The organism is Streptomyces pallidus (ex Mingjun et al. 2026), assembly GCF_051550185.1.
In the GTDB taxonomy this organism is placed as follows: domain Bacteria; phylum Actinomycetota; class Actinomycetes; order Streptomycetales; family Streptomycetaceae; genus Streptomyces.
This window is the reverse complement of sequence record NZ_CP196181.1, coordinates 3793124-3848600: the sequence shown is the minus strand read 5'-3', so window position 1 is coordinate 3848600 and position 55477 is coordinate 3793124. Positions and strand designations below refer to the sequence as shown.

Genomic DNA, 55477 nt, shown 5'->3' with positions numbered 1-55477 from the left:
TCCTCATCGGCGCCGTGGGGCTGCGCACCGGCTCGGTGGCTGCGGTGCTGGCGGGCCTGGTCGTCCTGTCGGGCGGGAACGGAACGCTGATGTCCGCGGCCGTCGTCGGCGCCGTCTCCGGCGTGCCCGAGGGGCGGTCCGCCCTCGCCGGGGCGGTGGTCAACACGGCGATCCTCGCCGGCCCGACCATCAGCCTCGCCCTGATCAGCTCCGCCGCCGACGCCCGTACGGCCACGCTGCTCGCCGCCGACGCCCCGCACGCGGCCACGGGCGGGTACGCCTTCGCCTTCGAGGCGGCCTGCGCGGTGTTCGTGCTGGCCACCGGCCTGGCCTGGTACGGGCTCGCCCCGCACCGCCGCTCCCGCACCGCCGGGCCGACCGCCGCCGGGGCCGCCGGGCCGAACGCCGCCGACCAGGCCGCCGGACGGCGGCCCCAGCGCTCCTCCACCCCGGCCTGACCAAGGGGGGCAGGCCGGGGCGGGGGTCTCACGACCCGGCCCGGGGCACGGGGTCCGGGGCACGAGCCCGCCACCCCGTACGCCGTTACGACCCCCGTGCGACCGCGCGACCGTCCGGACCCCCTTGACGCCCCGCCGTGCCAGGTGGACGCTCCCGCGGTCGCGAACACACGGTTGCAGCTGGGGGGCCGCCATGCCGGAGCAGTCAGTCGATTCCGTACAGACGGCGGGAGAGCTGCGCGCGCAGCTGGCGGAGCAGGGCGCGCGCTGGTCGGTCTCGGAGCACCTCGCCGACGACGAGGCCGTACCGCGCCCCGCGCTCGGCCTGGAGCAGGGGGCCGACCTGACGACCGCCGCGCAGGCCGGGACCGTCGACCTGCACGCCCTCCTCGGCCGGCCCAGTGCCAACCCGCACCTGACCCGCCGCCGCGCCGCGCACGGCCTGCTGCCCGGCACGCCCGCCGGCGTGGCCGGCCCGGCCGGGGCACGGCCCGCCGCCGTCGACTGGCGCAGCCGCTGGGGCTGGCCCTGGATCACCAAGGTCAAGGACCAGAACCCGTGCGGCTCCTGTTGGGCGTTCGGCGCGACCGGCCTGGTGGAGTCCATGGCCCGGATCGAGCACGGCGTCTGGGCCGAGCGTTCCGAGGGGGACGTGCACGACGGGCTGCGCTTCTCCTGCGGCCAGGGCTCCAACCCGGAGGCCGCCCTCGACTGGATCCGGGCCAACGGCGGGCTCGCCGACCCGGACTGCTGGCCGTACTCACCGCCCCCGCCGTCCGTGCCCGCCGACCGGCGCGACGCCTGGCGCGCCGAGTACACGCCCAGTTGGGACCGGTCCGGCCGCACCGTCCGGATCGGTGACCACGTCCGCCTCGGCGACGTGGAGCAGCAGAAGGTCTGGCTCGACACCGTCGGCCCGCTCACCGCCTGCTTCGACGTGTACGACGACTTCTTCGGCCTCGGCTCCGGCGTCTACCACCGCACCAGCGACCGCTTCGCGGGCGGCCACTGCGTACTGATCACCGGCTACGACGACGCCGCCGGCTGCTGGCTGTTCAAGAACTCCTGGGGCACCGGCTACCACGTCGGCGGCCACGGCCGGATCGCCTACGGCGAGGTCAACATCGACCACTGGGCCAAGTGCGGACTGCGCGGCACCAACGTCGACCCGTGGACCAGGCGCCGCCTGCACTCCGGGAACGTCTACGAGAGCGGCAACGGCCGCGCCCACCGCAACTTCGAGCTGCTCGCCACGACCGCCGGCAACCGCCTCCAGCACTGGTGGCGCGAGGGCGACGACCCCTACCCGTGGGCCCGCGCCGCCGTCTTCGCCGCCGACGCCTCCGGCCAGCCAGCCTTCACCGGCACCACCTACAACCGCAACATGGAGTCGGTGCACGTGACGACCGGCGGCCGGCTGCGCCACTCGTACTACGAGCAGTCCGCCGGCACCTGGCGCGACGGCGGAGCCTTCGGCCCGGGCGACGCGGCCGTCGGCTCCACGCCCGCGTTCATCCAGAGCGACTACGGCAAGCCGGGCAACTTCGAGGTGGTCGTGCGCACCGCCGACGGCCGCCTGAACCACTGGTGGCGGATCAACGGCGCCCCCTGGACCTGGAACGACGGCGGCCGCTTCGCCTCCGGCATCGCCCACTTCGGGCCCGCCCTGGTGCAGACCCGCAGCCGCCACCTCGACCTCGTCGCCACCCGTACGGACGGCCGCATGCAGCTGTGGTGGCGCGACGACCCGAGCGGTTTCGCCTGGCGCCCCGGGGAGGTCTTCGGCAGCGCGGTCACCTCCGCGCCCTGCCTGATCGAGGGGCAGTACGGGGCCACCGACGAGGACGCCGCCGGGAACTACGAGCTGTGCGTGGCCGTGTCCGGCGGCCGGGTGGAGCACTGGTGGCGGGGCAACGGGGCCGGCGCGGACTGGCGGCGCAGCGCCGTGTTCGGGCACGACGTCCTCGCCGTCACCGGGATGCTGCAGGGCAGCTTCGGGTTCAACCTGGAGGTCGTCGTGCTGCGCACCGACCGGCGGCTCCAGCACTACTGGCGCGACGGCGCGGGCTGGCACGAGGGGCCGGTGATCGGCCCCGCCTGACCCGGGAGGGAGGCGGTCGCGGGTGGAGGTGCGCAGGCTGGTCCTGGGCGCGGGCGAGGCGTACGAGGTGCGGCTCGCCGGGCGTGGCGCCCGCGGCTACGTGTGGACCTGGCAGGTCACGGGTGATGCGGACGCGGTCGCGGTGGACGCGGCCCCGAGCCCGCCCGTGGCGCTGCCGCAGGGCGCCGCGGTCGAGCTGGTGTACACGGTGCGGGGGACCCGCGCGGGCGGGCGGGCCCGGATCCGCTTCGCGCAGGTCCGCCCGCCCTACCCGCAGGAGGCCCCGTACGACGAGCTCGTGCTGGAGGTGGCGGTCACCTCCGGGCGGCCCCGCGGGGCTTGAGCGCCCAGTGCTGTACGGACTCCAGCGGGCCGCGCGGGAAACGGCGCAGCCACAGCCGGGACCCGGCGGCCAGGACCAGTGACACGGCCGCCCACAGGCCCATCACCCACCAGGGGCCGGTTCCGGCGAAGCGGGCGGTGAAGCCGAGGCCGATCCCGTAGCAGAGCAGCATGCACAGCAGGTTCTGGCCGACGTAGGCGGACAGGGCGGTGCGGCCGATGTTCCCGAGGGCGCCGGCCCCGGGGAGGACGCGGCGGTCCAGGGCCCAGCCGATGAGGCCGATGTAGCCGACGGCGACCAGCGGGGCGATCGCGTAGCGGCCGAGCACGAAGAAGTCGGGCCCGCCGAGCGCGGCCGCGGTGCCGAGCGGCATGCCGAGGCCCAGGCCCCAGCCGGCCATGCGGGCCCGGATCCGGCGCCCGGCGGCGGTCGCGGTGAAGGCTCCGGCCCGGTGGAGGCGTACGCCGAGCAGGAAGAGGAAGACCAGCAGGCCGAAGGAGAAGACGGGCTCGACGCGCAGGGCGAGGGCGTTGTCGAGGCGGAAGCCGATCTGGTCGGCCCAGCCGCCGTCGGCGTAGAGGCGGACGGCGGCCGGGTCCGGGGCCTCGGGCCCGGTGTCGTGCCGGGCCAGGTCGCCGAGGGTCACCAGGCCGACGAGGGCCAGGTGCACGGCGGCGGCCGTCCACAGGGCGGCGCGCCGCACCCGCTCGGAGCGGGCCAGCAGCCAGGCCACCAGCAGGGCGGTGACCGCGTACCCCATGAGCACGTCCCAGGCGAAGACCAGCAGGAAGTGGACGGTCCCCTCCAGGAAGAGGAAGGCCGCCCGGCGGGGGTAGCGGCCGGGCCAGGGCTGTCCGCGGCGGGCGGCGGAGTCGTACTGGATGGCCAACCCCACCCCGAACAGGATGGTCAGCAGGGACAGGAACTTGCCGTCGGCGAGGAAGCGGAAGACGAACTCGGCGACGGACGCCGGGCCGGGGTCGGCGATCGGGTCCGGCAGGTGCAGGCTCCCCTGGAGCACGCTCCACTCGGAGCCGGGGGAGGTGAAGATCCAGACGTTGGTCATGAGCGTGCCGAGGATGGCGGCGCCGCGCAGGACGTCGAGGAGCGGGAGCCGGGCCCCGTCGGCGGCCGTGGCGGTCGCGGTCGCGGTCGCGGTGGCGGTCGCCGGCGCGGTCTGCCGGGGTCCGGGAGCGTCGGGGCGGGTGCTGTGAGCCATGTCCTCAGCGTCCCGGCGGGCGGGGCCCGTCTCGTCCTGCGGGCGGACGAAGCCGGTGTACATCCTTCGATGCAGCGGCCGGGGGCGGCGGTCCGCATCCTGGACGGCCCGAGCCGGTGCACCCTTCATGTATCTAACCTGTGCCCATGGCCGCTCCCGCATCCGCCCCCGCGTCCGCATCCGCCCCCGCGTCCGCATCCGCCCCCGCGTCCGCATCCGCCCGCGCGTCCGGCCCCGTCGCTGCCGCCCCGGCCCCCGTCACCGCCGCCGAACGTGTCTACCGGCACGTCAAGGACGGCGTACTGGACCGCCGCTACGAGGGCGGCACCCTGCTCACCGAGGGCGAACTCGCCGACGCCGTCGGGGTGTCGCGCACCCCGGTCCGCGAGGCCCTGCTCCGGCTGGAGACCGAGGGGCTGCTGAAGCTGTACCCGAAGAAGGGCGCCCTGGTGCTGCCGGTCTCCGCCCAGGAGATCGCCGACGTCATCGAAACCCGGCTGCTGGTCGAGGAGTTCACGGTGCGCCGGGCGGTGCCCGCGCCGCCCGCACTGCTGGACCGGCTCGACGTCCTGCTCGACGAGCAGCGCCGGCACGCCGCCGCCGGCGACCTCGCCGCGGTGACCGCCGCCGACCGGTGCTTCCACGCCGAGATCGTCCGCCACGCCGGGAACCGGATCCTCGGCCGCCTGTACGACCAGCTCCGCGACCGGCAGCTGCGCATGGGTGCGGCCCTGCTGCACGCCCACCCCGAGAGGGTGCAGAAGACCCTGGCCGAGCACGCCGCGATCCTGGCCGCCCTGCGCGCCGGCGACGCGGACGCGGCGGCCGCCGCCGTACGGGGCCACGTGGGCCGCGTCGAGGCCCTGGTCCGGGGAACGGGCACGGGCATGCAGCCGGAAACGGCGGCGGGCACGGCGACGGGCACGGGCCGGTGACCGGGGCCGTACCGCAGGATCCGCCGGGCGGGCGGCGGGCCGCGGCCGTCTGGTCCATCGGCGTCGCCGTCTACTTCGTCGCGGTGGTCTTCCGTACCAGCCTGGGAGTGGCCGGCCTGGAGGCCGCTGACCGCTTCCACGTCAACGCCTCCGCCCTCTCGACGTTCTCGCTGCTCCAGCTGCTCGTGTACGCGGGCATGCAGATACCCGTCGGCCTCATGGTGGACCGGCTCGGCACCAAGCGGGTGCTGACCCTCGGCGCCGTCCTGTTCACCGCCGGCCAGCTCGGCTTCGCGCTGGCCCCCTCGTACGGCACGGCGCTCGCCGCCCGCGCCCTGCTGGGCTGCGGGGACGCCATGACCTTCATCTCCGTCCTGCGGCTGGGCACCCGCTGGTTCCCGGCCCGCCGCGGACCGCTGATGGCGCAGCTGGCCGGCCTGGTCGGCATGGCCGGCAACCTGGTCTCCACCCTGGTCCTCGCCCCCCTCCTGCACGGCCTGGGCTGGGTCCCGGCCTTCGCGGGCAGTGCGGCCGCCGGCCTGCTGGTGCTCGTCCCGCTGGTGCTGTTCCTGCGGGACCACCCCGGGGGCGTCGAACCGCCGCCCCCGGTCCGGCCCGCCGCGGGCGGCGGGGGCTTCGTCCGCCGGCAGATCCGGGACTCCTGGCGGGAGCCCGGAACCCGCCTCGGCCTGTGGGTGCACTTCACCACCCAGTTCCCGGCGATGGTGTTCCTGCTGCTGTGGGGCATGCCCTTCCTGGTCGAGGCGCAGGGCCTGGAGCGGACCACCGCGGCCGGGCTGCTGACCCTCGTGGTCGCCTCGCACATGTGCTTCGGCCTGGTCTACGGCCAGGCCATCGGCCGCCGGCAGGGTGCCCGGCTCCCGCTGGCGCTGGGCACCGTCGGGCTGACGGCCGCGCTGTGGGCCGCGGTCCTGGTCTTCCCCGGCGAGCGGGCGCCGATGTGGCTGCTCGTCACGTTGTGCGTGGTGCTGGGCGGCTGCGGGCCCGCCTCGATGATCGGGTTCGACTTCGCCCGGCCCGCCAACCCGCCCGAACGGCAGGGCACCGCCTCCGGCATCACCAACATGGGCGGCTTCCTCGCCTCCATGACCACCCTGCTGGCGATCGGCGTGCTGCTGGACGCCACCGGCGGCGACTACCGGATCGCGTTCTCCTCGGTCTTCGTCGTGCAGTTCCTCGGGCTCGCCCGGATCCTGCGGCTGCGCGGGCGCGCCCTCGCCCGCGAGCGGGAACGCGAAACCGCCCGCCCGGCCGGGCTCCCACCGCAACGACCGGCGCCCGCGCCCGCGCCCGCGGCGGCTCCGGCTCCCGCTCCCGCTCAGGCCCCGGCGTCCGCTCCCGTCCGTACGACCCCGGGCGGCAGCGCCGAGTGACGGGCGTTCACGTGGGCGGCCCGGTGCGGAGGCGTGCCGGTCCACCGGCGGCCGGGCGGGGCAGACCCCCGTCCTTCCCCGCCCGGCCGCCGGTGGGCCGCACGCATCCGGCCGGCCGTGCCGAGCCTAGGGCCGTCCGGAGCCGGCGGCTGTGCGCCCCGCGCAGACATCGTTGACCTGCTGCGCAACCGCCTCCCGAACCGCCCGGTGCCGGTACTCGGTCGGACTCGTCCCGTACGCGTCGCGGAACGAACGGCTGAAGACCGAGGGGTCGGCGAAACCCCACCGCGCGGCCACCGCGTGCACCGGCAGGCCCGCCCGCGCCGGGTCCTCCAGCTCGGCCCGGCACCGCTCCAGCCGGCGTCGCCGGATCCCGGCCGCGGGCGTCTCGCCGCGCTCCCGGAAGACCTGCTGGAGGCGGCGCAGCGAGATGCCGTGCCGGGCGGCGACGGCGGCCGGGGTCAGCTGCGGGTCGCCGAGGTTGTGCTCCACGAAGGCGTCGATCCGCTCCCACAGGGCCCGGGTGCGGGCCTCCGGCGTCAGCGCCTCCTCGGCGCCCAGCATCCCGGCCAGGCAGGCCCCCACCAGGTCGAGGGCCATCGTCCCGAGCCGGTTCAGCTCCGCCGGACCGCAGTCCGCGCCGTGAGCCGCCAGCGAGCGCACGTACTGGGCGAGGATCGCCCCCATCCCGTGGCGGCCTGGGATGCGCTGCGCGAGCAGCCGTTCCACCCGGGCGCCGCGCACCGGCAGTGCGTGGCGCGGGAACGACAGGGTGACCGCCCGGACGAGGCCCCCGCCCGGGGGCACGGCGTCCGAGGTCATGGGCAGCGACGTGTCCCACAGCACCATGTCCCCGTTGAACATGCCCGAACGGTTGCGGTTCTGGTCGAGCGACATCACGCCGTCGGTCACCAGGCCCAGCTGGTACTGCTCGGGGTCGCTGCGCCGTACGTGGGCGGCCGTGCGCAGGGAGGTGAGGGCCGTGAACCCGAACGTCGACACCTGGACGGGGCCGAGGTCGAGGACGGAGGCCTCGGCCCAGAAGTGCTCGGCCCGCTCGCTCCTGATCGACGTCGGCACCAGTTCCTGCGCGATCACGTCCGTGAACCAGTCGAGCCGCTCCCCCTCCGGAACGGCCCCGGCCGACAGCCTGGACCACATGTCCGCGCCCCCTCTTCCCTTGATCGGTCTTCACCCCGGTGACGGGGACGACCAACCGCCGGCTGCGGTTCTCGCCCGCGCCGCCGGCGCGCCCGGGGGACCGCGGGGACCGCTCACGCACGTACTGCGGCGGCCGGAGGGGACGGGGGCGACGGGACCTTCCTCCGCGGCCCGGGCCGGGCTCCCCGCGCCGGGATCCCCGCCCGCGTGCGGGGAGCGCCCCCGGCCCGCCCGCCCTACGGCGTGACGGCGAAGTTCGCCAGGATCGCGGCCGCGAGCTCCGCGTCGCCGTCGACCTTCACCCGGTCGGCCACCGCGTGCGGCCGGACCCGGCCCGCCGCGAGCCGTACGTACGTCTCCCAGTCCGCCGCCAGCGTCACCGCGGGCCCGAGCGAGGGCGTCGAGTCGACCGTCCCGCGCCCCGCACCGTCCACGCGCACCGTCCGCAGGAACTCCACCGGCCCGTGCACGTCGATGACGACCGCCGAGTTCGCGGGCGCCCCCGCCAGCCTGGCGACCACCTTCGGCAGCCCGGCGAGGAACATGTCCCGTGCCACGAACGCGCCGGGGGAGTCCCAGTTCCCCGGCACGCCGAGCGCCGCCCGCAGGTCCTGCTCGTGGATCCACACGTCGAACGCGCGCAGCTGGAGCGCGAACTCCAGGGTCACCTGGTTGCCGAGCGGGCCGCGCACCATCGTCGACGGGTCCCGCTTCTCGTTGCGCAGCTGCCGCGCGCGCCGGATGACCGTGTACTCCAGCTCGGAGGTCATCTCCGGCGCTGTGTGGTGCCGGCGGACGTCAACCTGGACCTCCATGTACCGGGTGAACTCGTCCACCACGTGCCGCAGGTCCCTGGGCAGGGTGTGGATCGGCCGCGGGTCCCCGAGCATCTCGGTCTCGACGCCGATGACGTGCGACACCACATCGCGGACCGACCAGCCGGGGCACGGCGTCGCCCGGTTCCACTCGCCCTCCGTCAGGGGGAGGACCAGCTCGGTGATCGCCTCGATGGAGTGCGTCCACGCGTCGGCATAGGGCTGGAGACTGGGATGCGGATGGACGGTCAACGGGACCCCTCGCGTGCTGTTCGGCGTGCCATGTCTGGAAGCGTGTGGACGGTCGTGGGCGGTTTCCAAAACTACGCTGCCGGTGGGTACCCCGGCAGTGCTTTCGTGTGACGATCGTAGGCCGAGTTGACGGCTTGAACACCAGGATGGTGGTAGTGTGCGCGCCTCGCTGATCCAGATCGCGGTGACCGACGGGGAGTCGGTGGCCCACCGCCGGGCCCGGGCAGCCGATCTCGTACGGGAACAGGCCGGTTCGGACCTGGTGGTCCTGCCCGAGCTGTGGACCGTGGGCGCCTTCGCCTACGAGCTGTTCGAGACCGAGGCCGAGCCCCTCGACGGTCCCACCTTCGAGGCGATGTCGAAGGCGGCGAGCGACGTCGGCGTCTGGCTGCACGCCGGGTCCGTCGTCGAGCGGGCCGGCGACGGCTCCCTCTACAACACCGCGCTCGTCATCTCCCCGGCGGGCGAGCTCGCCGCCAGCTACCGCAAGATCCACCGCTTCGGCTTCGACCAGGGCGAGGCCGTGATGATGTCCGCCGGCGACTCCCTGACCACCGTGACCCTGCCGGAGCAGACCCTCGGCATCGCCACCTGCTACGACCTGCGCTTCCCCGAACTGTTCCGCGGGCTGGTCGACGCCGGAGCCACCACGATGGTCGTGGCCGCGGGCTGGCCCGCCCGACGCCGCGCACACTGGACCCTGCTGAACCGGGCGCGCGCCGTCGAGGACCAGGCGTACGTCCTCGCCTGCAGCCTCTCCGGCACCCACGCCGGGGTCGAGCAGGCCGGGCACAGCCTGGTCGTGGACCCGTGGGGCGAGGTCCTCGCCGAGGCGGGCCCCGGCGAGGAGGTCCTCACCGTCGAGCTGGAGGCCGGGAAGGTCGCCGAGACCCGCGAGCAGTTCCCGGCCCTGAAGGACCGCGTACTCGGCCTGCACGCCCCCACCCGCTGACCCCACCGCCCGCCCGCCCCGCCCGTGCACTGCCGGGCCGGGGCGGGCAGAGGCACGCGGCGTGGGGCGCGGGGCGTGGAGATAGGTTTCCCCCCATGCCCCAGCTGCTCTACGTGACGGACCTGTCCTACCCGGCCCGCGGCCGCCGCTACGGCGACGAGGACGTCTTCCTCACCTCGCGCCTGCGCACCCGCTTCGAGCTGGCCCTGTGCCATCCCGAGGACGCGCAGGCCCTGATACCGCGGGGCTTCGACGCGGTCGTCGTCCGCAACAGCGGCCCCGTCCTGAACTACCAGGAGGCGTACGACTCCTTCCGCGCGTCCGCCCTCGCCGCCGGCACCCGCGTCTACAACCCGCTCACCGGCCGCGGCGACATGGCGGGCAAGCAGTACCTCCTCGACCTGACCGCCGCCGGCTACCCGGTCATCCCGACCGTCGACGACCCCGCGCACCTCGACCGGCTGCCGCAGGTCCCGGAGTACGTGGTGAAGCCCAAGCAGGGCGCCGACTCCATCGGCCTCACCTTCACCCCGGAGCCGGCCGGCCCGGCCGGCGAGGTCCTCGTCCAGCCGCGCATCGACTTCGCGTACGAGGTGTCCTTCACGTACGTCGACGACACCTTCCAGTACGCCCTGTACGCCCCCGATCCGGCCCGCCGCTGGGAGCTGGTGCGGTACGAGCCGACGGCCGCCGACCTGGACTTCGCGGCCTCCTTCATCCGGTGGAACACCCTGTCCCACGGCATCCAGCGGGTGGACGCCTGCCGCGCCCCCTCCGGCGAACTCCTCCTGGTCGAACTGGAGGACCTGAACCCCTACCGCTCCCTCGACCTGCTGCCGCCCGAGGTCCGGGACCGCTTCGTGGACGCCCTGACCGCCTCCCTCGACTCGTTCCTGGGCAGCTGATCCCCCCGCCCGATGTCACAGGGGGATGCGAGGCTCGCCCCATGGACACGCAGACCTTCTGGAAGCTGATCGAGACGGCCCGCGCCGAAGCCGCCCCGGACCGTGTGGCCGCGCACGCCGCCCAGTTGCTGGCCCTGCACCCACCGGCCGAGATAGCGACGGCCCAGCAGGTGCTGTGGGACCTCCTCGCCGAGTCCTACCGCAGCCCCCTGTGGGCGGCCGCGTACGTGATCAACGGCGGCTGCTCGGACGACGGCTTCGACTACTTCCGGGGCTGGCTGCTCACCCAGGGCGAGGCCGTCTTCGCCGCCGCCCTCGCCGACCCGGACTCCCTCGCCGGGCACCCGGCGGTCCGCGAGGCGGCCGCGGAGGGCCTGGAACTGTGGGACGAGGAGGCCCTCTCCATCGCCTGGACCGCCTACGAGCAGGCCACGGGCCGGGAGCTGCCCGCGGACTCCTTCACGATCGGCTACCCGCCCCTGGACCCGGCCTGGGGCTTCGACTTCGACGACCGGGCCGAGACCGCCGCCCGCCTGCCCCGCCTGACCGCCCTGTTCGACTAGAGCCCGCTGGTGTCGAGCTCGATGCCGAACGGCTCGGGCAGCCGCACCGGCGTACCGAACGAGTGCGGCCCGTCGACCCCGGTGTACCCGAGCCGCCCGGGCCCGGAGTACACCGTGACGGTCTTCTCCACCCGGTCGACCAGCAGGTACAGCGGCGCCCCGTACTCGGCGTACCGCTTCCGCTTGAGCACGCGGTCGGTCTCGGCGTTCGAGTCCGAGGTCACCTCGACGACCAGCAGGGTCTGGTCGGGGAGCAGGGCCTGAGCGCCCCTCACCAGGTCCTTCGGGACGACGGCGAGATCGGGCACGTACCAGTTGCTGGACCCCGGAAGATCCAGGTTGCCCGAGCCGGTGACGCAGCCCAGTTCCCTGACCCGCGGCTTGATCTGGTCGCGGATCTCCTCAGCTGCGTTCTCGTGGTCCCAGCTCGGCGTCACGTTCGCGACGACCCCCTCGATCAGCTCGGCGCGGTCTCCGCACAGGCGCTGCAGGGCGTACTTCAGGGCCCGCTCGGGATCGATGCCCTCGCTGTAGTCGATGGGCCCGTGTGCGGTGGTCATACCGGACGCCTCCTTCGCTCCCCGCCGCCAGACTCGCACGTGGGCGCCGGGCGCGTCGTCACCCCTGCGAGTGGATATGCCCGGGGCAGGTGTGCCGGTCTGCCGGGTACACGCGGATGGCAAGCTTGAAGGATGAACGATGCCGCCCCGGCGCCCACCCCCGCGCCTGCGCCCCGCCGCCGTGCCCGTGTCCGTGCCCCTGAGCTGATCGGCAAGGGCGGCTGGCTCAATACCGGAGGCAAAGAGCTCACCCTCGCCGACCTGCGAGGTAAGTGCGTTGTTGTTGATTTTTGGACGTTCTGCTGCATCAACTGCCTCCACGTCCTCGACGAGCTGCGCGAGCTGGAGGAGAAGCACCACGACACCGTCGTGATCATCGGGGTGCACTCGCCGAAGTTCGTCCACGAGGCCGAGCACGCGGCCGTCGTCGACGCCGTCGAGCGCTACGAGGTGCACCACCCGGTGCTGGACGACCCCGAGCTCGCCACCTGGAAGCAGTACGCCGTACGGGCCTGGCCCACCCTCGTCGTGATCGACCCCGAGGGGTACATCGTCGCCCAGCACGCCGGCGAGGGGCACGCGCACGCCATCGAGCGCCTGGTCGAGGAGCTGGAGGCCGAGCACGGGGCCAAAGGCACCCTGCGCCGCGGCGACGGGCCGTACGTGGCGCCCGAGCCGGTGGCGGGCGAGCTGCGGTTCCCCGGGAAGGCCCTGGTCCTGCCGTCGGGGAACCTGCTCGTGTCGGACTCGACCCGGCACCGGCTCGTCGAGCTGGCTCCGGACGGGGAGACCGTCGTGCGCCGCATCGGCAGCGGGGAGCGCGGCTTCGGGCCGGACGCGTTCAGCGAGCCGCAGGGCCTGGCGCTGCTGCCCGACGGGCGGGTCGTGGTCGCCGACACCGTCAACCACGCGCTGCGCACCTTCGACCCGGCCACCGGGGCCGTCGAGACGGTCGCCGGCACCGGCCGCCAGTGGTGGCAGGGCTCGCCTACCTCGGGCCCGGCCCTGGAGGTGGACCTGTCCTCCCCGTGGGACGTGGCCTGGTGGCAGGACCGGGTGTGGATCGCCATGGCGGGCGTCCACCAGCTGTGGACGTGGGACCCGGCGACCGGGACCGTGGAGGTCGCCGCCGGCACCACCAACGAGGGCCTGCACGACGGGCCCGCCCCGGAGGCGTGGCTCGCGCAGCCCTCCGGGCTCGCGGCCGCCGGGGACCGGCTGTGGATCGCCGACTCGGAGAACAGCGCCCTGCGCTACGTCCAGGCCGCCACCGAGGGCGACGGCGACGGCGAGGGGGACGGCTACGTGCTGCGCACCGCCGTCGGCACCGGGCTGTTCGACTTCGGGCACCGGGACGGCGACGCGGACCAGGCGCTGCTCCAGCACCCGCTCGGGGTGACGGCCCTGCCCGACGGCTCGGTAGCGGTGTGCGACACGTACAACCACGCCCTGCGCCGCTTCGACCCGGCGACCGGCCAGGTCACCACGCTCGCCACCGACCTGCGCGAGCCGAGCGGCGCGGTGCTCGTCGGCGAGGACATCGTGGTCGTGGAGTCCGCCCGGCACCGGCTGACCCGGCTGCGGCTGCCGGAGGAGGCGGTACGGGTCGACGCCGTCGCCCACCGCACCCAGCGGGCCGCCACCGAGGTGGCCCCGGGCACGCTCCGGCTCGACGTGGTCTTCCAGGCGCCGACCGGCCAGAAGCTCGACACCCGCTACGGGCCGTCGACGCGGCTGCTGGTGTCCTCGACCCCGTCGGAGCTGCTGCTGTCCGGTGAGGGCACGGGCACGGACCTGTCCCGGGAGCTGGAGCTCAACCCGGAGGTCGCCGAGGGCGTGCTGCACGTCTCCGCGATGGCGGCGTCCTGCGACGACGACCCGGCCAACGAGTACCCGGCGTGCCACGTCCACCAGCAGGACTGGGGCGTCCCGCTGGCCCTCACCCCGACGGGCGCGACCCGCCTCCCCCTGGTCCTCGCCGGCCTCGACGCCTGACGGGTCCACCGGGAACGCAGAAGCCCCCCGCGCGCTGCGCGGGGGGCTGGGCGTCGTCGTCTGCGCGGCGTTTCCCGCGCGGACAGGGGGTGGGTCGGGCGCCGGACCGGGGCGCCGCACGGGCGCGCCGGGGCCGGTCGGTCGGTCGTCGGTCGATCGGGGTGGGGGTCAGGACTCCAGGAAGGCGACGAGGGCGTTGGCCAGGAGGTACGGGTCCTCCGCGCCGCACAGTTCGCGCGCGCTGTGCATCGACAGGATCGCGATGCCGATGTCCACCGTCTGGATGCCGTGCCGGGCGGCGGTGATCGGGCCGATCGTCGTGCCGCAGGGCATCGAGTTGTTCGACACGAACGTCTGCCACGGCACGCCGGCCCGCTCGCAGGCCGCGGCGAAGACGGCCCGTCCGCTGCCGTCCGTCGCGTACCGCTGGTTGACGTTGACCTTGAGGATGGGGCCGCCGTTGGCGCGCGGGTGGTGCGTCGGGTCGTGCCGCTCCGCGTAGTTGGGGTGCACGGCGTGGCCGGTGTCGGAGGAGATGCAGATGCTGCCCGCGAGGGCGCGCGCCCGGTCCTCGAACGAGCCGCCGCGCGCGAAGACGGAACGTTCCAGCACGTTCCCGAGCAGCGGCCCGTCGGCGCCGGTGTCCGACTGCGAGCCGTTCTCCTCGTGGTCGAACGCGGCCAGCACCGGGATGTGGTCCAGCGAACCGCCGGCGGCCGAGACCGCGGCCAGGGCGGCCACGCCCGCGTGCACCGAGATGAGGTTGTCCATGCGCGGCCCGGCCACCAACTCCCGGTCGCGCCCCAGGTAGGAGGCCGGCTCGATCGAGTGGACCATCAGGTCCCAGCCCGCCACCGAGCCCTGCGGGAGGCCCTCTTCCTCCTCCAGGAAGGCGATGAGGTCACCCTCCCGGACGTCGCCGAGGCCCCAGACCGGCTGCATGTGCCGCTGCTTGTCGAGCTTGAGGCCGTCGCTGTTGACGGCCCGGTCCAGGTGGATGGCCAGCTGCGGCACGCGCAGCAGCGCCCGGTCCACGTTGACCAGCCGCTCGCTGCCGTCGCGCAGCGTCAGCCGTCCGGCCAGGCCCAGGTCGCGGTCGAGCCAGGTGTTGAGCAGGGGCCCGCCGTAGATCTCGACGGCGATCTGCCGCCAGCCGGCCGACCCGCTGTCAGGAAGCGGTTTGACGCGGAGGTTGGGCGAGTCGGTGTGCGCGCCGATGATCCGGAACGGGGTGTGCGCGGCCGCGCCCTCCGGGACGTACCACGCGATGAGTGCGCCGCCGCGGAGCACGAACCGGCCCCCGCTGCCCGCGTCCCAGGCGTCCGTTTCCGACACCTGCCTGAAGCCCGCCTTCTCCAGCCGCTTCGCCGCGTTGGCCACGGCGTGGTACGGCGACGGACTGGCCGTCAGGAAGGTCATCAGATCGTCGGTGTGGCCGCGGTCGAAGCGGGCGGGAGAGCTCATGGGGTTCACCTTAACGACGGTCGTGTTCGCCTTGGCCGGACTGCGGCGGATAGCCGTCGGACGTCGGGCCGCGGGCCGTGTCGTCCGCGGTTCCGGCGGCTTCTCAGCCCGGCGGCCGCTCGAATCGGCGCTGCAGCTGCCTGCGTTCGCCCCGGCGGATGCGCGGGAGCATCTCCGGGGTCGTCGCGGAGCGCTGCGCGCGTCTCTTGCGTCCGGCGCAGAAGATACAGGCCTCTCCTGGGGGCGCGTCCGGGTCGACGGGCGCGCCGGGGTGCTCGGAGCAGCCGGAGGCGCCGCGCGGCCGGGACAGCTCGCGGGCCACGATGAACGCGCGGTGGAGGTCGTCCGCTATCCGTACGAAGTCGTCGGTGGACGAGGAGAGGCTCAGGTGGAAGCGGCGGTCCTCGACCGTGCGGACGTGGTCGCGCAGCGCGTCGAGGGTGTACGGCGGGTCGGGCACCGGGTAGCCGAGCCGGCGCTGCTCCCCGGCCGGCGGGGCGGCGGGCCGGGCCGCGGGGGCGGGCCGGCCGGCGCGGCCCCCGCGGTCGCGCAGCCCGAGGCGGCGCCGGTCGTTGCAGATCAGGCAGCGGCCCCAGCCGTCGGGCGCCTCGGGGTCGAGGGCGCCGTTGGGGTGCTCGGGGCAGCCGGTGTAGCTCTTGGCGGGGGCGAGTCCGGCGGCGGTCTGGAAGGCGGTGTAGAGGGCGTCGGCGACGGCCTCGTACTCGGCGGGGTGGGCGCCGTCGTACAGCTCCTTCAGGTGGTCGCCGAGGCTGCCGATGGCGGCCTGCAGCTCCCTGAGGGCGTAGGGCCGCCCTGCCGGGACCGCGTACCCCCGGCCGGTGCCGTGCTGCTCCTGTGGACTCATGTCTACGAGCGTCCCACGAACGACCGACAACGCGGGAATCGGCGGGTGAGCGGGAGCGCGGGTGCGCGGGAGCGCAGGAGCGCGAGGACGCGAGAACGCGGGAGCGGCCGGACCCCCCGCACGAGGGTCCGGCCGCTCCGGGTGCGCCGACGGGGACTAGAAGACGGCCTCGTCGAGGTCCATCAGCGAGTTGTCGACGGCCTCGGCCAGCGCGCGCTGCACCGAGACGCCCGGCAGCATCTGCGAGGCGAAGAACTTCGCGGCCGCGATCTTGCCCTGGTAGAAGGCGACGTCCTTGCCGGTGGCGCCCGCCGCCAGCTTCTCGGCGGCCACGGCCGCGCCCTTGAGCAGCAGGTATCCGACGACCACGTCACCGGAGGCCATCAGCAGGCGGGTGGTGTTCTGGCCGACCTTGTAGATGTTCCGGACGTCCTCGCCGGTGGCGGTGAGGTCGGTGATCATCTGGCCGACGATGCCCTCCAGGTCGACGGCGGCCTTGGCGAGCGCGTCGCGGGCGCCGGCCAGGTCCTCGCCGCCCTCGCCCTGGGCGAGGAACTTCTTGATCTCCTCGGAGAGGAGGTTCAGGGAGGCGCCCTGGTCGCGGACGATCTTCCGGAAGAAGAAGTCCTGGCCCTGGATCGCGGTGGTGCCCTCGTACAGGGTGTCGATCTTGGCGTCGCGGATGTACTGCTCGATCGGGTACTCCTGCAGGAAGCCGGAGCCGCCGAAGGTCTGGAGCGACTGGGCGAGCTGCTCGTAGCCCTTCTCGGAGCCGTAGCCCTTGACGATCGGGAGCAGCAGGTCGTTCAGGCCGTGCAGGGCCTTGGCGTCCTCGCCGGCCGCCTCCTTGACCGCGATCTCGTCCTGCACGGAGGCCGTGTAGAGGACGAGGGAGCGCATGCCCTCGGCGTACGCCTTCTGCGTCATCAGCGAGCGGCGGACGTCCGGGTGGTGCGTGATGGTGACCTTGGGCGCGGTCTTGTCCATGAAGTTCGCCAGGTCCGGGCCCTGCACGCGCTCCTTGGCGTACTCCAGGGCGTTCAGGTAGCCCGTGGAGAGGGTGGAGATCGCCTTCGTGCCGACCATCATGCGGGCGAACTCGATGATCATGAACATCTGGCGGATGCCGTCGTGCTTGTCGCCGATCAGCCAGCCCTTGGCGGGGTGCTTGTCGCCGAAGGTCATCTCGCACGTGTTGGAGGCCTTCAGGCCCATCTTGTGCTCGACGTTGGTGGCGTAGACGCCGTTGCGCTCGCCCAGCTCACCGGTCTCCCAGTCGAAGTGGAACTTCGGGACGAGGAAGAGCGACAGGCCCTTGGTGCCCGGGCCGTGGCCCTCGGGGCGGGCGAGGACGTAGTGGAGGATGTTCTCCTCCATGTCGTGCTCGCCGGACGTGATGAAGCGCTTGACGCCCTCGATGTGCCAGGAGCCGTCCTCCTGCTGGATGGCCTTGGTGCGGCCGGCGCCCACGTCCGAGCCCGCGTCGGGCTCGGTGAGGACCATGGTGGAGCCCCAGCGCTTCTCGACGGCGATCTGGGCGATGCGCTTCTGCGCCTCGTTGCCCTCCTCGTACAGGACGCCGGCGAAGGCCGGGCCGGAGGAGTACATCCAGACGGCCGGGTTCGAGCCGAGCAGCAGCTCCGCGTAGGCCCAGATCAGGGAGCGGGGCGAGGTGGTGCCGCCGATCTCCTCGGGCAGGCCCAGGCGCCAGTACTCCGACTCCATGAAGGCGTCGTAGCTCTTCTTGAAGGAGGCCGGGACCGGGGCCGTGTTGGTGGCCGGGTCGAAGACCGGCGGGTTGCGGTCGGCGTCCGCGAAGGACTCGGCCAGCTCGTTCTCGGCGAGGCGGGCGATCTCGGACAGGATGCTCTTGGCGGTCTCGGTGTCCATCTCGCCGAACGGGCCGGTGCCGTACAGCTTGTCGCGGCCGAGCACCTCGAAGAGGTTGAACTCGATGTCGCGGAGATTCGACTTGTAGTGCCCCATGGCGACGGCTCCGTTAAGGCTCGGGAAGACGGGTTCCTCGTACATACCAATCGGTAACGTCATGATGCTACCCGCCGGTAATAAGAAGCAACCCCTTGTCCGGGCACTGTGACCAGGGTCAAAGCTCGCACCAGACGGTCTTGGTGCCGTCCCCCTGGATGACGCCCCACCGCAACGCCACGGCGTCCAGCAGGGCGAGGCCCCGCCCGCACTCGTCGGCGCCGGCGGCATGCCGGAGCACGGGCCACGCCCGCGGGTCGGGATCGGTGAGCTCGACCCGCGGGCGGGTTGCCCTTCCGGTGATGCGCAGGGTGACGGGGGTGCCCTCGCCGAGGTGGGTGATGACGTTGGTCAGCAGCTCGGTCACGCAGAGCTGGAGCTCCGGACACGGCCTGCCGAGGTGCTCGCGCACGGCGATGCGGAGCTCCGGGACCGCCTTCGGCACGGCGAGCAGCCCGACGGCGAACGGCCTCACGGGCGGCCCGCCCGGAGCGCGGCGGCGAGGCGGTCGGCGGTGCCGGCGTTGCAGTTGCCGAGCGCGATGAGCGGCGGGGTGTCGTACGTGCCCGCGTGGGAGGGGAGGTGGAGGTCGAGGGAGGGCAGCGTGATCCCGTGCGCGGCGAGGGCGGCGCGCAACTCGATCAGCGCGTCGATCGCCTGGCGGTCGGCGGCGGGGTCGCTCATGGGGGGGGGCTTCCTGTGCGGACTGTGACGAACCGCTCACAGGCTGGCGCGGACCGGCGTAGCGTGGGAAGGGCTTCTGGTTGCGCTGTGCAAGTGGCAAGTGGCAAGTGGCAAATGGCGGTGGTGTCGTGCCTCCTCGTAAGAACCCCGACGCGTCGGCGAACGTGCCGTCCTTCTACGGCGCCGAGCTGCGCTACAAGCGAGAGGTTGCCGGACTCACGCTTGAGCAGCTGGCGGCAGGCAGCTTCCGGGGTGTCCCGTTCCTGAGCCAGATCGAGCGCGGCGAGCGTCGGATGCCGTCGGATCTGGCCCGGCACGTCGATGCGAAGCTCGGCACGGACGGGTTTTTCGAGCGCCGCTGTGAAGATGCGCGCAGGGCGAAGCAGTCCGGGCACGCGGAGTACTTCGCGGACGTCGCGGAGATGGAGCCGTACGCCGAGACGATCGAGGAATGGGCGCCGATGCTCGTCCCGGGGCTGTTGCAGACTGCCGCCTACGCACGTGCGCTTGTACGCGCCGCGATGCCGAGGGCTCTCGACGGCGAGGTTGAGGAGAAAGTAGATGCTCGGCTGAGGCGGGCTCGCCTCTTCGCCGCGGACAGGCCGCCTGCCTACTGGGCCATCCTGGACGAGTCGCTGCTCCGGCGACGGGTATTGCCTGCGGAGCTGATGGCTGAGCTGTGGGAGCACATTGCGAAAACCGTCAGAGCCACTCGCTCGATTTTGCAGATCGTTCCGGAAACCGCGGCCGCCCATCCGTTCATGATGGGCATGGCCAAGATGATGACCTTCGTGGACGCACCCCCCGTGGTGTACACCGAGAGCCTTCATAGCGGGCAGCTCATCGACTATCCGGCCCTCGTGCGGGAGTACCGCAAGTCGTACGATCTGTTGAGGGCTGCCGCGCTGTCACCCGAGGCGTCCTTGGCGAAGATCGACGCAGCAGCAGAGGACTTCCGAAATGGCAAGCAACGACTTTGACTTGGCCTCCGCGCGCTGGCGGAAGAGTAGCTACAGCAACGGCACCGGCGGCGACTGCGTCGAGGTCGCGGAGGCCTTCCCCGGCGCAGCCCGCTGGCGCAAGAGCAGCCACAGCAACACCGACGGCGGTGTCTGCGTCGAGGTCGCCGACGGGTTGCCCGGGGTGGTGCCCGTGCGGGATTCCAAGAGGCCGGGCGGGGCGGTGGTCGTCGTGACGGGCGGAGCCTGGGGGGCGTTCGTGGACGGGATCAAGCGGACCCCTTGACCGGATCCGGGCGCTGGGCGGGCGCCCGCCCTCGGTAGGCTTCGGGACATGTACGGCTACGACCAGAACCCGGGTGCCCAGCAGCAGCAGTACGCCCAGCCCCAGCAGCCGATGCCCGGGGCCGGGTACGAGCAGCCGCTGTACCCCGAGCCGTCCCCGCCCTCCCTCGCGGACGCGGTGCGCGCCTTCACGACCGGGTCGCTGTCCGCCGAGGACTTCCAGCAGATCTTCGCCACCTCGAAGGTCTACTGCCCGCGCGGCGACACCCCGGGCTTCCTGGCGCTGCACAACACGCAGCAGCCGGTCATCCCCATGTTCAGCACGCTCAAGGAGCTCCGCCGGTACGCCGGCAAGGAGTCCAAGTACTTCGTCATCACCGGCGCCGAGGTGATCGACCTGCTGCCCACCGGGTACGGCTTCGTCCTCGACATGGAGGGCGACCACCGGATGGTCTTCGACGCGAAGGCCGTGGAGCAGATGGTCGACTTCGCGATGCGCCGCATGTACGGCTGAGCGAGCCGCACGGGCCCAGGGCTGGGGCGCGTACAGAGGGCATGCGGGGGGCGTACGGGGGGCGGGCGCACGGCCGGGGGGCGGGCGATGCTGAGGGTGCACTTCACGGCCGAGGACCTCTTCCAGGTGACCTTCGCGCCCGAACCGCTGCCACTGGTGGAGCTCGGGCTGGCCCTCACCGCCGTCCAGCGCACCGACGCACCGGCGGTTTTCGGCCGGTGGCGCACCCGGGTCCTGCGCGAGCTGCCCGGCCGGGCCCGGCCCCTGTTCGACCTGCTCCGGCCCGACGGCGACAACCCGCCGTTCGTCGAGCCGTACGCCCGGACCCTGGACGAGGGCCTCGCCGACGTGGCCGCCGCGGCCGGCCGCCTCACCGGCGCGGAACTGCACCGCGCCGCGGCCCGGGCGCCCGGTTCGCCGTCCTGGCTGCACGCCCTGTGGGCGGGGGACCGGGACGAGTGGACCCGGCTCGACGGCGCGCTGCGGTCCGCGTACGAGGCCGTGGTCGCCCCGCACTGGCCGCGCATCCGGCAGTCCTTCCAGGCCGACGTGGCCTGGCGCACCCGGCTCCTGGCCGCCCACGGCATCCGGGCCTGCCTCGCCGGCCTCCACCCGCGGGCCGGCTGGAACGGCACGGTCTTCGAGGTGGCCGCACCCCCGCACTACGAGGCCCGGCTGGGCGGCCGCGGGCTGGTGCTGATGCCCTCGTCGTTCTGGACGGGCCGCCCGCTGCTGGCCGGCCACCCCTCCGGCGGGCACGTCCTGCTGTACCCGGCGCTGACCCCGCTGCCGCTGGTCGCGCCCGGCCGGGCGGTGGCGGGGCCGCTGGACGCACTGCTGGGCCGGACGCGGGCGGCCGTGCTCCGGCAGCTGGTCGAGCAGCGCACCACCAGCGAGCTGGCCCGGGACCTCGACATCAGCCTCCCCTCGGTGTCCGAGCACACCCGCACCCTGCGCGCGGCCGGGCTGATCACCACGGAGCGCGACGGCAAGGCCGTCCTGCACTCGGCCACGGCGCTGGGCGTGGACCTCCTGCACAGCGGCCGCTGACCGCCGAGCGGGAACGTTTCGGCGGGGCCCGAAACCATCGCGTGGGCGGCGGCCCGCGGCCGAGGATCGGTGCCGCAGGGGGCGGGCGCGGCGACGCGCGACGACGGGGGACCCGCCTCCTGCTCCCACGACGAGGAGGACACACCCATGGCTCGCATGTCGATCCGCACGCAGCTCGCCGCCGCCGCCGCGGCCACCGGCGCCCTGGCGCTGGGCGCCGGGCTGCTGGCCGCGGGCCCGGCGCCGGATGCTCCTCCGGCTGCCTGCCCGCCGGCCACTACATGGACAAGAACCTGACGCCGATCAACTCGGTCCGCATCGGGCCCTGACCGGCCGACCGGCCGGCGATCCGACCGGCGTGGGCGGCGCAGCGCGGCCCCGGGGAATGTCCCCGGGGCCGGTTCCGTTGAGGCGGGTGGCAGAAAGTTCGAGTTTCAACTAAACTCGGAGCAGAAGGAGGCCGACCATGCCTGCAGTGACTGTCGAGAACCCGTTGACGCTCCCCCGCGTCGCAGAGCCGTCCCAGGAGACCGCCGCCCGCAAGGTGCTGGCCGTCGTGACCGCGCCGGGTGGCTTCGAGGGCGAGGGCTTCCCGGTCCGCCGCGCCTTCGCCGGCATCAACTACCGCCACCTCGACCCGTTCATCATGATGGACCAGATGGGCGAGGTGGAGTACGCGCCGGGCGAGCCCAAGGGCACCCCCTGGCACCCGCACCGCGGCTTCGAGACGGTCACGTACCTGATCGACGGAACCTTCGTCCACCAGGACAGCAACGGCGGCGGCGGAGTCATCAACGGCGGTGACACCCAGTGGATGACCGCCGGCGCGGGCCTGCTCCACATCGAGGCCCCGCCGGAGTCCCTCGTCGTCAGCGGCGGGCTCTTCCACGGCCTCCAGCTGTGGGTGAACCTGCCGGCCTCCGACAAGATGATGCCCCCGCGCTACCAGGACATCGGCGGCGGCAAGGTCAAGCTGCTGACCACCCCCGACGGCGGCGCCCTGCTCCGCGTGATCGCCGGTGAGATCGACGGCCACAGCGGCCCGGGCATCACCCACACCCCGATCACGATGATCCACGCGACGGTCCGGCCCGGCGCCCAGATCACCCTGCCCTGGCGCGAGGACTTCAACGCGCTCGCATACGTCATGGCCGGGCGCGGCAGCGTCGGCACCGACCGGCGGCCGATCGAGACCGGCCAGACGGCGGTGTTCGGCGAGGGCGGCTCCCTCACCTTCCGGGCGGAGGCCTCCCAGGACTCCCACACCCCGGACCTGGAGATCGTCCTGCTGGGCGGTCGCCCGATCCGGGAGCCCATGGCGCACTACGGGCCGTTCGTCATGAACAGCCGCCAGGAGCTCCAGCAGGCGTTCGACGACTTCCAGGCGGGCCGACTGGGCACCATCCCCACCACCGCCCGGGAGCGCACGAGCACCGCGGAGCAGCACTCCTGACCCGGCTACCGCCGTCGGGCGGGAGCGCCGGGCCGTCTCCGGAAGGAGGCGGCCTAGGTTCTGTTTCCTGGATCAGGTGCGGAGCCAGATGGTGAGGGCTGCCAGAGTGACCGTTCCGAGGTAGACGTAGGCGCGTTTGTCGTAGCGGGTGGCGACTGCCCTGAAGTTCTTGAGGCGGTTGATCGCCCGCTCGACGACGTTGCGTTTCTTGTACCGGTCCTTGTCGAACCCGGTGGGCCGTCCGCCGGCAGAGCCTCGTCTGCGGCGGTTGGCGCGCTGGTCCTTGGGCTCGGGAATGGTGTGCCGGATCTTACGTTTCCGCAGATAGCGGCGGTTGCTGCGGGAGCTGTAGGCCTTGTCAGCGCTGACACTGTCAGGCCGGGTGCGGGGCCTGCCCGGCCCGGGGCAAGGCACGTAGATCTTCTCCAGCACGGCCTCGAACTGCGGGCTGTCCCCGCACTGTCCGGGCGTGAGGACCAGCGAGAGCGGGCGGCATCGCCCGTCGGCGGACAGGTGGATCTTCGTGGTAAAGCCGCCTCGCGAGCGCCCTAAGCACTCGCCTGCCTCACCACCTCCGCCAGCCGGGCAGACAGCCTCCGCAACACTGGATCGCCCTGGTTTGCCCCGCTGCGGGCCCCCTTTTGAGGAGCAACCGGCGGCGGGGCCGCCTTCCGCGCGCCAGCCGCGTGCTGGTGGGCTCGCGTCGTAGTGGAGTCCACCGACACGGCCCAGTCGATCCCGTCCGCGGAGTTCTCGGCGGCTTGCACCCGCGTCAGCAGCAACTGCCAGGTGCCATCGGCCGACCAGCGGCGATGCCGCTTGTAGACGGTCTCCCACGGCCCGAACCGTTCCGGCAGATCCCGCCACGGCACACCGGTCCGCACCCGGAACAGCACCCCGTTAATGACCCTCCGGTGCTCGCTCCACCGGCCACCACGTGCCCCACCACGGGGCAGGAACGGCTCCAGCCGTTCCCACTCCGCATTCGTCAGATCTCCTCGCCCCACCATGCTGGCCAGCATGAACTCGACAACGTGATCACGTCAGGAGATCCAGGAAACAGAACCTAGCGGCGCAACGCCTCGGCGGGCTGCGTGCGGGACGCCCGCCAGGCCGGGTACAGCCCGGCGAGGACCCCGGTGACGAGACCGATCAGCGGCGCCACGGCGACCGTCAGCGGTGACATCACCGGGGTCCAGTCGCGCAGCGCGGACACCCCGACCACCGTCAGGGTGCCCAGCGTGGTGCCCACCAGGCCGCCGACCGTGCCCTGCGCGGCCGACTCAGCCAGGAACTGGGCGGTGATGTGCCGCCCGCGCGCCCCCAGGGCCCGGCGCAGCCCGATCTCCCCGGTCCGCTCCAGGACGGCGACGAGCGTGGTGTTCGCGATCCCCACCGCCCCGATGACCAGGCAGATCGCGGCCAGCAGCAGGAACAGCTGGTCCAGGTCGGAGGTCACCGCGGTGCGCAGCGTCCGCGGGTCCGGCGGCGGCGCCGGGGCCAGCCAGTCGGGGTGGTCCGGGCGCAGCGCCAACGGCAGCTCGGAGGCCACCTGCCGGGCCGCGCCCAGCTCGGTCACCACCAGCATCGCGGCCCGCTGGGCGTTGTCGGGCGGCCCCCACAGGCGTTCCGCGGTGCCCCGGGGCACGACCACCGACAGCAGCAGGTCCGGCCTGCGCTCGGCGCCGTCCGCGATGCCGATCACGGTGAACGGGTGGTCGCCGATGAACACCGCGGGGCGGCTCTCCAGGGTGGTGATGCCCAGCCGGGCCGCCATCGCCGAGCCCACCACCGCGACCTGCTCGGCGCGCCCGTCGTGGAAGGAGTCGTAGGCCCGGCCGGCGCCGAGGGAGAGCCCGGCGGCGCGCAGCATGCCGGGGGAGGCGGCGACGACCGGGATCCGCTCCCCCGTGGCCCCGGCGACCGGAGCGGACCGTACGGTCGTCGTGCCGAGCGGCACCGGCCAGAACACCCCGGCCGCGCTGACCCCGTTGAGGGCGCCCGCCCGGGCGTCGGCGTCCTCGGGGAAGGCGTTGGGCACCTGCCGGGCGAGCTGCGGGTCCCCGCCGCCCGCGGTGTCGCGGACACTGACCTCGGTGGCCGTCATGGCGTTGAAGCGGCCGTCGATCTGCGAGGACGCGGTGGCCGTCAGGCCCAGGATCGCCACGAACGTGCCGACGCCGAGGACCGTGCCGAGGCCCGTGAGCGCCGAGCGGGCGGGCCGCTGGAGCATTCCGGCGAGCGCCTCGGACAGCAGGTCCCGCGCCGACAGCCGGGACGGGACGACGGCGGGGGTCGCGCCGTCCGTGCCGCGTCTCCCGCGCCACCGGCCGGTGCCCCCGCGGGGCCACCTCATGTCGGGACCACCTCGCTCAGCACCCCGTCGCGGATGGCCACCGTGCGCCGGCCCCGCGCCGCGACGTGCGGGTCGTGCGTGATGACCAGCAGGGTCAGCCCGTCGGCGTGCAGCTCGTCCAGCAGGGCCAGGACGGCGCCGGCGGTCGCCGTGTCCAGGTTGCCGGTCGGCTCGTCGCACAGCAGCAGCGAGGGCTCGGAGACCAGCGCGCGGGCGATGGCCACGCGCTGGCGCTCGCCGCCGGACATCCGGGTCGGCAGATGGCCGCTGCGGTGGCCGAGGCCGACCCGCTCCAGTGCCGTACGGGCCCGGCCGGCGCGCTGTCCGCGCGGGACGCCGTTGTAGACCATCGCGAGGAGGACGTTCTCCAGGGCACTGCGGTGCGGCAGCAGGTGGAAGGACTGGAAGACGAATCCGATGCGCTGCCCGCGCAGGGCCGTGCGGTCGCGGTCGCGCAGGGCACCGGTGTCGATGCCGTCGAGCAGGTAGCGGCCGGCGGTGGGGGCGTCGATCAGGCCGGCGACGTTCAGGAACGTCGACTTCCCGGAGCCCGAGGGGCCGACGACGGTGACGTACTCGCCGCGCTCCACCGTCAGCGCGCAGGGCCGCAGTGCCTCGACGGGCGGCGGGCCGGGGTAGGTGAGGCCGACGCCCTCGAACCGGACGACCGGCGCAGGACCCGCGGCGAGGGCCTGCGCGGCGGCGGGATCCCCCACGGCAGCGGTGCCCGGGTCCGAACGGTCCGCGTCCGAAGGGCCTCGGGCGGGTCCGGCCGCGGTCACGGCTTCGCCTGGGCGACCAGGACCCGGTCCCCGTCGGCGAGCGCACCGCCGCCGACCGGCTCGACCTGGACCATCCCGTCGGCGGACATCCCCGCCCGGACCTCGACGCGCCGCCGCTCGCCCGCCGCGGCGGGGTCCTTGCCGAGCACCGTGACCGTGGTCCGCCCGTCGGCCCCCGCCGACACCGCGGACAGCGGCACGACCAGGACCGGTTCGCCCGAGGAGGCGGCGGTCACCGTCAGCCGCACGCCCTGCCCCGAGAGCCGGGCGTCGAGCGTCTGGTCCGGGGTGACCGTCAGGGCGTACCCGCCGGCGTCCGCGGCCCCGCCCGGGGCGCCACCGCCGGAGCCGGCCCCGTCCGGGGCGCCCGCCCCGGGCCCGGACGCCCCTGATCCGCCGGTCGCCGGGGTCGGGGCGGTGGCCACCGAGGCGACGGTCCCGGTGGCGGTCAGCCCGGTGGCCTCCGACAGCACCTCCACCTTCATCCCGGCCTTGACCAGGTCCTTCTGATGGGCCGGGAGGGAGGAGCGGATCACCGGCGCCCCCGCGGACAGCGTCAGGAGACCCTCCGGGGCCGGCTCGCCCACCGCCGCCTTGACCGCGTCCACGCGCGCCGGGAAGCCCTTGACGAACACGAGCTCGTCCGCCGGGACCATCGGACCGGAGGCCGACCGGGCCGCCTCCAGCCGGCTGGAGGCCTTGACCAGGTCGGCCTGGGCGAAGGCGAGCTGCTGCTGCGCCTCCGCGGTGTCCGCGCCGGCGCCCGACTTGGCCTTGGCGAGGGCGGCCTTGGCCGTGGTGACCTGCCGCTGCGCGGTGTCGGCCGCGTCCTCCGCGGCCTGGAGCTTCTCCGCGTCGCCGGGGTCGGCGGGGCGGGGCGTGTGGCCCAGCGCGGCGTAGAGCGCGGTGACCGCCGCCTTGGTGCCGGCGCCGTAGGTGGCCGCCGGGTCCTTGCCGGTGGGGTGCCCGAGCGCCTTGAGTCCCTCCTGGAGCTGCCCCACGTCCTTGCCGGTGGCGCCCGGCTTCAGGTCCCGGTACACCGGTAGGGCGCCGGCCAGCGCGAACACGGGCCGCCCCGACACCTCGACCAGCACCTCGCCCGCCTGGACGGACGCCCCGGGCTGCTTGTTGATCCGCGTGACCACGGGCTTGCCGCCCGTGCCGGCGGCCGCGGCGGCCCCCGCGCCCGGGGACACGGCCAGCGTCTGCTCGGCGGCGACCGTGCCGCGGACGACCACGGAGGAGGTGAGCACCCGCCGCTCGACCCGGTCGGCGAGCACCGAGGCCGGCGGCGGGGCGGCGTCGGCGGCGACCTGGGCGGGGGAGCGGATGGTGGCGGCGACCGCGATGCCCGCCCCGGTCAGGGCGACGGCGCCGGCGACGACCCAGGTCAGGATGCGGCGCCGACGGCCCAGGGAGGCCCCTGCCTCGTCGGGTTCGTGCACCGAGGCAGGGGCCTCGTCGGGTTCGTGCACCGAGGCAGGGGCCTCGTCGGGTTCGTCCACCGAGGCAGGCGCCTCGTGGGGCTCGTCCGCCACGACCGGCTCCGGCGGCTCTTGATGTTTCACGTGAAACCCGTTTCGTCGCTCAGCAGTTCTCGCCGATCACCTGGAGGGAACTCACCCGCCACGGGCCGCCGTCGCTGTCCCGGGTCAGCGTGAAGGCGCCCATCTGCGAGGGCTTGTCCTCCAGTTGGTCGATGCGCTCGCCGGTCCTGGCGTCGTGGATCAACCAGCGGTCCAGGTCCACGCAGTCGTGCAGCACCAGCGACCGGGGCCCGGGGCTCTCCACTCCGTCGATCCGGTGGCCCACCTCGCCGAGGAGGACCTGTCCCGCGGATCTGGAATGCGCCAGGTTGTCGCGCAGCTCCTGCAACTGGTTCCCCGTGGCGACCCGTTCGATGGCCGGGTCCTGGGGGTCGGGCGTGCGGTTCGCCGCGAGCCAGGTCGCCCAGTAGGTGTCGTACGCCTGCCGTACCTCGGGGCTCGGTGGCTGCAGCGCGGACGCCGCGACCGCCGTCGTGCCCGCCGCGGTGGAGGGCGCCGGGGTGGTGTCGCACCCGGCGACCAGGGCGGCCGCCAGGGCCGCCCCGGCGGCGGACAGGGCGCACGCCGCCAGCCGCAGCCTCATGCCGCGCCGTCCTTGAGGACCTTCTCGGCGAACGCCACCTGCTCGCCGAGGTGCTTCTTCTCCTGGTCCAGGTCCTGTTTGTGCTTCTCGACCAGGCCGTTCTGGTAGGCGGTCAGGACGGCGGTCCAGGTGTCGGAGAGCTTCGTCCTCTGCTTGCAGGACACGTCCGTCGTCGCGGCGGTGATCTCCTCGCTGGTGACCGGCCCGGTCCAGCGGGTGCCCTCCATCTGCTGGAGCTCCCAGGGCGTCTTCACCTGGAACCCCGCGTCGCGCATGCAGGAGCTCCACTGGGCGATGGCCGCGGTGACCCGACTGTCGCCGCGCGCCCGGTCGCCGGCCTGCTGCGTGAGCTCGTCGACCAGGCCGTTACCGGCCGGGGTCGCGGAGCCGCCCTTGGTGCCCTTCGGGTAGAGCTTGCGGGCGGCCTCGCCCGCGCAGCCGCCCTCCGGGGCGCCCGGGTGGGCGGGGGCGCCGTCCTGCGGGCCGAACAGGGCGGCCGTTTCGCTCGGATCGCGCTGCGCCGCGGCGCCCGCCTCACGTTTCGGCAATTCGCCCGTGCGATAACCATATTTCTTTGCCGATTCGGCGTCCACGAGGCCGATTCCGCTCGTGCTCCGGCGGGTGTCCGGGTCGGCGACGTACGTACTCGAATTCTTGAAGGAGGCGAATCCGATGCGGCGCATACAGGCCTCGGTAAGGATGTCCTGCGCCTGCTGTAGTACTTTCTGCTGGCTCTTGTCGAAACCGTAGGCGTCCAGGGGGAGGGCCGCGTTCGCCGGGTCGGGCTGCGGGGTGACCTTCACCGGCGGCTCGCCCCCGGCCGAGGCCGCCCCGCCCGTCTTGTCCGTCGACGGGCCGCTGCAGGCGCCGAGCGCCGCGACCGCCACCGCGACGGCGGCGGTCAGGACCAGGGGCAGCCGTTGGCGTGCGTGGTGCACGATCAGCCTTTCGATGGTGGGACTGGTGGTCGTACACTGCCCGGCACACCCGGGGCCGGGACCGATTCCAGCGGTCCCGGCCCCGGGTGGTTCCGAGCACCGATCAGCAGTGGTTCGCGGCCCACTTGCTGAGCAGGGTCATCGAGCTGTAGCCCGTGACGCTGGTGTTGTTGTTGCGGTGCTTGTCCCACCACTGGTTGCCGTTGATCACGGTGCCCGACTTGTAGCAGATGGGCGTGATCGTGTGGCTCCTGTAGCCGAGGCCCAGGGTCGCGGACGAGGTGGTGGAGTTGGAACGGATCCGCACCCCGTCCTCGGTGTAGTCGCCGGCGTGGGCGACGGTCACGGATCCCAGAGCGATCGCGGCGGCGGAGAGTGCCACCGCGGTGAACCTTGCTGCCTTGCGCACGCTGTCTCCTCTTCTGAGCGGACACGTCGTGGTGCAGCCGAGAGGAAAAGCCAGTACCGCCGTCAGCGGCAAGCACTGAGCTGGGCCCCCCGGTCCAGTGAAAGACGATGGCACGAACGGCAATCCCGTACCAGGGGGTTTCGGCCGCGTGGCCGAGAGCAGCCTGAATGCTCCGTATCGGATCGGTCGACCGATTCCACGGAGTCTTCAGGTCCCTTTCGGTGTTTGCGCTGGAAAACGCGGGCAGGGGGAAATCGGCAGCCCAGGCTCCTCCGCGAATGGATGATCGGGAACCGCTTCGCGGTTGTCCGGAAACACCCGCTACTCGTCTTGCTCCGGCCGCTCGCCGCGCCGGCTTCCCGGACGGCGCGCCCGCAGCTCCGACACCATGCCGAACGCGGCCGCGGCCAGGGGCACCGAGAGCAGCATCCCGAGGATCCCGGCCACGCTGGCACCGGCGGTGATGGCCAGCATGACCACCGCCGGGTGCATCTGCACGGTCCGGCTCTGGACCACCGGCTGGAGGAAGTGGCCCTCCACCAGCTGTACGGCGACCACGAGGGCGACGACCCACAGGCCGATGACCCAGCCCCGGTCGGCGAACGCGACGAGGACGGCCAGCGCGCCGGACAGGAAGGCGCCCAGGTACGGGATGTACGCGCCGAGGAAGACCAGGGCGCCGAGCCCGACCGCGCCGGGCACCTGGAGCACCAGCAGGCCCACGGTGATGAGGACGGCGTCGATCAGGGCGATGAAGGTGGTGCCGCGCATGAAGCCCTCGACGGCGTCGAAGGCGCGCCTGGCCATCGCCTCGACGACCTCGCCCCTGCCGTGGGGGCCGAGCCCGTGCAGGGCCTCGGCGACCCGTTGGGCGTCGCGCAGGAAGAAGAACATCAGCAGCAGGGCGAGGGCGGCCATGGCCATCACCTCGGCGACGACGCTGAGGCCGGCGATGACTCCGGAGGCGGCCGTCCCGCCGAACTTGGCGAGGAGGTCCTTGGCGTGGGAGGCCAGGTCCTCCAGGGAGGTCCCGGCGGCACCGAAGTGCTCGGCGAGGTCCTCGCCGGCCCGCCGTAGGGCGCTGACGATCTGGTCGCCGGTGTTGAGGAGCGCCGAGACGACGATGTACGTGGCCCCACCGGCCACCGCGAGCACGGCCAGGCAGGTGAGCGCCGCGGCGAGCGAGGGGTTGACCTTCATCCGGACCAGCCGCCGGTGCAGCGGCCCCAGCAGGGCCGTGCCGAGGAGGGCGAGGAGGACCGGGGTGACGGCGGCCTTGAAGACGATGCACAGCCAGACCCCGACCGCGGCCACACCGGTGACGAGGAGGACGACCACGCACCAGGCGGCGAGGCGGCGTGCGGGCTCGGGCAGCAGGGAGGAGCTGGGCACGCGGCCATCCAACCACGCGCCGGCCGGACTCCGGCGCCGACCGCTGCCAGCCCCGCCAACGGCTTCGACCGCGCGTCAGCCGGACTCCGGCGTCGACCGCTCGTGCAGCTCGAACCAGATCGACTTGCCCTCGCCGCGCGGGTCGACGCCCCACGCGTCCGCCAGCATCTCCATCAGCAGCACACCGCGGCCGCTCGACGCCATCTCGCCCGGATGCCGCACGTGCGGCAGCTCGTCGCTGGAGTCCGCCACCTCGATCCGCAGCCTGCGCCCGCCCGGCTCGCCCACCGCCTCCGCGACCAGCAGCGCGTCGCCGTCGGTGTGGACGAGCACGTTGGTCACCATCTCGGAGACCATCAGCACCGCCGAGTCCACCTGCTCGGGGTCCGCCCAGTCGTGCAGCAGTTCCCGGATCTGCCGGCGCGCGCCCGCGATGCGGGCCGGCTCCGCCTGCGCCACGGTCAGCACCGTGCGGCGCGCGGGGCGGGCCGGGTGCCGCAGCGGGGCCCCGCGGCCGCGGCCCGCGCCCTCCCGGCACAGCAGGACGAGCGCTATGTCGTCCTCGCGCCGGTCGGCGAGCGGGCCGGTGGTGTGGTGCGAGGACGGCCCGTGCACGGCCTGCACCAGCAGGTCGGCCAGCTTCTCCAGGCTGTCCGTCCCGTGAGCCGCCTGCGTCCCGTGCGTCCCGGACTCCAGGACCGCCCGCAGCCTCGCCCAACCCGTGTCCAGGTCGTGACCGCCGGTCTCGATCAGCCCGTCGGTGCACAGCAGCATCGTCTCGCCCGGCTCCAGGGTGAACCGGGTCGTCGGGTAGTCGGTGTCGGGGATGATGCCCAGCGGCAGGCCCCCGGCGGTCGGCCGCATCAGCACGGTGCCGTCCGTCATCCGGATCGCCGGGTCGGGATGCCCGGCCCGGGCCACCTCCAGCGACCCGGTCTCCGGATCGCACTCCACGTACAGGCAGGTCGCGAAGCGCGGGCTCCGGAAGTCGAAGCCCGCGTCGGCGTCGCCGTCCGGGTCGGGATCGGGCCCGGAGTCCGGGCCGCCGTACGAGCCGGTGCCCTGCGCCGCGGAGCCCAGTCCGGCCAGGAACCGGGAGGCCCGGGAGAGCACGGCATCCGGGCGGTGGCCCTCCGAGGCGTACGCGCGCACCGCGATCCGCAGCTGGCCCATCAGCCCGGCGGCCCGTACGTCGTGCCCCTGCACGTCCCCGATGACCAGCGCGAACCGGCCCGACGGCAGCGGGATCACGTCGTACCAGTCCCCGCCCACCTGGAGCCCGCCGCCGGTCGGCACGTACCGCGCGGCGATCTGCATGCCGGGGATGTCCGGGCCAAGCGTCGGCATCATCGACCGCTGGAGCCCGGTCGTCAGCTCCCGCTCCGACTCGGCTACCCCGGCCCGCTGCAGCGCCTGGGCCAGCATCCGGGCCACCGTGGTCAGCACGGACCGCTCGTCCGGCGAGAAGGACACGGGGTGCTTGAACGCGGCCAGCCAGGCGCCCATGGTGCGCCCGGCCACGACCAGCGGCACGAAGGCCCAGGAGGCCCGGCCGAAGCGCTGGGCCAGCGGCCAGGTCGCCGGGAAGCGCCGCCGGTAGTCCTCGGGGGTGGGCAGGTAGATCGCCCGGCCGGTGCGGACGACCTCCGCCGCCGGATAGTCGGTGTCCAGCCGCATGTCCGCGAAGGGGCCCTCGTCCCCCGGCCCGTGCCCGTGGTGGCCGATGACCGACAGCCGGTCCCCGGCCACCCCGAAGACGGCCAGCCCGTCGGGGCTGAAGCCGGGCATCGACAGCGAGGCGGCGACCCGCAGCACCTCGGCCGTCGACCGGGCCTCGGCCAGCGCCCGCCCCGCGTCCAGCAGGAACGCCTCGCGGGAGCGCCGCCAGTCGCCGGTGACGGTGGTGTGGGCGGCGGTGGTGCCGGGCTGGGGCTCGGCGATCTCCTGGATGGTGCCGATCAGCTCGTAGGCGAGGCGGCCGTCGCCGGAGCGGCTCTGCACCGGCTTGGAGCGGCTGCGCACGGTCCGCAGGACCCGCCCGTCCCCGTCCATGATCCGCAGCCGGGCCTCGGCGAGGGTGCCCTCGGCCACCGCCAGGTTGACGATGCCGTTGACCTCGTTCCAGTCCACCGGGTGGAACCGGGACCGCACGGCCGCCTCCTGCAGCACGGCCGGCTCGGCGGGCAGCCCGAGCAGCCGGGCGGCCTCGCCGTCGAGGCTGACCTTCCCGGAAGCGTTGTCCCATCGCCACAGGCCCGTCGCGATGGCGGCCAGGACGTCCTCGGTGCGCACCCGGTCATCTTTACAGGTCGTCGCCGGGACCAATCGCCGAGACGTGCCCGTTCGCGGAGCCCGCCGGGCGCGCCAGCGCGGCCGCCGTCCCGGACGGTAACCTTGGGAGGGTTGAATCCACCCTGGTATCGCGAAGAACTGGATGACTGATGCATCGGTACAGGTCCCACACCTGCGGCGAGCTCCGCGCCTCTGACGTCAACACCGACGTCCGGCTGAGCGGCTGGCTGCACAATCGTCGAGACCTGGGCGGCATCCTCTTCATCGATCTGCGCGACCACTACGGCATCACGCAGCTCGTCGCCCGTCCCGGCACCGCCGCCGCCGCCGTCCTGGACAAGCTCTCCAAGGAGACCGTCGTCCGCGTCGACGGCAAGGTCGTCTCCCGCGGCACCGAGAACGTCAACCCCGACCTGCCCACCGGCGAGATCGAGATCGAGGCCGCCGAGGTCGAGGTGCTGGGCGCGGCCGCCCCGCTGCCCTTCACCATCAACACCGACGACGGTGTGAACGAGGAGCGGCGCCTGGAGTACCGCTTCCTCGACCTGCGCCGCGAGCGCATGCACCGCAACATCATGCTGCGCTCGGCCGTGATCGCCGCGATCCGCCACAAGATGGTGGCCCTCGGCTTCAACGAGATGGCGACCCCGATCCTCACCGCGACCTCCCCCGAGGGCGCGCGCGACTTCGTCGTCCCGTCCCGCCTGAACCCCGGCAAGTTCTACGCGCTGCCGCAGGCCCCGCAGCAGTTCAAGCAGCTGCTGATGATCTCCGGCTTCGACCGGTACTTCCAGATCGCGCCCTGTTTCCGCGACGAGGACGCCCGCGCCGACCGTTCGCCGGGCGAGTTCTACCAGCTCGACGTCGAGATGTCCTTCGTCGAGCAGGAGGACGTCTTCCAGCCGATCGAGAAGCTGATGACCGAGCTCTTCACCGAGTTCGGCGGCGGCCGCGAGGTCACCTCCCCCTTCCCGCGGATCCCGTTCCGCGAGTCGATGCTGAAGTACGGCAACGACAAGCCCGACCTGCGCGCCAAGCTGGAGCTCGTCGACATCACCGACGTGTTCGAGGGGTCGGAGTTCAAGGCGTTCGCCGGCAAGCACGTCCGCGCCCTGCCGGTCCCGGACACCGCCGCCCAGCCGCGCAAGTTCTTCGACGGCCTCGGCGACTACGCCGTCTCGCTCGGCGCCAAGGGCCTGGCCTGGGTCCGCGTCGGCGAGGACGGCACGCTGACCGGCCCGATCGCCAAGTTCCTCACCGAGGAGAACGTCAAGGTCCTCACCGAGCGCCTGGGCCTGGCCGCCGGCCACGCCGTGTTCTTCGGCGCCGGCGAGTTCGACGAGGTCTCGAAGATCATGGGCCCGGTCCGGGTCGAGGCCGCCAAGCGCGCCGGCCACTTCGAGGAGAACGTCTTCCGGTTCTGCTGGATCGTCGACTTCCCGATGTACGAGAAGGACGAGGAGACCGGCAAGATCGACTTCTCGCACAACCCCTTCTCCATGCCGCAGGGCGGCATGAAGGACCTGGAGGAGAAGGACCCGCTCGACATCCTGGCCTGGCAGTACGACATCGTCTGCAACGGCATCGAGCTGTCCTCCGGCGCCATCCGCAACCACGAGCCCGAGGTCATGCTGAAGGCCTTCGAGATCGCCGGCTACGACGCCGAGACCGTCGAGCGGGAGTTCGCCGGCATGCTGCGCGCCTTCCGCCTCGGCGCCCCGCCGCACGGTGGCATCGCCCCGGGCGTGGACCGCATCGTGATGCTGCTCGCCGACGAGCCGAACATCCGCGAGACCATCGCGTTCCCGCTGAACGGCAACGCGCAGGACCTGATGATGGGCGCGCCCACCGTCCTGGAGGAGTCCCGCCTGCGCGAGCTGAACATCGCGCTGCGCAAGCCGGTGGAGGCGAAGCCGGTGGACGCCAAGCCGATCGCGGAGGCCGTCCACCCGGACGCCTCGCGGTAACGCACCGCTGCGGTGACCTGACGTGCCGAAGGGCCCGGGATCCGATCCCGGGCCCTTCGGCGTGTGGGGCGTGCGTGTGGGGCGTGGGCTGGAAGCCGGTCCTAGAAGCGGTCCAGGAGCCCCTTGAGCAGGGCCGCCGAGGTCAGCTCGCAGGGAGCGGGACCGGCGTGGAAGAACCCGGCGTTCTCGGCGTCCAGCTTGCGCAGGAAGTCGAACGCCTTGTTGTCGTGGTCGCCGAACGCGACGAACTGCCAGTGCACCTCCGGGGCCGCCGCGGCCGCGTCCGCCAGGGCCTGCCTCGCGGGCTGGCGGTTGTCGGGGGCGCCATCGGTCTGGAAGACGACGAGGGCCGGGCCCGAGTCGCCGTCCTTGCGGTAGCGCTCCAGGACCTGCTCCACGGCGACGTGGTAGCTGGTGCGGCCCATCCGGCCGAGCTCGGCGTGACGGCCCTCGACCCAGGAGGCGTAGTGGGTGTCGAGGGTCAGGTCGGCGGTGCCGTCCACGTCCGTGGAGAAGAACACGGTGTGCACGGTCGCCTCGTCGTCGAGGTGCGCGGCGAGGGCGAGGGCGTGGTCGGCGAGGTACTGGGCGCTGCCGTCCTTGTAGAACGGCCGCATGGACCCGGACCGGTCCAGGACCAGGTACACCTTGGCCCGGGCGCCGGCCCTGCCCTTGGTGCGGAGCACCTGTCCGGCCGCCTTGTAGGCCGCCGCCACCTCCGGCGCCCGCTTCCGCACGACCGCCGCACTGTGCGCGGGCCCGTCCACCGCCTCGCCCCCGCCTTCCGCGGCCACGGCCCCGGGCTCGGCTTCGGCTTCGGCCTCGGGCTCGGCTTCGGGCTCTGCGTCGGCCTGCGCGGCTACGGGTCCGACCTCGGCCTCGGGCTCCGCCTGGGGCTCTGCCTCCGCAGCCACGGCCTCCGGCTCTGCCGCGCCCTGCTCGGCGACCTGCTCGGCCGCGTCCTGCTCGGCGACGGGCTCCGCCTCGGCCTCCGCGGCCACGGCCTCGACCTCGGGCTCGGGCTCCGCCTGGGGCTCGACCCCGGCGGGAGCCGCTGCCGCATCGGCCACGGCTTCCTGCGGCGCCGGCTCGTCCTGCGCCTCGGTGGTGGCGGGCTCCACCTCGGCCTCAGCCGCGACGGCGACGGGCTCGGCCGCTACGGCGACCGGCTCTGCCCCGGCGGGCTCGGCCTGCGCCGCGACGGGCTGTGCCTCGACGGCGGCGGGCTCGGCCTCGGCTTCGGCCGGTTCGGCCGCAGCAGTGGCCTCGGCCTCGGCCTCTACGGCGACGGGCTCGACCTCGGGCTCCGGCTGCGGCTCGGCAGCGGCCTCCCGGGGCGCGGGCGCCTCGGCGGGCTCGTCCTGCGCCTCGACGGTGGCGGGCTCCACCGCGGCCTCGACGGCGGCCGGCTCGGCCTCCGGCTGCGCCTCCCCGAGGGCGGCCTCGGGCTCGGCTTCGGCCGGCTCCGCCTCAGCGGTGGGCTCCGCCTCGGCCGTCACGGCAGCGGGCTCCGCGGCCTCGGCGGCCGCGACCGCATCGGACGGCTCCGGCTGCGCTTCCGCGGCGGCGGGCTCGTCCTCGGCCGGCGCGGGCTCCGTGGCGACGGCCTCGGCCGTGACCAGCTCCTGCGGGGCCTCGGCGGCGGGCGTCACGGCCTCGGCGGCGGGCGCCTCGGAGGCAGCGGTAGCCGCTGAGTCAGCGGTGGCGGTAGAGGTAGCCGTCCCGCCAGTCGGGGTCGGGGCGTCGGGGAGGGTGGGGGACAAGGGGCGGCGGGCCTCGGGGACCGTGAGGTCCGAGGCCGGGCTGGTCACGAGCGCGCCCGGCTCGCGGTCACGCGGAGCGGACTGCGGGGGGACCGTCGGGTTGTCGAACGACGCGGCGACCAGGTCGGCCGCCGCGTCCAGCGGAGTCCGTTCCGACTGGCTCGGGACGGCTGCTGATGAGGTGGAGGGGGTAGTGGCCTCAGTCGTCTCCGGAACCGGCTCGGCGGTCCGTCCGAAAACCTTGCGCAACAAGCTCCGAATACCCATGGGCCAGGCCTTTCGCATGAGTGCGTGCGTCTTTTGTCCGTGCTGCGCGGTTGATCCCTGCCCAGAGTGGACACGTAAGGTTATCGACCCCTCGGCTGGAACGTCCGCAGGGGCGCCCCTCGTGGCGCCAGGCCCTTTTCGGCCCTTCTCTTACGGATCTTGGCTGATCCGCCCACCACGTACGAGGGCTCCCGCTGACAGCCTGCCGCGTGGGGCCCGCACAGAGCCCTACCACACCACAACCGCCCCTCCGAGCGGCACCCCCTTCCCTGAACTCCCGCCCCGACGCGCCCGGTTCACCGGGCGTTCACCCCTCGGCCGCCGGTTCGGCGCACCCCGCCCTTAGCGTCACCGCTGGATTCGGCCGATTCCCGTCGGCAACCGCGCAGTTACGGAGGACACTCGTGCGCAAGCTTCTGCCTCTCATAGGCAACCCGCATGGGGGCGGCCGCTCCGCCCTCACCTGTCGCTACCGCTGTGGTGACGCCTGCTTCCACGAGGTGCCGAACACCAGCGACAACGAGTACGCCGGCGACATCATCGCCCGTACCTGGTCCCGCCGCTCGATGCTGCGCTCCGCCGCCGTCGTCACGGTCGCCACGGCCGCCGGCACCGCCGTCGCCGTCGGCGGCAGCGGTTCGCGGGCCACCGCCGCCGACGTGCAGGCCGCCGGTGACACCGCCGGGCAGGCCGCCCGCGGCCTCCGTTTCACCCCCGTCGCGCCGAACACCGCCGACCAGGTGACCATCCCCGAGGGCTACGCCCAGAACGTGGTGATCAAGTGGGGCGACCCGATTGTCAAGGGCGCCCCGGGCTTCAACTCCGACAAGCAGACCGCCGCCGCACAAGCCGGTCAGTTCGGCTACAACAACGACTTCCTGAGCCTGCTCCCGCTCGGCAGCGGCTACGAGCGCCAGCAGCTCCTCGTCGCCAACCACGAGTACACCGACGAAGTCCTGATGTTCAAGGGCTACGACCCGGCGAACCCGACCAGGGAGCAGGTCGAGATCGCCTGGGCCGCGCACGGCCTGTCCGTGGTCGTCGTCCAGGAGGACCACCGCAGCGGCAAGCTGACCGCGGTCAACCGCCACCAGCTCAACCGTCGCCTGCACACGACCAGCGAGTTCCGCATCGCCGGCCCGGCCGCCGGCAGCGCCCTGCTGAAGACCTCCGCCGACCCGTCCGGCACCAAGGTGCTCGGCACCCTCAACAACTGCGCCGGCGGCACCACCCCGTGGGGCACCACCCTCCACGGCGAGGAGAACTTCAACCAGTACTTCGCCAACGGCGGCTCCGTCACCGAGCCCGTCCAGGCGGCCCGCCTGAAGCGCTACGGCATCACCGGTGCCGCCTCCGAGCGCAAGTGGGAGCGCTTCGACAAGCGCTTCGACGTGGCCCAGGAGCCCAACGAGTCGAACCGCTTCGGCTGGGTCGTCGAGCTCGACCCGTACGACCCGAACTCGGTGCCGCGCAAGCGCACCGCGCTGGGCCGCTTCAAGCACGAGGCCGCGCAGCCCCGCCTCACCGAGGACGGCCGCCCCGTCGTCTACATGGGCGACGACGAGCGCTTCGACTACTTCTACAAGTTCGTCTCCAGCAAGCGGATGATGAAGGGCGACAGCCGCGCCGCCAAGGAGCACAACCTCACCCTGCTCGACGAGGGCACCCTCTACGTCGCCAAGCTGACCGGCGACTCCCCGGCCGACCAGATCGACGGCAGCGGCACACACCCGTCGGACGGCCAGTTCGACGGTACCGGCGTGTGGATCCCGCTCGCCACCGGCAACGTCTCGCACGTCGAGGGCTTCACCGCCGAGGAGGTGTACGTCTTCACGCGCCAGGCCGCCGACAAGGTGGGCGCCACCAAGATGGACCGCCCCGAGGACGTCGAGCCTTCGCCGCGCACCGGTCGCGTCTACGTCGCGCTGACCAACAACACCAACCGCGGCAAGGCCGGCCAGCCGGCCGCGGACGAGGCCAACCCGCGCAACGCCAACAAGCACGGCCAGATCCTGGAACTCGCCGAGAGCTTCGACGACCCGGCCGGCGACGCCTTCGCCTGGCGCCTGTTCCTGGTCGCCGGTGACCCGAACGACCCGGCCACCTACTTCGCGGGCTTCCCGAAGGACAAGGTCAGCCCGATCTCCTGCCCGGACAACGTGGCCTTCGATCCGCACGGCAACCTGTGGATCTCCACGGACGGCAACCAGCTCGGCTCCCACGACGGCCTCTTCGGCGTCGCCACCGCCGGTGAGCGCCGCGGTGAGCTCAAGCAGTTCCTGACCGTGCCGCGCGGCGCCGAGACCTGCGGCCCGCTGGTCCAGGACAAGCGCGTCCTGGTCTCCGTGCAGCACCCGGGCGAGATCGACGGCGCGTCCGTCGAGAAGCCCGCCTCGGTGTGGCCCGACGGTCCCGGCAAGATCGTCCGCCCGGCCGTGGTGTCGGTCTGGCGCAAGGACGGCAAGAACATCGGCGTCTGACGCCGGTGTCCGGGCCCCCTCTCCCCGGCTGTCGTCCCGCGGAGAGGTGACCCGTAGGGCATGACGGAGCGGGGCGGTGTTTCACGTGAAACACCGCCCCGCTCCCGTGTGTCAACTCCCGTCCGCCAGACGCCCGACGGGCAGTCGGAGCGTGGTCACCGCGCCCCCGTCCGGTGCGTTGGCGAAGTCAAGGGTGATCTCCAGGACCGCCGCCTGTCCGGCCGCAATGGTCAGGCCCAGCCCGTGGCCCCGCCCGCGGCCCGGATCCCCGGTCCGGAAGCGCTGCGGGCCCTGCTCGATCAGCCGCGCCGGATAGCCGGGCCCGTGGTCCCGTACGGTCACCACCGGACCGTCGACGGTCACCTCGATCGGCGGGGCGCCGTGCCGGTCGGCGTTGGCCAGCAGGTTGGCCAGGATCCGGTCGAGGCGCCGCCGGTCGGTGAGCACCTCCATGTCGCGGACCACTCGCACCGACACCTCCAGCCGGGACGCGGCGACCGCCCGCCGCACGACCCGTCCGAGTTCCACCCGGGACAGCTCGGCGTGCTCGACGCCCGAGTCCAGCCGGGAGATCTCCAGCAGGTCCTCCGTGAGCCGGTGCAGGGCCGCCAGCCGGTCGTTGATCATCTCCTTGGGGCGGCCCTCCGGCAGCAGCGAGGCCGCGGCGAGCGAGCCGGTCAGCGGGGTCCGCAGCTCGTGCGCGACGTCCGCCGTGAACCGCTTCTCGGCCTCCAACCGCTCCTGTAGCGACCTGGCCATGGTGTTGAGCGCCTGCGCCACGTCCCGCACCTCGTCGCGGTGCGCCCCCTCGGCCGCGGCGTCGGGGATGTCGACGCGGGCGTCGAGGTCGCCGGCGCTGATCCGGCGGGCGACGGCGGCGGTGGTCGTCAGCCGTCGGCTGATCCGGTCGGCGAGGAACAGGCCGGCCAGCGCCACCACCCCGGCGGCGAGCGCGCAGGAGGCGAGGATCGCCGCGTCGAGCTCCCGCAGCCGGCTGCGGGTGCTCTCGTACGGGACCCACACGGCCAGGGGCTTGTCGTCCGCGGGCCCGGCGGCCCACATGACGGGCTGGCCGGCGTGCTCGCCGACCATGCTGCCGGTCCGCCCGTGGGCGACGAGCCCCCGCAGCGGTCCCGGCAGGTCGGGCGGGTCCAGCGAGACGTTCAGGTGGCCGTGGGAGGTGCCGTACTGGTACTCGGTCAGGGCGTGCTCCAGGTCCCGGTCGGCGTCCTTGCGGACCTCGCCCACGACCTGCCGGGCGACCACGTTGTGCACGAGGATCCCCAGCACGGCGGCGACGGCGCAGCACACGGCCGTCGTGGTCAGGGCGATCTTCCAGCGCAGACTGCTCGTCACCCGCACGGTGCGCCGCCCCTCAGCCCCGGATCGCCGCGCACGGGGTGGAGCCGGTCTTGAGGGTGGGGCAGTCGTCGAGGGTGAGTTCGTCCAGGTCCATCGTTCCCGTCCCGGGGTTCCACACGTAGTCCGCGATGGAGACCTTCCGCGGGTTCGAGGTCGGCTCGCGCAACGCGAGGTGCTCGGCGGCGACCTCGACGCCCTCCAGGACCCCGCGCCGCGACAGGATCCGGGTGACGGAGCCGTCGTCCCGGACGGTGTAGACGCGCAGTTCGCTGGTCCGGCCGTCGATGTCGACGGCGGTGATCAGTTCGTCACGCCCGTCGCCCGTCACGTCGTGCAGCACGGGCGGGCGCACCGGGCAGTCGGGGCCGCCGTCCACAGCCTGTGTGCAGAGCGCGAGCCGTCGCAACGCCCGGGGGTCGACGAGGCGTCCCGAGCCCGCGTCCTGCCGGTCGGCGGCCGTGATGTCGGCCCGTACGACGGCCAGCGCGTTGACGTCGCGCATGCTCCGGCCCGGGACCTTGGGCAGCCCGGGGACCACCGCGGCCGCACCGGGCTGCTCCCCGGGTCCGGGCGGGGAGGGGCGGATGCCCTGCCACAGGGTCTGCGGGGCGTGCACGGTCCCCAGGTCGCCGTCGCCCCGCAGCCCTTCCACGTCGGCGCACCCGGCCGCGGCCGCGAGGGCGGCGGCGAGGACCGGGGCGGCCACGGCGCGACGGTGTCGGCGGCCCGGGGGGAGGGACCTCATGCGCCGATGCTCTCCCGGCCGGGCCGCGGAAGCCGGGTGGGAGGCCCGTTCGGGGGACCCGCCCGCCGGGCCGCGCGGGGCGGCGGCCGGTTCAGGGCTCGGCCGAGGCGATCCCGCGGGCGGCGGCGACCTCCTGTCGGACCGGCTCCAGAACGGACGCCTCGTCGCCGGGCAGCTCGGCGGGGGGCCGCAGCTGGGCGGGGGTCCGGGCGGTGCGCACCCCTTCGGCGAGGGCGCGCAGGTCGGCGGTGAGCGCCGTCACCTCGGCGGACCGGGGCTCGGGGGCGCCGTGGTTGACCCGGACCCGGGCGGCGGTGGTCGCGTCGACGATCCGCTCGACGGCGACGACCAGCGGCCACCACGCCGCGGCCCGCGCCCCGGTCGGCGGCGGCTCGGTCAGCGCCCGCTGGAACTCGCTGCGTACGGAGGACAGGTCGCGGTAGAGGCGGCGGCGGGCCTGGAGCCGCACGGTCCGCGCGGCCTGCAGCCCGGCCGTCGTTTCGGGCGGCGGGCCGCCGAAGGCCCGTTCCACGTAGCCGGCTGCGTCGTCGACGGTGTCGGCGAGCCGGTCCCCGATCCGCGTGCGCCAGCTCTCGGGCCACAGGCAGTAGCCGAAGACCAGGGTGATCGTGCAGCCGATCAGGCTGTCCAGCAGGCGGGGCCGGATGAGGTCGAAGCCCTGGTGGTTGAGGAGGTCCGACAGCAGCAGGATCACGGGGGTGATGGCGGCGGTCTGGAAGGCGTACCCCTTCGCGGAGAACGCGGGGATCAGCGCGGCGAGGACCGCCATGACCGGTACGTCCCACCAGCCGCGCGGCACCTCGGCGAGCACGGCGGCCGCGACGACGAGCCCGCCCACCGTGCCCAGCGCCCGCAGTACGGCCCGGGAGAACACCGAGCCGAAGTCGGGCTTGAGTACGAAGGTGACGGTCAGGGCCACCCAGTACGAGCGCTCGACGGGCACCAGCGAGACCAGCGACTGGGCGAGCCCGATGCACAGGGCGAGCCGCAGCCCGTACCGCCAGGACGCCTCCGACAGCATCACGTCCCGCGCCGCCCGCCGGGCCCGGACGGGCAGGGCCGCAGGCCGCCCCAGCCGGTCGTCGTCGACGCTGCGCAGGGTCGGCCCGGGCAGGTGCACGACGGTCGCCGCGTGCCGCAGGGCCGCGTCCAGGGCCCGTTCGGCGGGGGTGCGCGGGGCGGGCAGGTCCAGTACGGGTGCCTCGGTACGGCCCTCCTGCACGGCTCGGCCCAGGTCCCGTACGGCCGCCGGGACGGCGGGGGGTAGCGGGCGGCCGCGCAGGTGCAGGGCGGGCGCCGCCTCGACGAGCGGGATCACCACGTTCAGCTGGGCCAGGAGCCGGACCAGCGAGGGGCTCCGCCCGTGGACCCGGGCGCGCCGACCCAGGACCAGGTCGTAGGCCTGGTTGAGGGTCTGGGTGACCTGCCGGCGGCGGGCGTCGTAGTCGGGGCCGCCAGCGGCCTCCAAGGCGTCGGCGAGCGCCAGGTAGGTGGCGGCGACGGCGGTCCGCTCGGGCTGCCGCCCGCGCAACGGCCAGCCCAGCAGGGTCAGGGCCAGTACGAACAGGCCGCCGGCGCTCAACAGCAGCGGGGCCGTCCACCAGGGCTGCGGCAGCGGCAGGCCGGCCCCGACCACCGCGTTGAGCAGGAGCAGCAGTCCGGAGACGGAGGCGACGGTACCGATCGAGGAGATCATCCCGGAGACCAGGGCGATCAGGGTGAGGACGCCGACGGCCAGCCAGCCCCGCCCGAAGACGAGGGTGCCGAGCGCGACGCCCAGCGCGCCGAACAACTGCGGTACGGCGATGTTCAGGATGCGCATCCGGTAGGCGTCGGCGGTGTCGCCGATGACCCCCGACAGGGCGCCCATCGAGACGAGTGCCCCGTACTCCGGTTCGTCCACGGCGAAGCCGACCGCGAGCGGCACGGACAGGGCGATGCCCGCGCGGGCGACGGCGGCCCACGGGACGGGGACGGTCTCGGGCCGCAGGCCCGAGAGCAGCCAGGCGGGCGGGGCCAGCGGGTGCGGCCGGGCGCGCCCGGACGGTATGTCTTCGGTGCGTTCGGTGCCCATTCGCTTCCGTGCCGCCACTCGCTCGTCGGTTTTCGGTTCTTCTGTGCGCTTGCGTGTTCTCTACGCCGTTCTGCGCGCTTGGTACCTTCCGAGCTTATGGGGTCCGGCGGCCGCGACCGGTCACCCAGGCGATGAGTGCGACGACCAGTCCGACCGCCAGCACCACCCAGGCGGTGGTGCGCAGGAACGCGGTGAGCGCGTCGTAGACGGCGCCGGCCGCCGCCCGGTCGACGTCGGCCGGCAGGTCGTCGAGGGTGAGCCGACGGCACACGGACACCGCGATCCCGAGCAGGACCGCCCCGAAGGCCAGCCCCAGGCCGGTGGCCGCCACGGCACGGCGGCGGTTCACCGCGACGGCGATGGCCGTCAGGGCCAGCAACAGGGTCAGCACGGGAAGCCAGACACCGGCGATCTGCAACATGCGGAAGCCCTTCCGGAGTGCGCCGAGGTTGTCGTACTCCATGACCGTCACCGACACGTGGGTCACCGGGATGCGGTCGGCGAACGGCACCTCCTCGGCGACGAGTTCCGCCCGCACCTGCTCGACGACCGGTGCGAGGTCGAGGGTGACGGCGTTGCCGTCACCCGTGGTGAGGGCCTGGAGGAAAGCGACGTGCGCGGCCCGGTTGGCCGCGTCCCAGGCGTTGCGGTACGCGGCGGTGCTGCTGAAGGAACGCAGGGCCTCACCGAGCAGCGTCTCGACCCCGCCCTGGAAGGGGCCGGCGTCGATCTGCCCGGACAGGGCGCGGGCCACCTGGGTGACGACGACCTGCTGGACGGCCGGGTTCGTGGCCAGCGGGGACATGGCGGCGGTGTAGCGGTCGGCGTCGCCCAGTTCGCGGTCGGCCCAGTACGCGACGGCGCTCGCGGGCACGAGCAGCGTCATGACCGCGATGAGTACCGCCGACAGGAAGGTGCGCACGTCACCAGGGAAATCCGCGGCCGCGGCGGGCGCGAGCGGGGGTGGTGCGGGCGGGTGGCGCCACGCCGGAGCCGGTGTGCCACAGCCGGTGTGCCGGTACCGGCGCGGTGGCGTCTTCCCGGCCCTTCCCGCTCGGACGTGGTCGTCGCCGTCGAGGGGGCCGCGGAGGCCTTCCGGTGCGCCGGGATCCGCAACCAGGGCCCGGGCGGCGGCCCCGCCGACCGGCGACGGCCCGGAGTGCGCCGTCGCGCACACCATGGGCGTGGCCGTGCGCCCCGCCGGCAGCTGATCCACTTGCCGGGCCCGGGTGCCGGGTGTGCCCTGGATGGGGGAGAGAGGAGCCCGTCATGGCACATGCGGCACCCGTCGCCCACCGGCGGCCCCGGCCGACGGCGCAGGCGCAGCACATGGACAGGGGCGCACTGATCCGGGCGCTGGTGCTCGGGTTGATCTACGGCGTCTACGCGGCCTTCATGAAGCGGCAGATGGGCCCGGTCGACGCGGGCAACGTCTTCTACGGGATCCTCTGCGGCGTGATCTTCGCCGCGATCATGTTCACCCTCGCCCGGGTCGGCCCCCGCATGATGCGGGAGGTGCGGGCGGCGTCGTACGGGGCGTTCGGTGGTATCGCCGTGGGCTACCTGTACAGCCTCACGGGCGATTCCATCCTGCGCTCCAGCTGGGTCGGCTTCATCACGGGCGTCGGCGTCGGAGTGGTCGCCTTCTACCGCTACTACACGCACGAGACCTGACGGGCCAGGGACGCCGGTCCCCGCACCCCCTGGTGGGGTGCGGGGACCGGCGTCGTGTCGTGGTGCCGGGCTGCGGGTCGTGCTCCGCCGGCTCCCGCGGACGTCAGTCCTCGGAGGCCGGGGCCGGAACGGAGGTCCCGCTCCGGTACAGGACCGCGGTCTCGTGCGCCGCGGTCTCCGGGGCCGCCCCGGCCTCGGAGGCGGCTGCGGTCTCCTCGGGCTCGGGCGAGGGGGCCGCCGCCGGCTTCGGCTTCGTCCTCGGCGGCGGTGTGGAGCGGGTGACCTCGGCGCGGATCATGGCGTTCAGGGCGGCGTACGGGTCGATGGGCATGCCGGAAACCTCACGGTGTTCGGGATGTGGGGGGTCGCGCGCTGCTACTCGGCCCGCTCAGCAGCGCAGCACCACACTCCGCACCGTCCCTACGGACAGCGCCGGTTCGGCCGCCCCGTCCCGGGCGGCGTGCACCGGCCCGGTGGGCGGTTTCACGTGGAACACCGGTCGCGGCAGCTCCCGCGCGCTGGGCAGCCCGCGCGCGGACGGCCGTACGGCGACCCGCACTTCGGAATCCGACGCCGGATCCGACTCCCGTTCGGTCGGGGTACCCGGGTCGGCCGGTGTGCCGGAGGGGAGCTGCCGGACCGCATGCGCCCCGCCGGCCGCCGGTACGGCGGCAGGACCGGACGCGAACAGGCACAGCAGTGCGACACAGGCCGCCGCAAGGGCCCTGGCCACCGCCGATCGTGCCTGCCGCGTCCCGGTCATGGCAGGGGTCTGCCCCGCCGCGCCGGGGACCTCCCCGCCCCGGCCGCAGAAGCGCCCGACCGGGTGACGAAGTGACCCCCCTCGGCGTCACGCCGCCCGGCCGGGGCAGGGTTCAGCGGGGGGTGCGCCGCTGGCCGGTGAGCCGGGCCAGCACGGTGGTCTCACCACTGACCAGCCGCAGTTGGGCCCGCCCCGGTCGCTGCCCCCGCCCGGTGACCCCGGCGGGCGAGACCAGGTCGACGGTGAACACGGCGGTACGGCGATCGGCGCGCGGGATCTCGACGGTCAGACCCCGCCGCAGCTCGGCGAGGCGGACGTCGGGTGCGGTGACCACGGCCGTCCCGGCCGAGCCGGGCGCCGCACTGCCGGTGTCCCAGAAGGCCTCCGCTCCCGCGGCCGCTCCCGACACCGCCCGCACCGGCACCCCGACCCCGGTCCCGACCCCGGTCTCCGATGGGTCCGGCGGGCCCTCGTCGAGCCCGGGTCCGCCCCGGGCCAGCCGCAGGTCCACCCCCAGGCTGGGGATCTGGAGCCGCAGCGGACGCGCCGGGCGCAGCGGAGTGATGGCGAGGGCCCGGGCGGGCCGGGACCCCTTGTCCGAGGTGTGCGGCCGGTGGGCCTGGTCCAGCTGTTCGACGAGCCGCCGGTGCCCGGACAGGCCCAGCGCCCGCGAGGGCAGCGCGTCGGCGGAGCCGGCCGCCACCGGCCGCGCCCCCTCGGTGCTGCGCAGCAGCCCTATCCCGGTGCCCAGCAGAACCGCTGTCAGCACGCCGACCACCCACTTGCCGCGGGGCATGGATTGTCCTTCCGGTCCGATGCACCGGCTCCGGCGGCCGGTTCTCCTGAGAGCAGTGGACTCTCTCCCGGCCCCCGGGCACCCGTGACAGCGCCGGGGATTGACGCCCCGTCGCCGCCGGGACGGGCCCCGCCCGCGGGCGTTGTCCCAGTTGGCGGCGGGTGTACGGGACGTTCCCGCATGCCGGGGCACGTACGCCCGAACGGGCTAGCGGACGTGGCGGAAGGAGGACCCGCGCGGGTCGCCCGCCATGGCCTCGGCCGTCCGCCGCAGCTCCACGGGGGCCGTGCGGCCCCGGCCCCGCCGGCCCGTCCGCGTCGGCCGGGCGGGCGTCAGGACACCACGAACGCCACCGCCGCCGCCCCCATGAGGGCGGCGGCGAGGTGGACGGCCGGATGGCCGTGGTCGCCGTACCAGAGATGCCGGACCAGGCCGCCGAGGGCGGCCAGGGCCGCGATGACGGCGACCTGGGCGAGCAGGGTGACGGTGGTGAAGGGGGCCAGCAGCAGGGCGGCGCAGTTGAGCCAGAACGGGACCGCTCCCGTCCAGCCCCGCCACCGGCGGATCGCCGACCGGGGCTGCGACTGCGGCCGCGCCGGTTGCTGCGCGCGCGCCCCGGTCAGTACCCCGGTCCGCACCGGGACCCGTGTCCCGGTCCGTGCCGGCGTCCGCGCGTGCGCCTGCGTTCGTGCCTGCATGGATCACCGGCCCCTCGTCATCAACTCGCCGGCGCAACAGCCTCCTTGGGGGTGGCGGCGGGGACAAGTGCCCGTTCGGCAAGAAAACCGAAGGCCAGGCCGAAAGTCGTCCACGTCACGGCCTGGATGGCCAGTGTCGCGAGGCGGAACTGCCACAGCAGCGTGCCCGGGAAGTCCGCCGGGACCTCGTCGACGGCGGGGAGGAAGGCGTACGAGACCGCGACCGCCGCGACGAACGCGACCGCCGCGATGACCGAGGCGTTCCAGTTGCCGAGCCCGGGAGCCAGGCGGCGGCCCAGGATCAGCGCCCCCGCGCCGAGCAGCACGCTCAGCGCGATCATCAGCAGGAACAGCACGGTCCTGCGTGCGGCGGTGTCGGGGTCGCCGACGGCCGGCGGGTTGGAGGGGTACTTGAGGAAGGGGACCAGGACGACGGTGACGAACAGCCCGCCGGCGACCAGCGCCGCCGTGGGCTTCGGGCCGAACCGGCCGATGCGGCCCAGGGCGTAGCAGAACACGAGGGCCGCGATGCCGCCCAGTGCGATGCCGTACAGGAGGGTGCCGGTGCCGAGGCCGGCCGTGGCCTGCAGGGCGCGGCTGACCGGGGCGTCCTCGGCGTGGTCGTGGCCGCCTGCGGCCGCCTCCTCCAGGGCGATGGCCGCGTCGACGCGGGACTCGCCGATGAGGTAGGCGACGAGGAAGGCGGCCACGCCCGCGAGCAGGCCGGCCAGCATGCCGCGCACCAGCAGGGCGCGGGGGGAGACGGGGTTCATGGGCTTCCCTTGATCAGTGAGCCGGGCGACCAGGTGATCAGTGGCAGGGGAAGCCGAGCAGGTGGCGGCCGTCGTGCATCCACTCGTGGATGGTCTCGCCCTCGAACAGGGCGGTGGCGCCCTGCTCGACGCCGACGAGGTAGAACAGGGCCAGCATCAGGACGCCCGCGAAGAGGGCCCAGGGAGCGAGCGCGGAGAGGGAAATCGGTGCGATGGCGGCAGGAGCCGTCGTGGGCACGGCGGAGTCGGCCATGTCAGTACCTCCAGAGGGAACACGCGTCCCGGTCAGTGGTGCTCGCGACGACGGTGCGGGTCTGACTTCCCTCCTCTGCGGGAGGGTTCACAGTGGCGCGACCGTGCCGGGATTTCACCGGGCTTCCGTCGGACCGTCGTCTTGTTTGGTTGTCGTCCGAGACGGTACCGCGCTTATGCTCCCTTTATGAAGAGCGGCGTAGTACGAGTTCAGTTCGTTACAAGGCCGTTCGACGCATCCGCACGGCAGATGAGATTCGGCCACGGCGAGCCCTGCCCCGGTCACGAGGGCCTGCGCGGCCCGGATACCGGTCAGTGGGCGGGCCGCGCCCTCGACGAGGTCGCCGCCGAGGATCCCGACGGCATCCGGCGCTGGCTGACCGATCCCGCCTACGCGCCGCCCGGCGGGGAGTCCCTCGCCGAACTGGTCGCCCGGGTCGGTGCCGTACTGGCCGGCCTGCCCTCGGGCACGCACCGCCCCGTGGTCGAGCAGGCCGTCGTACGGGCGGCCGTGGTGCACGCCCTGGAGCTGCCGCTCCCGGCGTTCTGGCGGCTCGACGCACGCCCCGACAGCGTCACCACGCTCACGGGCCGGGCCGGCCGCTGGAACCTCCTGCTCGGCCGGGCCGACGAAGGCCGGCACCGGCCGCTGACGTAGCGGGCGTTACGCCACGATCCAGTCGCTCGTCGCGATCACCGGCCGGACGCCGTCACGGTGGACGGTGCCCTCGATCAGGCCGTACATCCGGTCCGCCGCGAAGTAGACCTCGTTGTCGTTCTTGAGGCCGAAGGGCTCCAGGTCCACGAGGAAGTGGTGCTTGTTCGGCAGGTTCAGGCGCACCTCGTTGACCCGTGGGCAGTTGTCGAGGACCCGCTCGGCCATCTGGTTCAGGGTCTGCTGGAGCGAGTACGAGTACGTCTCCGCGAAGGCTTCCAGCAGGTGCTTGCGCACCTTCTTGTACGACCGGTCCCAGTCGTGCTCCGGGTCGTCCGCCGCGAGCGCCGAATGCGCCCAGCGGGCGGTGACCTTGGTGGCGAGGATGCGGTCGTACGCCTCCCGGAGCGTCGTGTACCGGTCCTTGACGTAGCCGTGGAACTCGGAGTCCGTCGAGTTCGTCACGGTCAGCTCCTTCAGACCGGAGACGACCTGCAGGCCCGAGCACTCGCCGTACGTGATCTGTGCGGTGCGCACCTCCTGGCCCTTGCGGACGAAGGAGTGCTGCTCCTTGCGCGTGGGGACCGGGATCCGCTCCCAGGCGAACTCCTCTATCCGGATCTGCGCCTCGCGGATCGGTGTCTGGGAGGAGACGAAGTGCCTGGCGAGCAGGATGCCGAAGGCCTCCGGCGACTCGATGCCGTGCTCCTTGCCGAACGCGTACACCGTGTTCTTGGCGGTGTCGGTGGGCAGGCAGTTGGCGTTGTCGCCGGTCAGGTGGACGTCGCGGAACTCGCCGCGCAGCGCCACCGACACGTTGAGGTCGCGGATCTCGTGCCAGGAGCCGTCGCCGCCCTTGCGGGTGACCTTGACGATGCGGTTCTCGGCCTTGCCGTACTGGTTCTGGGCCAGGACGTGCTTGCTCATGGTGTCTTCCTTCGGGTCCTCGGGAACACGGAGTCCGGTGGTCTGGAGTCCGTACGCCCGGCGTCCAGCGCCCGCCCGCACACCCTGGACGTCCGCTCCCCGCCGTCCGGTCCCGTGGGACCGCCCCGGGACTGACGTGCATCCCGGTCCGTACCGCTGACCGGATTGCACCACGCGCGGACCCCGCTCTCCCCCGTACGGATCATCCGAACCCGGTCGGCCGGGGCTTGGGCGACCGCACAGCAACCCGGTGGTCGCACAGCGGCCCGGTGGTCGGGAGGGGGAAGGGCCCGCGGCCCCGGTCAGCCGGCCGTGTGCGCGTCCGCGACCGACAGGGCCGCGTCGAGGACCTCCAGACCCCTGGCCGCGTCCTGCTCGGGTGCGGGCGGACTGCTCGACGACGCCCTCCTCCTCCATCACGTTGATCGTCGCGACGGCCGCGGCGCAGGCCAGGACGTGCCCGGAGTACGTGAGCCCGCCCGGGTAGGGCCGGCGGGCGAAGGTCTCGGCGGGGGCGGAGGAGATCGCGACGCCGCCGAGCGGGACGTACCCGCTGTTCCCGCCCTTGGCGAAGCAGAGCAGGTCGGGGGTGACGTCCCAGTGCTCGGCGGCGAACCACTTCCCCGTACGCCCGAAGCCCACCATGACCTCGTCGAGGACGAAGGCGATGCCGTGGCGGTCGCACAGCTCGCGCACCCCCGGCAGAGAGCCCTCGGGGTGCACGAGCACGCCCGGAGCGCCGCCGAGCGAACGGCCCCCAGAAGTGCACGACGCCCGCGGTCGCGCTACGGAAAACATGCGACTCGGTGGTCCGGCCGTGCCGAGCGGGTACGGTGCCCGGGGCCACGGCACGACCGGCGGCCGCGGACGTCGACACGAGGATGTGACGGGTGAGCGCAGAGGAATCCCTGGCACGGCGTTTCGAGGAGCACCGCCCCCGCCTGCGGGCCGTGGCCTACCGGATGCTGGGCTCGATCAGCGAGGGCGAGGACGCCGTACAGGAGGCCTGGCTCAGGCTGAGCCGCTCCGACACCGGCGCCGTCGACAACCTGGGCGGCTGGCTGACCACCGTCGTCGGCCGCATCTGCCTGGACATGCTGCGCTCGCGCACGACCCGGCGCGAGGAGCCCCTGTACGGCGAGGACGGCCGGTTCCGCCTGCCCGACCCGGTCGTCACCGGCCCGGCCGGCGTCGACCCCGAGAACGAGGTCCTCGTCGCCGATTCGGTCGGCATCGCCCTGCTGGTCGTCCTGGAGACCCTCTCGCCCGCGGAACGGCTGGCGTTCGTCCTGCACGACCTGTTCGCCGTGCCGTTCGACGAGATCGCCCCGGTCCTCGGGCGTACGGCCGCCAGTACGCGGCAGCTGGCCAGCCGGGCCCGCCGCCGCGTCCAGGGGGCCGCGCCCGAGCAGGACGCCGACCTGGAGCGCACTCGGGAGATCGTCGACGCCTTCCTCGCCGCCGCCCGCGGCGGCGACCTCGGCGCGCTGCTCGACCTCCTCGACCCGGAGGTCGTGGCCCGCTCCGACGGGGGCGCGCTCCGCCCGGGCCTGGTCCGCCGGGGCGCCCGGGACGTGGCCTCGCAGGCGGTCATGTTCGCCCGGTTCGCGCAGTCCGCGCAGCCGGTCCTGGTCAACGGGTTCCCCGGGGTGCTCTCCCGGTCGTCGGACGGCGGCGTGCTGTCCCTCATGGCGTTCACCGTCCGCGGGGGCCGGATCACGGCGCTGGACGTCCTCGCCGACCCGGAGCGCCTGGCCGCCCTCACCGCCGGCACCCAGCCGGGCTGACCGCGCCCGCCGCGCGCCGCCCACCGCCGCCCACCGCCCACCGCCCGCCGCGCGCCGCCCACCCCCGTCGCCCGGCGGTCCGGTGGCCGGTCCGGCGCGGTGCGCGGTGGCGTACGGTCAGCCGGACTGCCGGGCGGCGAGGGTGTTGAGCAGGGCGGCGCCGCGCTCGGCGTCGTCGACGCTGACGGCGAACTCCGGGCCCGTGCGGGGCCGTACGACCAGGCATGTGCCGGGCCGGAGCATCACCGTCGTGCCGAGGCCGCTGATCCGGTACCCCCAGCCGCCTACCTGGGCGGGCGTCCGCGTCTCGGCGCGGGCCGAGACGAGGTCCTCGGCCCGCCACCGCCGTACGGGCCGGCCGAGCGGGCCGAAGGCCACCTCCAGGCCCCGCTCCGTCACCCGCGCCTGGACCGAGGAGCACCCGGAGGTCGCCAGGGCGACGACCGCGAAGGGCGCGATCAGCGCCCACGGCGGGGCGGTGGTCAGCCCGGCCGCCGCGACGAGGACCGCCGCGCCGGTGAGGAGCCCGGCGACGGCGCCGGTCAGGCGGAGCCAGGGGTTCACGGTGCGGGAGAGCCAGACGAAGCGCTCCCCCTCGGGTATCTCCAGCAGCGGGCCCGCGTCCGCCCCGCGCACGGGGGCGGGCGTCGCGCCGTGCCGCCCGGCCAGCCACCCGAGCGCCCCGGCCCCGACCGCGACGGCGGCCGTGACCAGCATCCCCGTGTCCACCGGGCCGGCGCCCCGCCAGTCGGCCCGGTCCAGATTGGCGCGGACGATCGACACCTGGGCGCCCACCAGGAACACCCCGCTCACCGCGAGGGACGCCGCGCTCCAGGAACGCCCGGGCGCACCCGCGCGCCGGGCCGCCGCGAAGTGCCCGAGCAGTAACAGCACCCAGACGAGTACGGGGCCCAGCGACGCCGCCCACAGGGGCATCGAGCCGTCGGGTGCGCTGCCGCTCCAGTGGGTGGCGAGGCGGTCGGGCAGTCGGCTGCCCACGGCGGGCGGGAGCGCGGCGAGCGCCACCGCGACCGCCGCGCCCCAGACCCCGGCACCCCGGCCGACGCCCCGGCCGGCAGTGCCGCCTCGTCGGCCGCTGCCCTCGCCCGGTCCTCCCGGCTGCCCGGCGTGCCCGGTGCGCCCCGCACGGTCCGTCATGAAAGCCCCCTGATCATCTCGATGAGTTCGCTCCTGCTGTAGCCCAGGCGGGCCGCGTCCTCGACCAGCCGACGGGCCTTGCCCAGCAGCTCCGACCGCCCGTCCGCGCCTTGGGCGACGGTCACGCCGCGGCCGCGCCGGAACTCCAGCACCCCCTCGTCCCGCAGGGCGCGCAGGCCGCGCAGGACGGTGTTGGCGTTCACGCCCAGGGCCAGCGACAGGTCGCGGGCGGGCGGCAGCCGCTCGCCCGGTTCGCACTCTCCTTCGGCGATGGCGCGCCGGATGGCCCCCGCCACCTGTTCGTGCAGGGGGCGGCTGTCCGTGGTGTCCAGTCTCAGCAACATGGTGCCAATGAAACTAGCACCATCTCGCTCATGTGAGGGGAGTGGGGCGGGTATCGTCGGATGTCAGGTACGGATCAATGCGCGTCCGGTGGTGGTGGCGACCCGGGATCGCGTCGGGCCGGGAACCGACAGCCCGTCACCGGCGTCTGCGGAACGGGCGGTTCCGAGCGGGGCGCCGAACCCGGTGGGAGCACCCCGGGCAGAGGCGTGTTCTATGTTGCACAGGCAAAACACGGGGGAGGCGACGGGCGGCGGATGGCACGCGATTACGACAGTCAGCTGCTGGAGTCGGTGGCGGTACGCCGCCGCAGGATGCGGGACGCGCTGCTGTTCGGTGCGCAGCGGGCGCGCCGCACGGCCGACGAGCGGCTCGGGAAGATGTTCGCCGGGATCGCCATCGCGGCCGTCCTGTGCGCCGGTTGCGTCGGATGGTCCTTCATCCAGGCCACCCTGGCCAAGCAGAAGGCCGAACAGCAGAAGCAGCAGCAACAGCAACAGGGGCTCTTCCCTCAGCAGATGCCGACGACGAAGGCGACCGGCCCCGCCAAGTCCGCTGACACCGCGCAGACTTCCGCCCCGGCCAAGCCGCCGGGCGCGACCAGGTCCCCGGGTCGTCCGACGCCGTCCCAGTCCGGGAAGCCGGCCAAGTCCCCCGCGCAGTCCCCGCCCGTGACGAAGTCGCCCAAGCCGACCCAGTCGTAGAAGCATGACCCGAAAGGTCAGAACGCCGCGATGATAGGTTCCAGCAAGTGGTGAGCACAGCAACGACTTCCCGGGCGCAACTGAGCCGGGTGACCCTGGTCGGCGAGCGCCGCCGCGCCGACGTGGTCCTCCCGGCCGACACTCCCATCGGCCAACTGCTTCCCGACGTACTGCTGCTGCTCGACGACCGCGCCGCCGCCCGCCCCCTGACGCGTCAGCTGATGACGTCGGACGGTTCCGCGCTGCCGCACGACAGCACGCTCGCGTCGGCCGGCATAGCCGACGGCGCCGTCCTGCGGCTCGTCCGGACCCATTCGGCGCCGCCCGCGCCCGTCGTCCACGACGTCACCGACCTCGTGGCCGACGACCTCGACCTGAGGGCCTGGCGCTGGCGCCCCGCCGCGCGCAGGGCCAGCGCGGGCGTCGCGACCGTCGCCCTCGCCGTGACCGCCGCGCTGCTCGCGCGCCGCGAGTTCGGCCTCGACACCCTGGCCGGGTCCCTGCTCGCCGTCACGCTCGTACTGCTCGCGGCCGGAGCGCTCGTCTCCCGGATCGGACAGGGCAACCGGGGCCTGGCCACCGTGTTGCTGCTGGCCGCCGGCGCCCTGTCCGTGCTCGCCGCGTGGACCGCCGCCGACGCCTACCACTGGGCCGGCATCGTCCGGTTCGCCGCCGTCGCGGGCTCGCTGACCCTGACGCTGGTCCTGCTCGGGTACTTCTCCCCGCTCGGCCGCGGCGGGCTCATGGGCGCCATGGCCGTCGCCGGCGTCACCGTCCTGTGGGGCCTCGTGGCCGCCGTCCAGGACGATCCGGCACGGCTCGGCGCCGTCATGGCCCTGCTATCCGTGCTGCTGCTCGGGGTGCTGCCGCGACTCGCGCTGATGGCCTCCGGGCTCACCTCGCTCGACGACCGCCGCTCCGGCGGAGCCTCGGTCAGCCGCCACGCGGTCGGCAACGCCCTCGCCGCCACCCACCGCGGCCTCGCCCTCGCGACCATCGCCACCGCCGCCTCGGCCGCCGCCGGCGGCTGGCTGCTCACCCTGGCCGCGAAGCCGAG

At 73.8% G+C, this 55477-nt stretch carries 52 protein-coding genes and 3 pseudogenes (2 of these 55 cut by a window edge); 22 read left to right on the top strand and 33 right to left on the bottom strand.

The genetic code is table 11. The features are described from left to right. The 3 genes from ACSHWO_RS16870 to ACSHWO_RS16860 all read left to right on the top strand — a co-directional run. A protein-coding gene (locus ACSHWO_RS16870; protein WP_438312848.1) for an MFS transporter crosses the window boundary here: on the top strand, positions 1-458 show its 3' end. The gene continues 1048 nt to the left of window position 1, outside the view; only the last 458 of its 1506 coding nucleotides appear in the window; the start codon falls outside the window, past its left edge; its stop codon occupies positions 456-458. A gap of 193 nt (positions 459-651) precedes the next feature. Further along, positions 652-2559: a C1 family peptidase gene (locus ACSHWO_RS16865; RefSeq protein ID WP_438312846.1), complete on the top strand. Its 1908-nt coding sequence runs from the start codon at positions 652-654 to the stop codon at positions 2557-2559. A gap of 22 nt (positions 2560-2581) precedes the next feature. Next, on the top strand, positions 2582-2902 hold the full coding sequence (locus ACSHWO_RS16860; protein ID WP_438312844.1) for a hypothetical protein: 321 nt from the start codon (positions 2582-2584) through the stop codon (positions 2900-2902). Here ACSHWO_RS16860 and ACSHWO_RS16855 read toward each other — a convergent pair. Then, complete coding sequence (locus tag ACSHWO_RS16855) at positions 2874-4121, bottom strand: DUF418 domain-containing protein (protein ID WP_438312842.1); 1248 nt, start codon at positions 4119-4121, stop codon at positions 2874-2876. The genes ACSHWO_RS16860 and ACSHWO_RS16855 overlap by 29 nt on opposite strands. Positions 4122-4267: 146 nt before the next feature. Here ACSHWO_RS16855 and ACSHWO_RS16850 point away from each other — a divergent pair, with 146 nt between their 5' ends. Next, positions 4268-5056, top strand: coding sequence for a GntR family transcriptional regulator (locus ACSHWO_RS16850; protein WP_438312840.1), 789 nt, complete (start codon positions 4268-4270; stop codon positions 5054-5056). Beyond that, the gene (locus ACSHWO_RS16845) at positions 5053-6450 is read left to right on the top strand and encodes an MFS transporter (RefSeq protein ID WP_385844275.1); all 1398 of its coding nucleotides are present in this window, start codon (positions 5053-5055) and stop codon (positions 6448-6450) included. The genes ACSHWO_RS16850 and ACSHWO_RS16845 overlap by 4 nt, the downstream gene beginning before the upstream one ends. A gap of 126 nt (positions 6451-6576) precedes the next feature. Here the strand turns inward: ACSHWO_RS16845 and ACSHWO_RS16840 are convergent, their stop codons facing one another. After that, positions 6577-7611, bottom strand: a complete 1035-nt coding sequence (locus ACSHWO_RS16840; protein ID WP_385844278.1) for a helix-turn-helix domain-containing protein — start codon at positions 7609-7611, stop codon at positions 6577-6579. Positions 7612-7847: 236 nt separating this feature from the next. Beyond that, complete coding sequence (locus ACSHWO_RS16835; RefSeq protein WP_438312837.1) at positions 7848-8678, bottom strand: maleylpyruvate isomerase family mycothiol-dependent enzyme; 831 nt, start codon at positions 8676-8678, stop codon at positions 7848-7850. A gap of 157 nt (positions 8679-8835) precedes the next feature. Here ACSHWO_RS16835 and ACSHWO_RS16830 point away from each other — a divergent pair, with 157 nt between their 5' ends. From ACSHWO_RS16830 to ACSHWO_RS16820, 3 genes are all read left to right on the top strand, one after another. Next, on the top strand, positions 8836-9630 hold the full coding sequence (locus ACSHWO_RS16830) for a carbon-nitrogen family hydrolase (RefSeq protein WP_385844284.1): 795 nt from the start codon (positions 8836-8838) through the stop codon (positions 9628-9630). A gap of 95 nt (positions 9631-9725) precedes the next feature. Beyond that, entirely contained in the window at positions 9726-10535 is an 810-nt protein-coding gene (locus tag ACSHWO_RS16825; RefSeq protein WP_438312835.1) for a hypothetical protein, read from the top strand. Positions 10536-10576: 41 nt separating this feature from the next. Beyond that, complete coding sequence (locus ACSHWO_RS16820; RefSeq protein ID WP_438312833.1) at positions 10577-11098, top strand: DUF4240 domain-containing protein; 522 nt, start codon at positions 10577-10579, stop codon at positions 11096-11098. Here the strand turns inward: ACSHWO_RS16820 and ACSHWO_RS16815 are convergent. Then, positions 11095-11658 (bottom strand): Uma2 family endonuclease, encoded by a 564-nt coding sequence (locus ACSHWO_RS16815; RefSeq protein ID WP_438312831.1) that lies wholly within the window; start codon positions 11656-11658, stop codon positions 11095-11097. The genes ACSHWO_RS16820 and ACSHWO_RS16815 overlap by 4 nt on opposite strands. A gap of 132 nt (positions 11659-11790) precedes the next feature. Between ACSHWO_RS16815 and ACSHWO_RS16810 the strand changes: the two genes are divergently transcribed. Further along, complete coding sequence (locus ACSHWO_RS16810) at positions 11791-13653, top strand: NHL domain-containing thioredoxin family protein (protein WP_438312829.1); 1863 nt, start codon at positions 11791-11793, stop codon at positions 13651-13653. A 168-nt stretch (positions 13654-13821) separates the two neighbouring features. Here ACSHWO_RS16810 and ACSHWO_RS16805 read toward each other — a convergent pair whose 3' ends face one another. From ACSHWO_RS16805 to ACSHWO_RS16785, 5 genes are all read right to left on the bottom strand, one after another. Further along, positions 13822-15117, bottom strand: coding sequence for a M18 family aminopeptidase (locus ACSHWO_RS16805; protein WP_438312827.1), 1296 nt, complete (start codon positions 15115-15117; stop codon positions 13822-13824). Positions 15118-15220: 103 nt separating this feature from the next. Next, positions 15221-15982 (bottom strand): hypothetical protein, encoded by a 762-nt coding sequence (locus tag ACSHWO_RS16800; RefSeq protein ID WP_385844305.1) that lies wholly within the window; start codon positions 15980-15982, stop codon positions 15221-15223. Between the two features lie 156 nt (positions 15983-16138). Beyond that, positions 16139-17968 (bottom strand): acyl-CoA dehydrogenase, encoded by a 1830-nt coding sequence (locus ACSHWO_RS16795; RefSeq protein ID WP_361097574.1) that lies wholly within the window; start codon positions 17966-17968, stop codon positions 16139-16141. Between the two features lie 118 nt (positions 17969-18086). Next, positions 18087-18443, bottom strand: coding sequence for an ATP-binding protein (locus ACSHWO_RS16790; protein WP_438312825.1), 357 nt, complete (start codon positions 18441-18443; stop codon positions 18087-18089). Further along, positions 18440-18652: a hypothetical protein gene (locus ACSHWO_RS16785; protein WP_438312823.1), complete on the bottom strand. Its 213-nt coding sequence runs from the start codon at positions 18650-18652 to the stop codon at positions 18440-18442. The genes ACSHWO_RS16790 and ACSHWO_RS16785 overlap by 4 nt, the downstream gene beginning before the upstream one ends. A 128-nt stretch (positions 18653-18780) precedes the next feature. On the opposite strand from ACSHWO_RS16785, the gene ACSHWO_RS16780 reads away from it, so the two are divergent. From ACSHWO_RS16780 to ACSHWO_RS16755, 6 genes are all read left to right on the top strand, one after another. Beyond that, the gene (locus tag ACSHWO_RS16780; RefSeq protein WP_438312821.1) at positions 18781-19632 is read left to right on the top strand and encodes a helix-turn-helix domain-containing protein; all 852 of its coding nucleotides are present in this window, start codon (positions 18781-18783) and stop codon (positions 19630-19632) included. Continuing rightward, positions 19613-19897, top strand: a complete 285-nt coding sequence (locus ACSHWO_RS16775) for a DUF397 domain-containing protein (protein WP_438312819.1) — start codon at positions 19613-19615, stop codon at positions 19895-19897. The genes ACSHWO_RS16780 and ACSHWO_RS16775 overlap by 20 nt, the downstream gene beginning before the upstream one ends. A 48-nt stretch (positions 19898-19945) precedes the next feature. After that, positions 19946-20410 carry an SseB family protein gene (locus ACSHWO_RS16770; protein ID WP_385844322.1) on the top strand — a complete coding sequence of 155 codons (465 nt, stop codon included), beginning with the start codon at positions 19946-19948 and terminating at the stop codon, positions 20408-20410. An 87-nt stretch (positions 20411-20497) separates the two neighbouring features. Then, the gene (locus ACSHWO_RS16765; RefSeq protein WP_385844325.1) at positions 20498-21460 is read left to right on the top strand and encodes an ArsR/SmtB family transcription factor; all 963 of its coding nucleotides are present in this window, start codon (positions 20498-20500) and stop codon (positions 21458-21460) included. Between the two features lie 147 nt (positions 21461-21607). Continuing rightward, on the top strand, positions 21608-21757 hold the full coding sequence (locus tag ACSHWO_RS16760) for a hypothetical protein (RefSeq protein WP_438312816.1): 150 nt from the start codon (positions 21608-21610) through the stop codon (positions 21755-21757). A 169-nt stretch (positions 21758-21926) separates the two neighbouring features. Further along, the gene (locus ACSHWO_RS16755) at positions 21927-22913 is read left to right on the top strand and encodes a pirin family protein (RefSeq protein ID WP_385844330.1); all 987 of its coding nucleotides are present in this window, start codon (positions 21927-21929) and stop codon (positions 22911-22913) included. Positions 22914-22985: 72 nt separating this feature from the next. On the opposite strand, the pseudogene ACSHWO_RS16750 reads toward ACSHWO_RS16755, so the two are convergent. The 9 genes and pseudogenes from ACSHWO_RS16750 to ACSHWO_RS16710 all read right to left on the bottom strand — a co-directional run bounded on the left by ACSHWO_RS16750 (position 22986) and on the right by ACSHWO_RS16710 (position 33212). Then, positions 22986-23920: pseudogene (locus ACSHWO_RS16750) on the bottom strand (IS5 family transposase). Between the two features lie 59 nt (positions 23921-23979). Then, positions 23980-25269 (bottom strand): ABC transporter permease, encoded by a 1290-nt coding sequence (locus ACSHWO_RS16745; protein WP_438312814.1) that lies wholly within the window; start codon positions 25267-25269, stop codon positions 23980-23982. Continuing rightward, positions 25266-25985, bottom strand: a complete 720-nt coding sequence (locus ACSHWO_RS16740; RefSeq protein ID WP_438312812.1) for an ABC transporter ATP-binding protein — start codon at positions 25983-25985, stop codon at positions 25266-25268. The genes ACSHWO_RS16745 and ACSHWO_RS16740 overlap by 4 nt, the downstream gene beginning before the upstream one ends. Positions 25986-26047: 62 nt before the next feature. Continuing rightward, positions 26048-27589, bottom strand: a complete 1542-nt coding sequence (locus tag ACSHWO_RS16735) for a peptidoglycan-binding protein (protein ID WP_438312810.1) — start codon at positions 27587-27589, stop codon at positions 26048-26050. 49 nt (positions 27590-27638) lie between these two features. Continuing rightward, a complete protein-coding gene (locus tag ACSHWO_RS16730) occupies positions 27639-28181 on the bottom strand; it encodes a hypothetical protein (RefSeq protein ID WP_438312808.1) in 543 nt (180 codons plus the stop codon). Beyond that, positions 28178-29119: a hypothetical protein gene (locus ACSHWO_RS16725; RefSeq protein WP_438312806.1), complete on the bottom strand. Its 942-nt coding sequence runs from the start codon at positions 29117-29119 to the stop codon at positions 28178-28180. The genes ACSHWO_RS16730 and ACSHWO_RS16725 overlap by 4 nt, the downstream gene beginning before the upstream one ends. 103 nt (positions 29120-29222) lie before the next feature. Beyond that, a complete protein-coding gene (locus tag ACSHWO_RS16720) occupies positions 29223-29528 on the bottom strand; it encodes a hypothetical protein (RefSeq protein WP_361097388.1) in 306 nt (101 codons plus the stop codon). Positions 29529-29849: 321 nt separating this feature from the next. Continuing rightward, positions 29850-30920: an AI-2E family transporter gene (locus tag ACSHWO_RS16715; RefSeq protein ID WP_385844349.1), complete on the bottom strand. Its 1071-nt coding sequence runs from the start codon at positions 30918-30920 to the stop codon at positions 29850-29852. A 75-nt stretch (positions 30921-30995) separates the two neighbouring features. Further along, positions 30996-33212, bottom strand: a complete 2217-nt coding sequence (locus tag ACSHWO_RS16710; RefSeq protein ID WP_438312803.1) for a SpoIIE family protein phosphatase — start codon at positions 33210-33212, stop codon at positions 30996-30998. 149 nt (positions 33213-33361) lie between these two features. Between ACSHWO_RS16710 and aspS the strand changes: the two genes are divergently transcribed. After that, on the top strand, positions 33362-35179 hold the full coding sequence (aspS, locus tag ACSHWO_RS16705) for an aspartate--tRNA ligase (protein ID WP_438312800.1): 1818 nt from the start codon (positions 33362-33364) through the stop codon (positions 35177-35179). Positions 35180-35280: 101 nt separating this feature from the next. Here the strand turns inward: aspS and ACSHWO_RS16700 are convergent, their stop codons facing one another. Then, positions 35281-36831 (bottom strand): VWA domain-containing protein, encoded by a 1551-nt coding sequence (locus ACSHWO_RS16700; RefSeq protein ID WP_438312797.1) that lies wholly within the window; start codon positions 36829-36831, stop codon positions 35281-35283. A 782-nt stretch (positions 36832-37613) separates the two neighbouring features. Between ACSHWO_RS16700 and ACSHWO_RS16695 the strand changes: the two genes are divergently transcribed. After that, positions 37614-39689, top strand: a complete 2076-nt coding sequence (locus ACSHWO_RS16695) for a PhoX family protein (protein WP_438312795.1) — start codon at positions 37614-37616, stop codon at positions 39687-39689. Positions 39690-39800: 111 nt separating this feature from the next. On the opposite strand, the gene ACSHWO_RS16690 is transcribed toward ACSHWO_RS16695, so the two are convergent. The 4 genes from ACSHWO_RS16690 to ACSHWO_RS16675 form a co-directional block, all read right to left on the bottom strand. Then, entirely contained in the window at positions 39801-41045 is a 1245-nt protein-coding gene (locus tag ACSHWO_RS16690) for a sensor histidine kinase (protein WP_438312792.1), read from the bottom strand. Between the two features lie 19 nt (positions 41046-41064). After that, positions 41065-41796 (bottom strand): hypothetical protein, encoded by a 732-nt coding sequence (locus ACSHWO_RS16685; RefSeq protein ID WP_438312789.1) that lies wholly within the window; start codon positions 41794-41796, stop codon positions 41065-41067. A gap of 91 nt (positions 41797-41887) precedes the next feature. After that, a complete protein-coding gene (locus ACSHWO_RS16680; RefSeq protein WP_438312786.1) occupies positions 41888-43891 on the bottom strand; it encodes an FUSC family protein in 2004 nt (667 codons plus the stop codon). Positions 43892-43985: 94 nt separating this feature from the next. Then, entirely contained in the window at positions 43986-44813 is an 828-nt protein-coding gene (locus ACSHWO_RS16675) for a hypothetical protein (RefSeq protein ID WP_438312783.1), read from the bottom strand. A 347-nt stretch (positions 44814-45160) separates the two neighbouring features. On the opposite strand from ACSHWO_RS16675, the gene ACSHWO_RS16670 reads away from it, so the two are divergent. After that, the gene (locus ACSHWO_RS16670) at positions 45161-45565 is read left to right on the top strand and encodes a hypothetical protein (protein ID WP_361097359.1); all 405 of its coding nucleotides are present in this window, start codon (positions 45161-45163) and stop codon (positions 45563-45565) included. Positions 45566-45668: 103 nt separating this feature from the next. Here the strand turns inward: ACSHWO_RS16670 and ACSHWO_RS16665 are convergent, their stop codons facing one another. The 6 genes from ACSHWO_RS16665 to ACSHWO_RS16640 form a co-directional block, all read right to left on the bottom strand. Then, positions 45669-45896, bottom strand: coding sequence for a hypothetical protein (locus ACSHWO_RS16665; protein ID WP_438312780.1), 228 nt, complete (start codon positions 45894-45896; stop codon positions 45669-45671). Positions 45897-45953: 57 nt separating this feature from the next. Continuing rightward, entirely contained in the window at positions 45954-46328 is a 375-nt protein-coding gene (locus ACSHWO_RS16660; protein ID WP_438312777.1) for a hypothetical protein, read from the bottom strand. Between the two features lie 112 nt (positions 46329-46440). After that, positions 46441-47124 carry a hypothetical protein gene (locus ACSHWO_RS16655; protein WP_438312774.1) on the bottom strand — a complete coding sequence of 228 codons (684 nt, stop codon included), beginning with the start codon at positions 47122-47124 and terminating at the stop codon, positions 46441-46443. A gap of 332 nt (positions 47125-47456) precedes the next feature. Continuing rightward, on the bottom strand, positions 47457-47822 hold the full coding sequence (locus tag ACSHWO_RS16650) for a hypothetical protein (protein ID WP_438312771.1): 366 nt from the start codon (positions 47820-47822) through the stop codon (positions 47457-47459). Positions 47823-47842: 20 nt separating this feature from the next. Next, on the bottom strand, positions 47843-48595 hold the full coding sequence (locus tag ACSHWO_RS16645) for a CbtA family protein (RefSeq protein ID WP_438312768.1): 753 nt from the start codon (positions 48593-48595) through the stop codon (positions 47843-47845). Positions 48596-48632: 37 nt separating this feature from the next. Next, positions 48633-48848, bottom strand: a complete 216-nt coding sequence (locus tag ACSHWO_RS16640) for a CbtB domain-containing protein (protein WP_361097342.1) — start codon at positions 48846-48848, stop codon at positions 48633-48635. Between the two features lie 249 nt (positions 48849-49097). Here ACSHWO_RS16640 and ACSHWO_RS16635 point away from each other — a divergent pair, with 249 nt between their 5' ends. Then, entirely contained in the window at positions 49098-49505 is a 408-nt protein-coding gene (locus ACSHWO_RS16635; protein WP_438312765.1) for a histidine phosphatase family protein, read from the top strand. A gap of 6 nt (positions 49506-49511) precedes the next feature. Here the strand turns inward: ACSHWO_RS16635 and pucL are convergent, their stop codons facing one another. Together pucL and ACSHWO_RS16625 are read right to left on the bottom strand one after the other, a co-directional pair. Then, the gene (gene pucL, locus ACSHWO_RS16630) at positions 49512-50429 is read right to left on the bottom strand and encodes a factor-independent urate hydroxylase (protein ID WP_438319122.1); all 918 of its coding nucleotides are present in this window, start codon (positions 50427-50429) and stop codon (positions 49512-49514) included. Positions 50430-50816: 387 nt separating this feature from the next. After that, positions 50817-51227, bottom strand: a pseudogene (locus tag ACSHWO_RS16625) (aminotransferase class III-fold pyridoxal phosphate-dependent enzyme); the annotation flags it as partial. A gap of 92 nt (positions 51228-51319) precedes the next feature. On the opposite strand from ACSHWO_RS16625, the gene ACSHWO_RS16620 reads away from it, so the two are divergent. Beyond that, entirely contained in the window at positions 51320-52216 is an 897-nt protein-coding gene (locus tag ACSHWO_RS16620) for a sigma-70 family RNA polymerase sigma factor (RefSeq protein ID WP_385844399.1), read from the top strand. A gap of 117 nt (positions 52217-52333) precedes the next feature. Here ACSHWO_RS16620 and ACSHWO_RS16615 read toward each other — a convergent pair whose 3' ends face one another. Both ACSHWO_RS16615 and ACSHWO_RS16610 read right to left on the bottom strand, forming a co-directional pair. Next, positions 52334-53374, bottom strand: a complete 1041-nt coding sequence (locus ACSHWO_RS16615; RefSeq protein ID WP_438312762.1) for a DUF1648 domain-containing protein — start codon at positions 53372-53374, stop codon at positions 52334-52336. Further along, on the bottom strand, positions 53371-53718 hold the full coding sequence (locus tag ACSHWO_RS16610; RefSeq protein ID WP_361097330.1) for a GntR family transcriptional regulator: 348 nt from the start codon (positions 53716-53718) through the stop codon (positions 53371-53373). Before ACSHWO_RS16610 ends, ACSHWO_RS16615 begins: the two co-directional genes overlap by 4 nt. Before the next feature lie 255 nt (positions 53719-53973). Here ACSHWO_RS16610 and ACSHWO_RS16605 point away from each other — a divergent pair. Both ACSHWO_RS16605 and eccD read left to right on the top strand, forming a co-directional pair. Then, positions 53974-54261 (top strand): annotated as a pseudogene (locus ACSHWO_RS16605) (hypothetical protein); the annotation flags it as partial. Positions 54262-54467: 206 nt separating this feature from the next. Continuing rightward, positions 54468-55477: the 5' portion of a type VII secretion integral membrane protein EccD gene (eccD, locus tag ACSHWO_RS16600; protein WP_361097327.1), read on the top strand. The gene runs 346 nt beyond the window's last position; the window shows 1010 of its 1356 coding nt (coding positions 1-1010); the start codon lies at positions 54468-54470; its stop codon lies beyond the right edge, outside the window.

Excerpts from the sequence above, each read along its gene's own strand:
- ACSHWO_RS16840 (WP_385844278.1), bottom strand. The coding sequence starts at position 7,611 with ATGTGGTCCAGGCTGTCGGCCGGGGCCGTTCCGGAGGGGGAGCGGCTC.
- ACSHWO_RS16775 (WP_438312819.1), top strand. The coding sequence starts at position 19,613 with ATGGCAAGCAACGACTTTGACTTGGCCTCCGCGCGCTGGCGGAAGAGT.
- ACSHWO_RS16650 (WP_438312771.1), bottom strand. The coding sequence starts at position 47,822 with ATGCAGGCACGAACGCAGGCGCACGCGCGGACGCCGGCACGGACCGGG.
- ACSHWO_RS16800 (WP_385844305.1), bottom strand. The coding sequence starts at position 15,982 with ATGAGTCCACAGGAGCAGCACGGCACCGGCCGGGGGTACGCGGTCCCG.
- ACSHWO_RS16785 (WP_438312823.1), bottom strand. The coding sequence starts at position 18,652 with ATGAGCGACCCCGCCGCCGACCGCCAGGCGATCGACGCGCTGATCGAG.
- ACSHWO_RS16685 (WP_438312789.1), bottom strand. The coding sequence starts at position 41,796 with ATGAGGTCCCTCCCCCCGGGCCGCCGACACCGTCGCGCCGTGGCCGCC.
- ACSHWO_RS16865 (WP_438312846.1), top strand. The coding sequence starts at position 652 with ATGCCGGAGCAGTCAGTCGATTCCGTACAGACGGCGGGAGAGCTGCGC.
- ACSHWO_RS16655 (WP_438312774.1), bottom strand. The coding sequence starts at position 47,124 with ATGCCCCGCGGCAAGTGGGTGGTCGGCGTGCTGACAGCGGTTCTGCTG.
- ACSHWO_RS16755 (WP_385844330.1), top strand. The coding sequence starts at position 21,927 with ATGCCTGCAGTGACTGTCGAGAACCCGTTGACGCTCCCCCGCGTCGCA.
- ACSHWO_RS16615 (WP_438312762.1), bottom strand. The coding sequence starts at position 53,374 with ATGACGGACCGTGCGGGGCGCACCGGGCACGCCGGGCAGCCGGGAGGA.
- ACSHWO_RS16645 (WP_438312768.1), bottom strand. The coding sequence starts at position 48,595 with ATGAACCCCGTCTCCCCCCGCGCCCTGCTGGTGCGCGGCATGCTGGCC.
- ACSHWO_RS16760 (WP_438312816.1), top strand. The coding sequence starts at position 21,608 with ATGGCTCGCATGTCGATCCGCACGCAGCTCGCCGCCGCCGCCGCGGCC.
- ACSHWO_RS16855 (WP_438312842.1), bottom strand. The coding sequence starts at position 4,121 with ATGGCTCACAGCACCCGCCCCGACGCTCCCGGACCCCGGCAGACCGCG.
- ACSHWO_RS16795 (WP_361097574.1), bottom strand. The coding sequence starts at position 17,968 with ATGGGGCACTACAAGTCGAATCTCCGCGACATCGAGTTCAACCTCTTC.
- pucL (WP_438319122.1), bottom strand. The coding sequence starts at position 50,429 with ATGAGCAAGCACGTCCTGGCCCAGAACCAGTACGGCAAGGCCGAGAAC.
- ACSHWO_RS16665 (WP_438312780.1), bottom strand. The coding sequence starts at position 45,896 with ATGCCCATCGACCCGTACGCCGCCCTGAACGCCATGATCCGCGCCGAG.
- ACSHWO_RS16810 (WP_438312829.1), top strand. The coding sequence starts at position 11,791 with ATGAACGATGCCGCCCCGGCGCCCACCCCCGCGCCTGCGCCCCGCCGC.
- ACSHWO_RS16805 (WP_438312827.1), bottom strand. The coding sequence starts at position 15,117 with ATGAGCTCTCCCGCCCGCTTCGACCGCGGCCACACCGACGATCTGATG.
- ACSHWO_RS16745 (WP_438312814.1), bottom strand. The coding sequence starts at position 25,269 with ATGAGGTGGCCCCGCGGGGGCACCGGCCGGTGGCGCGGGAGACGCGGC.
- ACSHWO_RS16660 (WP_438312777.1), bottom strand. The coding sequence starts at position 46,328 with ATGACCGGGACGCGGCAGGCACGATCGGCGGTGGCCAGGGCCCTTGCG.
- ACSHWO_RS16670 (WP_361097359.1), top strand. The coding sequence starts at position 45,161 with ATGGCACATGCGGCACCCGTCGCCCACCGGCGGCCCCGGCCGACGGCG.
- ACSHWO_RS16640 (WP_361097342.1), bottom strand. The coding sequence starts at position 48,848 with ATGGCCGACTCCGCCGTGCCCACGACGGCTCCTGCCGCCATCGCACCG.
- ACSHWO_RS16825 (WP_438312835.1), top strand. The coding sequence starts at position 9,726 with ATGCCCCAGCTGCTCTACGTGACGGACCTGTCCTACCCGGCCCGCGGC.
- ACSHWO_RS16765 (WP_385844325.1), top strand. The coding sequence starts at position 20,498 with ATGCTGAGGGTGCACTTCACGGCCGAGGACCTCTTCCAGGTGACCTTC.
- ACSHWO_RS16635 (WP_438312765.1), top strand. The coding sequence starts at position 49,098 with ATGAGATTCGGCCACGGCGAGCCCTGCCCCGGTCACGAGGGCCTGCGC.
- ACSHWO_RS16730 (WP_438312808.1), bottom strand. The coding sequence starts at position 28,181 with ATGAGGCTGCGGCTGGCGGCGTGCGCCCTGTCCGCCGCCGGGGCGGCC.
- ACSHWO_RS16820 (WP_438312833.1), top strand. The coding sequence starts at position 10,577 with ATGGACACGCAGACCTTCTGGAAGCTGATCGAGACGGCCCGCGCCGAA.
- ACSHWO_RS16850 (WP_438312840.1), top strand. The coding sequence starts at position 4,268 with ATGGCCGCTCCCGCATCCGCCCCCGCGTCCGCATCCGCCCCCGCGTCC.
- ACSHWO_RS16770 (WP_385844322.1), top strand. The coding sequence starts at position 19,946 with ATGTACGGCTACGACCAGAACCCGGGTGCCCAGCAGCAGCAGTACGCC.
- ACSHWO_RS16680 (WP_438312786.1), bottom strand. The coding sequence starts at position 43,891 with ATGGGCACCGAACGCACCGAAGACATACCGTCCGGGCGCGCCCGGCCG.
- aspS (WP_438312800.1), top strand. The coding sequence starts at position 33,362 with ATGCATCGGTACAGGTCCCACACCTGCGGCGAGCTCCGCGCCTCTGAC.
- ACSHWO_RS16815 (WP_438312831.1), bottom strand. The coding sequence starts at position 11,658 with ATGACCACCGCACACGGGCCCATCGACTACAGCGAGGGCATCGATCCC.
- ACSHWO_RS16610 (WP_361097330.1), bottom strand. The coding sequence starts at position 53,718 with ATGTTGCTGAGACTGGACACCACGGACAGCCGCCCCCTGCACGAACAG.